This is a genomic window from Neptunomonas sp. ABH4_499 (assembly GCF_056160565.1).
Genome location: NZ_JBSWXK010000010.1, coordinates 112,329 through 159,917, shown reverse-complemented (window position 1 = coordinate 159,917; position 47,589 = coordinate 112,329). Strand labels below are relative to the sequence as shown.

The following is a 47,589-nucleotide window of genomic DNA, read 5'->3' as shown; positions in this document are numbered from 1 at the left end:
TGTATTTGATCGGGTTATTGGAAAGAAGAGAAATGAACGCACAGAGCCTGAGTTTGGTCCGTGGGTAAAGGGTGTTTTTCAGGGACGACTACTTATCGCTCTTAATCGTAAGCCTGATCGCCCTTGCGTGGCAGTTAAAATGGATCATGGAGTATTTGCCGATCTTCCCTAAAGAGGTCAAAAGCCTGACTTCAGAGGCGGGCGTGCCGATTAAGATCATGACCTCTAACGTGTTAATGACGAATCGCAATGCCAATAAGCTCTTGGAATTGGTACAACAATATCAGCCACATGTGCTCGTCACTTTGGAAACGGATCAATGGTGGGAAGACCAGCTCGCTAAGATTAACGCGCACTACCCTTACCGAGTCGCCTGCCCTTTGGATAACCTGTAAGGAATCCATCTCTATTCCCAGTGGCCGCTGCATCATCAACAAGTTAACTTTTTGGTTGAGGACGATAAGCCCTCAATCTTTGCTGAGCTAGAGACCCCCATTGGGGATCGTATTCGCTGTCATTTTCTGCATCCAGCACCCCCAAGCCCTTCCGAGAACGAGGCCTCAACCGAACGCGATGCAGAGCTGTTAGTTGTTGCCAAAGATCTGGCCGAGGATACCCGACCGATTCTGGTGACGGGGGATCTGAATGATGTGGCCTGGTCGCGCACGACACGGCATTTTCGTAAGATCAGCCGATTGCTCGACCCGCGCGTTGGGCGAGGTATGTTCAACACCTTTCATGCCGATTACTGGTGTTTCCGCTGGCCGCTGGGCCACCTGTTTCACAGTAAGCACTTTTACTCTCATCAGCGGGTCGCCGTCTGATCATCACACACGCTCAACCAATAATTGGTCATACCAATTAACAGATAGAAATTAAAGATCATACAACTGACGGGGCTTAGCGGTCTTTCACTATACCAAGGTATAACGTGGGTAGTTTGACAGGATGAGGCTACCTACCATACGCTGTCCAAACAACATTGTCAATTGGTCTTACCAATTTACCGTATCCGTTAAAAATAATTACAGGATGACATTTCTATGCCTTCAGGACTTTTAGCACTCCTGGCCTTTTCGCCTATTCTCTTGGCGGGACTTCTCTTGGTGGGGTTACGCTGGCCAGCAAAACGTGCAATGCCTTTGGTCTATCTAGTCAGTGCTGGAGTGGCACTGTTTGCTTGGGATATGAGCCTTAACCGCGTTCTGGCCTCGACACTGCAAGGTCTGATCGTAACCGTTAGCCTTTTATGGATCATTTTTGGCGCCATCTTCCTACTGAATACGCTGAAGCACTCGGGTGGCATTAAGGTGATCCGCGCCGGGTTCACCACCATCAGCCCTGACCGACGCATTCAAGCCATCATCATCGCGTGGCTCTTTGGCTGCTTTATCGAAGGCGCATCCGGTTTCGGTACGCCAGCGGCAATTGCAGCGCCATTACTGGTCGCCATCGGCTTCCCGACCACTGCCGCTGTGCTAATGGGCATGTTGGTGCAAAGCACACCCGTTTCGTTTGGCGCCGTGGGTACACCGATCATTGTCGGCGTGAACACAGGTCTTGATCATGCTGCCATCACTGAACAGTTGGTTGCGAATGGGTCTAACTGGGATACCTACCTGCAACTGATCACCAGCCAAGTGGCCATCATGCATGCCATCGTAGGTACAGTGATGCCGTTGATCATGGTCATCATGCTAGTGCGCTTCTTTGGTAAAGATCGTTCATGGAAAGCGGTGCTCGAAGTACTGCCGTTTGCGCTCTTTACCGGACTGTCTGTGACCATTCCTTACGTACTGACGGGTATTTTCTTAGGGCCTGAGTTCCCATCCTTGATTGGTGGTTTGGTTGGCCTTGCGATTGTGACCAGCGCTGCGCGCGCGGGCTTCTTAGTACCGAAAAAGACGTGGGACTTTGCCGATCGCAGCGAATGGCCAACGGATTGGGTGGGTCGAGTAGAGATCAAATTGGATGATCTAACCGCACGTCCAATGAGCGGTCTGCGCGCTTGGATGCCTTACGTTTTAGTGGGTGTTTTCTTAGTGGTCAGCCGTGTATTCCCAGAAGTCACAGCGGTGTTTAAATCCGTTTCGATCGGCTTTTCGGATCTATTGGGTGAAACCGGTGTGAATGCGGGCTTCCAACCCCTGTATCTGCCAGGGGGAATTTTGGTGATGGTGGTTCTGATCACCTTCTTCCTGCACCGCATGACCTTTAGCGAGCTTGGCAAAGCCGCAAAAGAATCGGGCAGTGTCTTGGTCAGCGCCGGATTCGTCTTGCTGTTTACCGTGCCGATGGTGCGTATCCTGATCAACTCAGGTGTTAACGCCGCTGACCTTCCGAGCATGCCCATCTTGATGGCGCGTTATGTGGCCGATAGCGTTGGAGGGATCTACCCACTGGTCGCACCGTCCATCGGTGCGCTGGGTGCCTTCTTGGCAGGCTCTAACACCGTATCCAACATGATGTTTAGCCAGTTCCAGTTTGGCGTTGCGACCAACCTAGGCTTATCAACCAGCTTGATGATTGCGGCGCAAGCGGTGGGCGCAGCCGCCGGTAATATGATCGCTATTCACAACGTGGTTGCGGCCTCCGCCACCGTCGGTTTACTGGGTCAAGAAGGAGCTACGCTTCGTCGAACCGTATGGCCAACGCTCTACTACGTTTTAATGACTGGTATTATCGCGCTAATCGCGGTCTATTTATTAGGCGTGGATGATCCACTCTTGACTCACTGATCCATGTAAAACCAAGGTCAGAGGTATCTCTGGCCTTCGCTGTTACCCAAACCGTAGGGATTATAACAATGATTATTTCGGCCTCCACCGACTATCGTGCTGCGGCAAAACGTCGCTTACCGCCGTTTCTATTTCATTACATCGACGGCGGCGCCTACGCCGAGCACACCCTTAAGCGCAATGTTGCCGATCTGAGCGACATCGCGTTACGCCAACGTGTGCTAAACGATATGTCACAGCTGAGTTTAGAGACTCAGCTTTTTGATGAATCCCTCTCGATGCCCGTGGCGCTGTCACCGGTTGGCTTAACCGGTATGTACGCCCGCCGAGGCGAAGTACAAGCCGCACGAGCGGCCGACAAGAAAGGCATTCCCTTTACGCTGTCGACCGTATCGGTTTGCCCCATCGAAGAGGTGGCACCGGCCATTAACCGCCCTATGTGGTTCCAGCTGTATGTTCTGAAAGACCGCGGGTTTATGCAAAATGCGCTGGAGCGTGCCAAAGCAGCTGGCGTTACCACCTTAGTGTTCACTGTGGACATGCCGGTACCGGGCGCCCGTTACCGCGATGCGCATTCTGGCATGAGTGGTCCGTACGCTGCGTCTCGTCGTATGCTTCAGGCGGTCACACACCCTCGCTGGGCGTGGGATGTTGGCCTACATGGTAAGCCGCATGACTTGGGTAACATCTCGGCGTATCGCGGTAACCCAACCGGCCTTGAAGATTACATTGGATGGCTGGGCGCTAACTTTGACCCATCCATCAGCTGGAAAGACCTCGAGTGGATCCGTAACTTCTGGGATGGCCCGATGGTGATCAAAGGGATTCTCGACCCGCAAGATGCTCGCGATGCGGTAAGCTTTGGCGCGGATGGGATCATCGTTTCAAACCACGGTGGTCGTCAGCTGGATGGCGTACTGTCAAGCGCACGCGCCCTGCCCGCCATAGCCGATGCCGTAAAAGGCGAGCTTAAGATTTTGGTGGATTCGGGCATCCGAACCGGCTTGGATGTTGTGCGTATGCTGGCACTCGGTGCCGACTGCACTATGCTCGGCCGAGCCTTCATCTACGCACTCGCGGCCGATGGCGAAGCCGGCGTTGCGAATCTGCTCGATTTGATCGAGAAAGAGATGCGTGTGGCGATGGTACTGACCGGCGCTAAAAACATCAGTGAGATTAATGCCAATTTACTTGTATAAACGTCAGCCATCACGTATGGGAACTTTCGAGGATTGAAAAGTTCTCATACGGTTGTTAGCATCGAGATGTGTAACATTCTCAGACAAGGATATGATCATCCCCTTAGCTCTCTTTTTTGGTGTAATTTCTTCTTACTTTGCTCAAACCGCGAAAATTGTCATCTACATAATCGGCGTATTTATCTATACTGCGCTCAGCGTTTTCTTACTTTCACCAATCGATAGTAATAATATTTTTCTAAGCTTTATTTTACCCATAGCTGTTTTTTCAATAGCGTATGGGTTATTTACTTTTAACATTAAACCTAAAATAGAAGCCTCTTTTCACTCTACCGCTCTTCGGCTACTCATATATACATTAGCCACTTTCGCGTTTTTGTTTTTTTTCGTGCTCATCATTGCGATTGTTTCTCCATGGTCATAAAAAAGAGCCTCATCAGAGGCTCTTTTCACGTCATAACCGATCTCTTATTTACGAGAGTGGGTTACGAGCATTCAAGTAGGCTTGTTCAGAGACTTGGTGCCACTTCTTCGCCTGGTCGCGGAATTTCACGAAAGAATCAAACACTTTCTTGGTGATCTCATCTTGCGCGGCTTCTTCTGCAACCACTTGGTCGGACAGTTCACGCAGTGTGTTCAGAACTTCGTCTGGGTAAGGGCGCAACTCGACGTTTTGCTCGTTAACCAGTTGCTCCAGCGCACGGTTGTTCTTCGCTGTGAAGTCCGCCAGCATATCTTGGTTGGCAATACGAATGGCCGAACGAACGATCACTTGAAGATCGGCCGGCAAAGACTCGAACGCTTCTTTGTTCATGAAGCATTCCAGCGTTGTGCCTGGCTCGTGCCAGCCTGGGTAATAATAGTATTTCGCGGCTTTGTGCAGACCAAATGCGAGGTCGTTGTAAGGGCCGACCCACTCAGTTGCATCGATCGCACCTGATTGCAACGATGGGAAGATCTCGCCACCTGGAAGCAACACTGGCGTACCACCGGCACGCTTGAGCACTTCACCGCCCAAGCCCGGAATACGCATTTTTAGGCCTTTCAGGTCATCGACGGAGTTGATCTCTTTGTTGAACCAACCGCCCATCTGAACGCCAGTATTACCCACAGCACCTGGGATCAGGTTAAACGGTGCGTATACCTCTTCCCACAGCTCCATACCACCACCGTGGTACAACCAGCTGTTCATCTCTTGTGCGGTCAGGCCAAACGGTACTGCTGCAAAGAATTGCGCTGCACGGCTTTTGCCTTTCCAGTAATACGCAGCACCGTGGCCCATTTCGGCCGTACCACGAGAGACAGCATCAAAGATTTCCAAAGCGCCAACCAACTCTTTGGCACCGTAGACTTTAACTTGGATTCGGCCGTTAGACATCTCACCGATCAGCTTAGCCAGGTAGTTTGCACCTGTACCTAAACCTGGGAAGTTTTTAGGCCATGTTGTGACCATCTTCCATTTAAACTCTGGAGCTGCTTGAGCTTGAGCGGACACCATTGCACCTGCAGCAACGGAGGCGGCACCGGCCCCTTTCAGAAATTGACGACGCTTCACAGATCTACTCCCTTTATTCTTTTAGTTAGCAAGGTTAGAAGAAAATAGCACGCAGAATACCCACCTGCAAAGAAACGCAACACTCTTCTGAATACGTACGTGTTACTACGCAGAGAATCGCACTTAAGCGCTCTGATCGTCTGAAAACAGCGACTTATGACAAGCGATCAGACGCTGTTGATCCGTCTCAAAGGTCAATATCGACAGTGCTCGCTCCAATGCTTCTTTAGCAAACTCAATTGCCGCCTCTTGGCAGACGCGATCGGGCATTTTTGATAGAGCAAACAGGGCTTTTTGTAAGCGAATGGCCACTTCAATCATGCCAGCACCATCACGTGAGACCGGCATAAAGGCCACATCAAATAAGGTTTTTGGCGATAACTCCGGAAGGTAGACCCGGTCATACTCGGTTTTATTTTGATCACACCCAGAGGCGCGCTCGGCCATCACCCGCACTAAGGTTTCAATCACATTGATCGCTGTGCCTGGGTCGCTGATCCCCGGTGAAAGCGCCCGCCCCCGCTATAGAACCCGGTGTTCAGGGCAACTAAGCCCACCAAACTGAACAGAAACGAGCCTAAAAACGTGGACAACGCATTTTGTGCTGTGGTGTCTTGGAGCAGCAGTTGAGTTGCACGAGGCGTAGCCGTGCTGGCCGCCGCATTAGTCGCCGATACCAAGGTACTGAGCGAGAAAGTCGTTACCGTCAGCATACTGGAGGCTAAGATGGTTAAAATCGAGCTGACCGTATTTTCGCTGATCAGCTCAGCAAAGCTGCTCGGCAAAAAGGGACCAGCTGCGGCGGCAATCATCACGATGGCAATGGAGATAAAACAAAACAGCGCCGCTCGGACCCATAAGCGTTGCGACCACTGTTTTATAAACCACCATGTTTTATTCATTACCGCATCCTTGTTAAAACTGACTAAGCTTATGACTGAGCTTATAAATTTACGTTCCTCACGTCATTGGGTTTTTGGTATCGGGTTAGGTGGTTTTCCCTTTCATTGATATACTGATGGCTTCCCGAAATCGGACCTTATTGGGACAGGCATTTGAATTCAGCCAACCTTCTAAAATCAATCACGGACGCACGCCCTAAACTGCGCAAGTCAGAGCAGAAAGTGGCAGATTTTGTCTTGGCTAATCCTAATGATGTGATTCATATGCGGATTGTTGACCTAGCGGCGCAAGCCCAAGTCAGCGAGCCAACGGTGGTTCGGTTTTGTCGGGCGCTTCATTACGACGGGTTTCAGGATTTTAAACTGACGCTGGCGCAAGGTTTGGCCAGCACTGCGCAGTTTGAGCAGTTCGCGATCGACTCCAAAGATACGGTTGCGGAGTTTAAGCAAAAGATCTGCGACTCCATGATCGGTAACCTGATCAACATTCGTGATCAACTCGACCCCGTCGCACTCGAGACCGCAATCGATGCCTTAGTCAAAGCCAAGCGTGTTGAATTCTACGGTTTTGGTGCCTCTGCGGCGGTATGTACCGACGCTCAACACAAATTTCACCGCCTTCAAGTGTCGGCGGCGGCCTATTCAGACCCTCACATGCAGACCATTTCGGCCGTATCGCTCACCGATAAGGACGTTGTGGTGGCCATTTCCCAAACGGGTCGTACTAAAGATCTGCTTCATACCAGCAAATTGGTGCAAGAAGCTGGGGCTACCGTTATTGCGTTGTGCCCAAGCTTTACCCCCTTGTCGGAATTAGCCGACATCGCCATTCACATCGATGTGGAAGAGGATAAAGACCTCAGTACCTTGATGTCATCGCGCGTTATGCATTTGATTGTCATCGATATTTTAGCCGTTGGTGTGGCGATGAAACTGGGACCTGTCCTGATCGATCACCTTAAAACCATCAAACGCAGCCTCAAAAACTTGCGACACAATGATAAGCGCTTACTAACCCGCCCCGGCTCGTAAGACGGCCGTTTATTCTCTGCTTAAGCTTTCGTTCAGCCCTTAAAAAGTAGCGTATTCTTGTCACATGAGTGTCATGGAAGGACATTAGCCTGTGAACATTGCTGATTCATCCACGTTGGGCGTACGCCCAAAGACTGGTTGAAAAACGCACAGCGATTGGTTACAAATTAACCGTTGTCTTCAGTGATGCCTCTGCTGGGACACCTTTCCCAGTCCGAGGTGGATAGGTATGAGAGAGGATACATCGCATGCTGAATGAAAAGATGGAACACCTGACAGATGGTCAGATCCAAGTGATCGATGCGTTGATCGGTTTCGAAGAAGAAACCAAGATCAAAAACAAGCAGGTCGCATCCCAACGTTTATTGGCAGCGCGCCGCGCCATTGAAGCGCACCGCGAACAAAAGCGCCTCGAGAAAGAAACCCTCGACGCTTGGCTAGACGACGACCTCTAGCACTGCCGCCGTAACATAGCTTATTAAGGCACGCCTGACAGTGTCAGGCGCGCTGCACACTTAGTTTTCTGGATAGATGATGTTCAGAGGCACTGAACGTCCCCCATCCAGAACCATGGCCGCATGATGGCGTTTGAGCTGTCGGGGCTCTGGCACCCCACACGAATGCGCAATCGTCTCTACTTCATGCACTAAGTTGTGATGATAATGTGCGACCCTCTCGGCCTTGTCGGCCGGAACTAAGCCGTGATTTAACTCTGGATTATGTGTCGTAATACCTGTTGGGCAGGTGTTTTTATTACACTGCAGCGCCTGAATGCACCCCAATGCGAACATAAAGCCACGCGCACTGACCACAAAATCCGCCCCGATGCAGATCGCCGCGGCGACATCGGTTGGGTTAATCATCTTGCCCGAGACAATCACCCGCATCCGCTCACGAAGGCCGTGTTGCATCAGCTTATTCACCAATAACGGCAAGCTCTCGCTGACGGGTAACCCCACACTGTCCATTAATGGCATCGGTGCGGCACCTGTGCCCCCATCGGCGCTGTCGAGCGTGATAAAGTCTGGCGCGTTTTCGGTACCGCGCTTAATGACCGCCTCGCAGAACGTATCCAACCAGTCCGTTGTGCCCAGTACCATTTTGAAGCCCACCGGTTTGCCGGTGACCTCGCGGATGTGACTTAAACGATCTAACAGATCATCAATCGAGGCGATGTCGGTATGGCGGTTTGGACTGATCGACGCCTCTCCGACTGGGATTCCGCGAATCGCCGCGACCTCCTCGTTCACTTTCTCTGCAGGTAAAATGCCGCCTTTACCGGGTTTTGCCCCTTGGCTGAGCTTCAGCTCGAACATCTTCACTTGTGGGTGAGCGGCTTTTTCACGCAGTTTGTCATCGGACAAACCACCCGTTGCATCGCGAACCCCGTATTTCGCGGTTCCGATTTGGAAAACGATGTCACACCCGCCCTCTAAGTGATACGGCGATAAGCCGCCTTCACCTGTGTTCATCCAACAACCGGCTTTTGCTGCCCCTTTGGATAAGGCTTGAACCGCCGGTTTTGACAACGCTCCGTAGCTCATGGCCGAGATATTAAAAAACGATGGCGCATCATATGGCTCGCGGCAGTATGGCCCAATGCGCATCGGTTGCGATGCCGCGGAGTCTTCCGACAGCGTTGGAAAAGGACAATTTAAGAAGTAATACGTCCCAGCGCGTCGAAGATCACGTGTTGAGCCAAAGGCTACGGTGTTATCAACGTTTTTTGCCGCCCTATACGCCCAACTGCGCTGTGCGCGGTTAAACGGCAGCTCTTCCCGGTCCATCGCAAAAAAGTACTGACGGAAAAACTCACCTAAATGTTCGAAAAGGTAGCGAAAACGGCCAATTAATGGGTAATTTCGCAAAATCGTTTTATGGGTTTGGCGTCGGTCGTTGCGGTACATGATCACGGCTGTGATCAAAAGACCAATAAATAGAATTAAAAACAGAATCCCGATGGTGGCGATGAAATTCACCGCAAATGAGGTCACCGTCTCGTTCACGTCTACTACTCCCTGTCGGCTCGCCCTCACCTTGGCCTTAAGCCAAAAGCGCATAGCGTGCTGGTTCTTGTCGGTTGGTGTGGTGCGCTTATTGATTTAAGTGTGTGCACACGCTGCGACTATACCACTGACAAGCTGAATGCCCTATGGCCGCCCATCCGGATGCAGTACCAATTGTTTCATTTGTTAACAAAGCTTGTTGGATTGGACATTTTTCATTAACCCGCAGCCTTTTTAATCAAGACTGAGCCCGCCTTGCGCAGTCCGTCGTCCACCATTGTGGGGGCTGAATCTGAACGTGATGTGTTGGCTCTCTAAACAACAAAAGACGAATCAACATTCAAAACATTCGACTACAACAATAACGGGAGTGTTTTCCATGAAATTCAAATCCGGCCTTTTAGCTTTGGCTATGTCTGCTGCTCTGGCAACGCCTATGGTGTCTGCTGATGACAAACCTGTGGTAGGTCTGATCACAAAAACCAACACCAACCCTTTCTTCGTGAAGATGCGCGAAGGTGCGAAAGATAAAGCCGATGAGCTGGGCGTAGATCTGCGCACGTTTGCCGGTAAGTTTGATGGAGACAATCAATCTCAGGTTCAAGCGATTGAAAACCTGATCGCCTCTGGCGCGAAAGGCATTCTGATCACCCCAAGCGACCCTGTTGCGATTGTTCCTGCCATTGACCGTGCGCGCGCTGAAGGCTTGCTGGTGATTGCTCTGGATACCCCATTAAGCCCTGCTGATGCGGCGGATGCGACCTTTGCCACCGACAACTACAAAGCCGGTGTGTACATCGGTCAGTGGGCGGCGAAAACCTTAGGCGATAAAGCCAAAGACGCCAAAATTGCGATGCTGGATCTGAACAGCAGCATGATTACCGTTGACGTTGCGCGCGACCAAGGTTTCCTTGAAGGCTTTGGCATCGACGTTAAAGACCCTAAGCGCATTGGTGATGAAGACGACCCACGTATTGTTGGCCACGATGTGACCAGCGGTGCGGAAGAAGGCGGCCGTCGCGCGATGGAAAACTTGCTGCAGAAAGAACCAGGCATCAACGTGGTTTACACCATCAATGAACCCGCCGCCGCCGGTGCTTATGAAGCGCTGAAAGCAGCAGGTCGACAAGACGACGTTCTGATTGTCTCTGTTGATGGTGGTTGCCCAGGTGTTGAGAACGTTCGCGATGGCGTGATCGGCGCAACCTCTATGCAATTCCCACTTCGCATGGCGTCTATGGGCGTGGATGCGATTCTGGAATACGCCAAAACCGGTAAGAAGCCATCTGCTTCTGAAGGTCTGGACTTCGTAAACACCGGTGTCGAACTGATCACCGATGCGCCGCAAGAAGGCATCGAGTCCAAATCCTCTAAAGACGGTCTGGATATGTGCTGGGGCTAAGCCTCGCATCGTCTGACTGAGCACCTCAGGCAGGGTTTCGGCCCTGCCTTGATCCTTTCGGGAGTTTTCCATGTCCAGCAGTTCAGCTACCCAAAAATCTCAGGCCGCTGAGCACGAGCTCATTGCATCAGCCGCCGACGGAAATTTTGCTTCGTTCGAGACTGAAAAGCTCTCGTTCGGCGAAAGAGCCCATCGATTTTTCCACCAACACCCAACCGCGGCACCGGCCATTGTTCTGTTTTTAGCCGTTGTTGCGTTCAGTTTTATCATTGGGGATCGCTTCCTGCACCCCTTTAACATGTCGCTGATTCTTCAGCAGGTCACCATCATCGGTATCTTGGGTATTGCCCAAACGCTGATCATCCTGACCGCCGGTATCGATCTGTCGGTGGGTGCGATTATGGTACTGACCTCGGTCGTGATGGGCCGAATGGCTGTCGACTTTGGCTTTCCACCCTTTGGTGCGCTGGGGATCGGTTTGTTTGCCGGTGCCGTGTGCGGCTGCATCAACGGCTTCCTAGTCACTAAGATTAAGCTGCCCCCGTTCATCGTTACCTTGGGCACGTGGAACATCTTTTTCGCCCTGAACCTTTGGTACTCCAAAAGCGAGACGATCCGCTCACAAGCGATTGATAACGCCGCGCCGTTGCTCCATTGGACAGGTCACACGATTGAGTTTCTGGGTGCCAAACTCAGCTACGGCTCACTGCTGATGTTGGCACTCTTTTTAATTGTTTGGTACGCCCTTAACTGGACCGCGTGGGGCCGCCATGTGTACGCCACAGGGGACGACCCAGCGGCGGCTCGCTTGGCCGGTATCCGTACCGATCGCATCCTGATGTCCGTGTATGTCGTGGCCGGCATCATCTGCGCCATCGGCGCATGGGCTCTGATTGGCCGTATCGGCTCGGTCAGCCCGCAAGCGGGCATGATGGCTAACCTCGACAGTATTACCGCGGTCGTAATCGGCGGCTGTAGTTTGTTTGGGGGTCGCGGCGCTATCTTCGGAACCCTCATCGGTGCCTTAGTGGTTGGCGTTTTCCGTAACGGTTTGGCATTGGCCGGTGTCGATGTCCTTTGGCAAGAGTTCACAGTGGGTTTATTGATCATCGTTGCGGTGGGCATGGACCAGTGGATTCGTAAAGCGTAAGGCAGGTGATTTATGAGCAACATTGAACACGTACTCGAAGCCCGAAGCCTGGTTAAGCGCTACGGACACGTAACCGCCGTCGATGGCGCGGACTTTGAACTGCGACGTGGCGAAATTCTAGCCGTCATTGGTGATAACGGTGCCGGTAAATCCTCACTGATTAAAGCGCTTTCAGGCGCACTGGTGCCCGACAGCGGTGAGATCTTACTCGACGGTAAAAAGATCAATTTCAAAAGCCCAATGGATGCCCGCAAACACGGCATCGAGACCGTTTATCAAAACTTAGCAGTATCCCCGTCGTTGGACATTGCCGACAACCTGTACCTTGGCCGCGAGCGTCTTCGCCCCGGCATTTTAGGCTCGGTGTTTCGCATGTTGGATCGCAAAGCGATGAACGAGGAAGCCAAAGCCAAGCTCAGCGAATTAGGCTTGTTAACCATCCAGAACATCAACCAAGCGGTTGAAACCCTCTCGGGTGGTCAACGCCAAGGGGTCGCGGTGGCCCGTGCGGCGGCGTTTGCAAAACACGTGGTCATCATGGATGAACCCACCGCTGCGCTTGGGGTGAAAGAGTCCCGACGCGTACTGAATTTGATCAAAGATGTACGTGATAAAGGCCTGTCTGTGGTGCTGATCAGCCACAACATGCCGCACGTGTTTGAAGTGGCGGATCGGATTCACATCCACCGCCTAGGTAAACGCATCGCCGTGGTGAAGCCAAGTACGCACTCCATGAACGATGCGGTTGCCATCATGACGGGCGCAATGGACCCGAACGAGCACCCTGCCGGGGCTTTTGCTCAGTAATCCATTGATCTCCCTTGCCTGATTGGGGTTTTGTCCTTAATCATTTTTTGGCTCTGCAAGCCTGTTTGGTCAGCTTTGCAGAGCCTTTTTCTTTAAGCCCCGCTAAGACAGATGGTGTACCTCCTGAAGGCCGTACACCGGAGTCTCCAGCCCCTCCATCCGCGCTTTTAATTGTAACGACAAATACTGCGAGTAATGCCGCGATTGGTGAAGGTTACCGCCGTGGAACCAGAGCGCTTCCTGCTGAGTGGGTTTCCACATGTTGCGAAGCTCCCCTTCCCATGGGCCTGGGTCTTTTGTCGTGTCTGACCCCATGCCCCAGCATTTACCCACTTTATCGGCCACCTCTTGCGAGATGATCTTGGCGGCCCAACCGTTCATCGAACCGAAGCCTGTCGCGTAGACGATCAAATCCGCTTCAAGCTCCGTGCCATCGGTCAGTACCACCGAGTGCGGTTTGATCTCCTCAATGGTTACGCCGCTTTTGAGCTTAATCTCACCATCGGCGATCAATTCGGATGCGCCCACATCAATGTAATAACCCGAAGCTCTTCTAAGATATTTCATAAAGAGACCCGATCCATCATCCCCAAAATCCAACAAGAACCCGGCTTTTTTCAGACGATCGTAAAATTCGGCGTCTTGTTCGGCCACCGCTTCATACAACGGAATGTGGAAATCCGGCATGATCTTAAACGGGATGGAGGCAAAGGTGAGATCCGCCTTGTAGGTCGTTATCCCATTTTGAACGGCCTCTTCGGAATACAAACCACCCAGTACCTTATCCATTAGCGAGTCGGATTTGATGATATGCGTTGAAGAGCGCTGAATCATGGTGACATCGGCGCCGTTCTCCCACAAAGCAGCGCAGATGTCGTGCGCTGAGTTATTACCGCCCAGCACCACGCACTTTTTACCACGATAGGCTTCACCGCCTGGGTGCTGACTGGAGTGATGCTGCTCACCTTGGAAGGTTTCCATCCCTTTAAGGGTCGGCACATTCGGCATCCCTGACATCCCTGTGGCAAGTACCAACTGTTTAGGGCGCAGTACTAACTCCTCGCCGTTGCGATTCACATGCACGACCCATTCTTTCGCGCTCTCATCGTAGTGCGCGCTCTCGCAGGTGGTGGAGCTCCAGTAATTCAGCTCCATGATATTGGTGTACATCTCCAGCCAGTCGCCAATTTTGTCTTTCGGGGCGAAGACTGGCCAATGATCCGGAAATGGAATGTACGGCATGTGGTCGTACCAAACCGGGTCGTGCAGGCAGAGGGACTTATAACGTTTACGCCACGCATCGCCTGGGCGTTCGTGTTTATCGATGATCAGCGTTGGGACTTCTAACTGGCGCAATCGCGCGCCTAAACCTATCCCGCCTTGACCACCGCCGATGACGAGGCAGTAAGGTTGCTCGGAGTACCCAAGGGTGGCCTCTTCCTCTTTACGTTGCTCAAGCCATGTTTTGCGATGCTTATTCGCACCGTGCTCAGCGCCTTTCGGGCGCAGGTAGTTTTTCTTTTCGGGGAAGTCCTTAAGCTCCACCAAGGTGGTCAGCAGGGTCCACGCTTTGCCATCGCGTAAGCGCAGATGTCCACGGCCCCGCCCTTCGGCGGTTTCGAAGGTGATCCACGCATCAATAACGCCATCGTTTTCATTGGCGGATTCATCCAACTGCCAATTCGAAGGTTTGGCGTTTGGTACGGTCGCTTGGATCATTGAGCGGATCTCATCCTGCCCCTCCATGGTTTTTAAATTCCATGTAAAAGCGACAAGATCACGCCAAAAACCTTCTTTTTCGAACAGTTCGGCGGCACGTTCGGGTTGATTGGAGGCAAGGCACTCTTCAAAACCACTGAGCCAATTGACCACGGCGGTGTCGGTTGCAGAGAGTGGCGTTGGTACGGATGTATTGATCTTATTCATCAAGATCTCCTTTGCGGGTCTGTTATTTTTATTCGTCGCGTATCGGAACACGCCCGATAACAGGATCAGAGCAACGCGTATGCCAACGACCAAAGTTGCATCACAAGCTCATCCACAACCCATTGATCTAATGGGATTTTACAAATAGATCATCAACTTAACGCACTGAATCCAGCAACGAATAAAACCGTTACACCTGATACAGACCTGTAACGCAAAGCTTACTCCCGTGTTACACCTGTAACGCCCTGTGTTGGATGAAAAACAGACAGATGACAAACCCAAACGCCTGTGTTTAGACTGGAGGCATCGGATAAAAATAATAGATACCGATTAAAAAGGACTTCTCATGACAGAGCTTCAGCGCCAGCGTCATCACGTGGATTCGATCCTCCATTTTGTGGAGGCCGTGCAACACAGCCCAACCTTACCCAAAAGCGTTATTGGGCGCTCTTGGCACCGATGTTTAACCGATTACGGTTTGGACCCTTCCCAGCCAAGACCGGCCCGCATCGTGACGCATCAAACCCTTAAAGAGCATCAAGGCGGTGTGGATGAGTTTCTCAACGTTGCCCGCGCCGGTGTTGAGCAGCTGTACCAGCACATAGCGCACTTTGGTTATGTCCTATTATTGACGGATCACCGCGGCATTACCGTTCAATACTTAGGTGATCGACACAACGACCGCCCCTTGCGAAAAGCCGGCCTCTACCTTGGCGCAGATTGGAGCGAGCGCTACGCAGGCACCTGTGCGGTCGGCACCTGTATTCAAGAGCAAGCGGCCCTAACGTGTCATCAGATTGATCATTTTGATGCGAGTCACATCAACTTAACCTGCACCGCCGCACCGATCCGCGACCCTGACGGCAATCTGTTAGCCGTACTCGATATTTCGGCGTTGCGATCCTCGGTGGATAGGGACAGCCAGCAGTTTGCACTGCACCTAACCGAGCTGTACGCCCAAATGATCGAAGATGCGTACTTTTTAAGACGATACCGCCACGCGCATGTATTTCGGGCAGGCCCCTCGCGGGAGTTTGTTCAAGTGAATGGGCAGTGGCTCGTGGCGTTAGATGAAGAGGGCCGCATCTTGGCGGCCAACACCTTGGCCAGACGGTTTTTAACCGATAACACCACCACGCCTACCGCCTTAAAAGGGAGCTTTCTGCATGAGCGTCTTGATTGCGAATGGCAAGATCTACTCAGTATTCAACGTTTACAAAAAGACGGTGTACAAGCTTTTCGTGCCACCGGACTCAATCAGCCTATATTTGGCAGCTTGATTGAACCTAAAAAGCGCCCTCACACACAAGAACCGACCAAGGAAGAGGCGATTGCCCAACTGGATACCTTGGCCTGCGATGATCCATCCATGCGCCGCACACTGACCTTGGCAAAACGCTTACGCAATCGGGATGTTAGCTTATTAATACTAGGAGAGACCGGCACAGGCAAAGAGCTGCTGTCCCGTGCCATTCACGATACTAGCCTTCGGGCAGAGCGTCCCTTTATAGCGGTCAATTGCGCTGCCATCCCGGAATCCTTAATTGAAAGCGAGCTCTTTGGTTACGCACCCGGCACCTTTACTGGTGGGCGCGCCAAAGGAGCAAAGGGCTTAATCGAGCAAGCCGATGGCGGGACTCTGTTTTTGGATGAGATTGGCGATATGCCGCTGCATCTGCAAACGCGCTTATTGCGTGTGCTGGCTGAAGGTGAGGTTGTCCCCCTTGGCAGTCGGGTAGCGGTAAAAGTGGATTGTCGAGTGATTGCGGCCACCCATTGCGATTTACACGCCTTGATAGAAACCGGGCATTTCCGCTCGGATCTTTTTTACCGCTTAAACGGCGCCACTCTGAAACTCCCCGCCCTTCGACACCGCGCGGACAAACAGTATGTGATCAACACCGTATTGGCTCAGATTGTAAAGCGCACCGGCAACCGCACACTGCACCTTCGAGGCGATGCCATGAGCGCTTTGCTGGCGTATCAATGGCCTGGAAATATACGCCAACTGGTTAATGCCCTAAGCTTTGCCGAAGCCACCTGCGATGGCATCGAAATCACGGTGCAAGATCTACCGGACGAATGCCAACCTTATGGCCCTATGCCCCCAGAACATCAAGCCGAAAAAAGCATCGATCAAACCGAGCAACACAGCGAACCTTTAGGCAACGAGTTTACTCAGCTACAAAGCGCCTTACGCCAATGCGATGGGAATGTGAGTGAAGCCGCGCGCTTACTCAATGTCTCCAGACCCACGGTGTATCGATGGATCCGGAAATACGGGATAGAACAAGCGTCGAATCGGTATTGGGTGTGAACAGGATATAGCTTATAGTCTTTAACTACTACAATTGCGTATGAGAATTATAGCTAATGGAAAAAATTAATCTACCAAGCATAAATGAACTAGAAGACATTAGAAATTCAATTTTTAAATCTAACGACACTACTTATGTAAAAGAACAAATACAAAAATTGGTGGAATATAATAGCAAGATCCTTTTAAACTTTCCTATAAATGGTGATTTCCAATTATGGAGAGGAAGAAGTGATAAAGAATGTGGTTTAGAGGGATACAATAACTTTCGTGACCTTCATATCCCCCCGACAGATGTATTAAAGGTACCTAATAGGTATAACCAACCTAATAAGCAAATGCTATACACTGCATACAATCACCATATAGCATTAGCCGAAATCAATGCTCAGCCAGGTCAATATGCACATCTTATTAAGTATAAGATAAAGCATGAAAACCAATTAGAAAGTTTCGTTTTAGGAGAATATAGCAATCTCCACGGAAAAGGAAAAACCAATTTATTCAATAAAGATACAAACAAAAAATTAAATGAAATATACTTAAAACTAATGAAAACACAAGACATAGAAATAAGCCTCATTTATTTAGACAAATTATTAAGCAGCATCATGAATTATAGCTACTCAGAAAGCGACACTATAAAATATTTACACACCAACGCACTAATAGAATCAATAATGAAATATAAACCCAATATAAATTGCATAGTCTATCCAAGCTCTGCTTTTGACGGCGGGATAAATTTTGCATTAGATAAAAATGCCGCCGACAATATAATAGAACCTCAAGAAACTGTGTTAGTAAAAGTAAAAAACAAGTTCAGTTTCAACTTATATGATATTGATATAGTTAGACGTTCATATGAATTTTCAAAAACAGGTGATATTATTTGGTCTTAATAAAAAACGACAAAATTACTATGCATACATCTATTTTAGTGAGACATTTACTGCATATTGGTTTTATGATAGATTATCGATCATCTACAGGATGTAGGTGACAATTAAAGTGTAATAGTTCAAGGAGAAGAACATGTCTAAGTCTTTAAGTAGTGCTATCCATATCAGCTTAGATGATCCTAAACTTTGGTCAAAAATTGTAGCTGCTTCAAGTGACAAAAAAGTAGGTTTCTTTCGAGCATCTTTATCATCAGGTGGACCTTTATATATTCTTTCCATGAACCAAGGAGTTTCAATGGAACCTTTCCTTCGTTCACAAGGAGAGCTGTTCATGGAATCATCCGTAAATGCTTATAAAGATAGCCGTTATGACATCATTATCAATGGCCCAACTTATTCTTTAACAAATGCAGGAAAAGTTGATGCTCTTATGGGTAGCGATCCTGTAGATATCGATGATGTTATACAACAGGGCAGGATTGTAAGAAAGAAAAAAGTCATCGCTGGCCAAACGTCAAATATGTATTTTATTGCTAATTATAAAGATCGAGACATTAAATATGTATTCGGAAAAGGTTTTGCACCCACAGACGCTGACTCAGCGATTGGTAACGCAGGGCCGCTAATCATCAATAATTTAAAATTTGGTGATTTTAATGTTTACAATCCCGAACAAGACGCAGCCCCTGAAAAAGGCGAGCCAGCTATAAAATTCCAAAAATACTTAGTCCAGAGAAGCAATAGTCGATTTTCATCCATGTTAGGTTTGCCTGATCCTGTAGGGAAAATAGCTATTGGGTTTAACAAAAAAAACCGCACACTCTGTATAATAATACAACCTAACGGCAGTAGCGGAATCAATATCTTCGGTTTCAGAACAATCATGTCCAATCTTAACTTAGACTCTGCTATTTATTTAGATGGAAGTGACTCTGTTAGTTTAATTTTAGATGGAAAGGTACTTATCGAACCAGGTTCTAATAAAAATGAAACCAACATTACAGGAATTGGATTTCGGTATGAATAAAATACTTACTATCATCTATGTTCTATTGATAGCTTTTATTTTCCACAGCAATATGGACAAGGTATTGCCCGACTTTTCATTACTGGATACTAATTTTTCCAGTAACACTTACTTGCAAGTAGCAATAATAGCCTTGGCACTTTTTTTATGTATAACCAATATGAAAAAAAAAGCCATATCAATTTACTTAGCTCAAGCATTTCTAATTTTATTATCGTTAACAACACTCTACAGCGTGAAAATTTCTACAAACAGCCTTTCAATCAGTCAGTCCTTTGCAGGGTTTGAGTATAGATCTTGGGCTTTTCATGAAGTGAACACTGTAACGTCAGACATCCGTAAGATATCGATGACATCGCACAGCGGGGAAACCGTATCATTGACTCCCCCTCTATTCTCTATATGGCTGGATAAAGAAGTACTTTGGGCAAATCTGAAAGAATTGGGAAATTGTGTGGATAATACATGCACCCAAATTGAGGTACCCGACAGCCCATAGCCACCTCACCTGTAATCCAAAAGTGGAGATCTTACGATCTCCACGCTTAGTTGCACCGCAAGGAAATACGGTTTTAACGGCGGCAAATCGATATTGGGTTTAGCGGCACCGTTCTTGTTGCTCTGAGACAAACTGTTCCCAAGTAGGCAGTAAATTTGCCTCTCGTGCCAGTTCCAAGCACGATGCATAATCTTGCTCTGAATCACTCAAACAAGCTCGACTCTTTCGCGCATCGGAGCTGAACCATTCACTGTCCAGAAACTTCCGCACAACATTAAGGTAGAAAGGATCCAACTCTGAGGGGTCATTTTCAGCTATGGCTTGAAACGACAGAATGAACGTTAAGCGAAGGTGCTCAAAGGTATCTTGCGGATGGTCAGTGGGTCGAAAAGACCTTGTAATCAAACCGCCCGCGACCTCTGCTAACGCATCAGGGTCCTTGGACTCTATATAGGGCCATGCAAGACACCAAGCTTTAGACATGTCGCCCTTATTCACTTCTGCAAGTATGCGTTCTTGACTCTCATCCCAACTGAGTGTTCCGGCATAACTTACACTGGAAAGAGCAAGCGCGACGAACATTACGATTTTTCTCATGCCGTTAAGCTCACTTAATTATTCAACAAATGACTTAACCGAGGACGGCTTTTGAGCCTCATCTTTTGATGCTTCAATTGACGGTTTCTCTGAAGCGGAAGGCTCTTGAATCGGCTTAAAGAAGACCTTCGTTAGGTTAGTGCCAAATTGGAACACGAACCAAGGCAAGCTGAACAACAAGCCCACTCCGCGAGTGAACAGGTGCAATCCGTAGAAAACGATCAACACCATGATGCCAATCTGCAATTCTGCCGGTGTGGAAAACCGCAAGGTCACCACATCCCCATCCAGAAGGCTACGAAAGTAATCCACCAGCTGAGATAACACGTTACCCGCGTACGCTAGTTGCTCTTCTGATTTAAAAAACAGGTAGATCAGGAATATGGCATACGCCACGATGCCGATGGCCGCTAATTGGCATAAGAAACCAATAAAAACAGCCAGGTGTCTAAACCAATTGGGGTACGTTAACGGCTTCATTGCCTACCTCTTATCATCCATTGATATTTTTTCGGGTGTGTTTTCTACCACACAGGCCGTGCGGAATCTAGCGATTTACCAAACCCCACTCTCCAATACCTCCAAGGCGTTCTCTGGCGTGATGAGTCGTGCTGGAATGCGGATCTCGGTGTGTTGTAGGGGTGGCTCAATCATCAGCTTTACACCGGCCTCAACAGCTAATTTTGCCATCAGGCTTGGGGATTGAGTCGCGGTGGCGGCGATTAGGGAGTCTTGGCTTTGCATTCGCTGCACCACTGAGGGTGCGCCATCAATGCTGACGATCACAAATTCATCGCGCCCGGCCTGTCGTGCAGCCATTTCGGCGCCGATGGCGGCTGGGTCGTTGATGGTAAAGACCCCATCAATGTGCGGAAACTCCATCAAGAGATGAGTCATCATCTCAAGTCCGCCTTCGCGTGAGCCGCCGCTGTTTCGATCGGTTGAGATGATCTCGATCTCTGGATAGTTCGCCAGCACCCGTTTGCACCCTTCCACCCGCTCAATTATGGAAGACACCGGCGGGCCATTCAGGATCACCACCTGCCCTTTGCCGTTTAAACGCTGGGCCAGATGTTCGCAGGCGATCTCGCCGGCTTGAGGGTTGTCGGTGGTGACGGTCGCATCCGCGCCTTTGGCGTTGACATCCACGGCGATCACCTTGATACCCGCTTGGTGCGCCTTGTCGATAGCCGATTCAAACGCATCGAACACCGCCGCCGACATCAAGATCAGATCCACCCGCTGTTGAATAAACTGCTCCAATTGATGAGTTTGGCGCTCCACATCATAGGCGCTGGACACCAACACCACCTCGGCCCCAGCACCCGCCAGTTCTGTGGCTTTGGCTTGTGCGCCGTGCCCAATGAAGGAGAAATAGGGGTTACTTAAGTCAGACACCGAGACACCTATCTTTAACTCGTCCAGCTTGAGCGGATCCGCAGCGGGGGTTTCGGCAAAGGCCATGGAGGAGCCAACCAAGGCCGCGATCAGAGTAAGCCTGTGGATAAGTGGTGTCATGAGATCGCTCCTTGAGGTGGCGGTAAGATCGCGCTCAGCATCTGGGCGAGCGCTTCGCGGGTGTAGGGTTTGGCCAGTATGCGCTGATCCGCCACACCGTACTGCTGAATCAACTGCTGTTGCTGCAAACCCGAGGTAAAAAGTACGGGGATGGATGGGTCGATCTGATGCACCGCATCGGCCAGCTCCACGCCGTTCATCGCATTGCCTAGGTTGATGTCAGTAAAGATCAGATCGATGGGGTGTTGCTCTTTAAAGGCCGCCAGCGCTTCGTTTGGGTGTCCGGTTGCGATGACGCGATAGCCGAGGGAATCCAACAAAGCCTCGGCACTGAGTCGAACTTGAGGGTCATCTTCCACCAGTAAGATCGTCTCGCCATGTCCTTTGAGTTGCTCGCCACTCAGTCGCGGCACGGATTGGGTTTGATCTGGCGCGGCAACGGTGGGCAGTAGCACTTGTATCTCGGTGCCCTGCCCTTCGGTGCTGTGGATTTTAATGTCCCCTTGGGATTGCTTCACAAAGCCGTACACCATGCTAAGGCCAAGGCCACTGCCCTCACCGATCTGCTTGGTCGTAAAAAACGGTTCAAAAACACGTCGCAGCAAGGTTTCGGGGATGCCACATCCGGTATCACACACATGGATGCAAACCACATCGGTAATCACGCCGTTTAACGGATAAGAAGGCAGCGCTTCGGTCTTAAAGCGTAAGGTGCCGCCCGATTGCATGGCGGCGGAGCTATTAATCGCAAGATTGAGCAGCGCGTTCTCCAACTGCCCTGGGTCCACCGATACCCATGCGTGATTCGCATCAAGCGCCAAATCGAGCGTGATGGAGGGATCAATACTGTATTCGACCAGATCCATCATGCCTTCGATAAGGCCATCCACATCGGTAACTTCCGGTTGCAGATGCTGCTTGCGCGAGAACGCCAGCAATCGCTGGGTTAAGGCTTTACCGCGCTCTGATGCGGATAGGGCACGCTGCGCGTACTTAAAGGCTTTGCCTTGATGGTCCAAGGTGTCTTCAAGCAGTTGTAAGTTACCAAAAATCGCCGCCAACAGGTTGTTAAAGTCGTGCGCGACGCCCCCTGTTAACTGGCCTAATACTTCCATTTTTTGCGATTGGCGAAGCTGGGCTTCGATGGTTTTACGCTCGGTCAGGTCACTGTACAGGGTCACAAAACCGCCATCCGGCATCGGGTTTGAACGAAACTCCACCACCCGGCCGTTAGGGAAGCGTCGCTCAAAACGCTGCGTTTGAACCTTACGCCGCTGGTTTACCTCGTCCCGATCCAGTGCCATGCCATCGAGCGCCCAGCTGTCTTGCGCCTCAATTGATAACTGCGAGTGGATCGTTTCCATCGTCATCCCTTTGTGGATATCGCTCTCTCGCAACTCCAGCAAGGACACGTACTGCGGGTTCCACGCCACTAAACGGTTGTGCGCATCAAACACACTGAGGCCATCGTTCATGTTATCGAAGATGGTTTCAAGCAGGCGGGATTGCTCCTTGAGGTTATGGCTGATCCGATCAATCTCGACCGCATTGTTACGAAACACCGCGAACGCCCGCGCCAACGCGCCAATCTCATCGCTACGTTCAATCGCAGGCATCGGCAGAGACTTCTCGCCTTCGGCCAATCGAGTCATCACGGATGTGACTTGCCCAAGCTGATGGGACAGCTCGCGTACCACCCAAATACCGCCCAGTGCGGCCATTAAGCAGAGTATCGCGATGATCAACATGCCGGTTTTACCCGACTGCACCGCAAGCCCCACGCGGTCACTTTGTTGCGCGGTTTGCTCCTGAACGCGATCGACAAAGCGTTTTACTTCGGCACTTAGCTGTTCAGAGATCGCACGGGTCGAGGCCAGCAAAAACGCCCGACGATGCTGCAACGCTAATTGATCATGGCGAAGCTCGTATACGTTACGGGGCGAGACACCAATCGCTTGAAACTCACTGAGCAACGGCGCTAACTGCGAGGGCAACGGGGAGAGGTCAAACGTAGCTTCTTCGCCCATCTGATCAAGCGCATGCGCGAACGTGGATTGCAGCAAGGTGAGTCGATCCATGTCCGGCTGTTCAGACGCCGTGCTTAATTGGTCGAGCATCAACAAGAGCCGTGTGATGGTCGCCGGAGCTAAATCCTCGGTCATCCGCCCTTCGCGGATACGCTCTTTCAAGAGATCCAACCGGTAGTCGATCTGGCGAAGATCTTCCTTGAGCAACAGGTGCTCACGCGTGAGATCGATCAACTCCGAGATCGTCGTATCCAATCGGCTTAACAAAGTACGCAGCTGGGGCGCGGCTTTATCAAGATCCGGGATATCCTTAGCCATCGCCAGCACCGTTTGGATCTTATCCTCCAAGGTGTTGTTCAGCGATTTCAGCATGGATGGACTGGTGGTGTTCGCCACATAGGGCGCAACAGCAGCCAGGTTTGCGGTGCGCTCGGCCAGTGCTAAGGAGCGCGAGATATTGGGCAGCGCCTCGCGCTCAAACTCGCTAAGAGCACGACCGGTGTTGGTCAGGCCAAGCCAGCCGACCACCGCAAGGCCGGTGGCCGAGACGGTTAGAATGATAAAGGCTAGCAGCAGCCGGGTTCTGGCCTGTAGTTTTTGAAACGTCCAGAACCTTGGCATGATCAGCACTGAATGACGTTGCCGTGAAACACATAACCAACACCGCGCTCTGTGCGGATGTACGTAGGCTGGCGCGGATTGGGTTCGATTTTGCGACGTAAACGCAGGATCAACACATCGATGGTGCGATCAAACACATCGGTATTGAGGCCTCTTGTGGCTTCTAAAAGCTGATCTCGACTGAAAGCGCGATTTGGCGAACGTACTATCACCTCCAACAGGGCAAACTCCCCATAGGTCAGTGACTCGGATTCACCATCTGGGCGTAGCAGCTCGCGGGCGGTCAGATCCAAGACCCAGCCATCAAAGGACAAGCGCTCGTGGCTGAATTTGTCCTCTTTACGGGCAATGGGCTTACTGAGCTGAGTGGTTCGGCGCAGCATCGCACGCACACGGGCGAGCAGTTCGCGGTTATTAAAGGGCTTCATCAAGAAGTCATCGGCGGCCAGCTCCAACCCTAAGATCCGGTCGGTTTCATCGCCTTTTCCGGTCAGCATCATGATCGGGATGCTGGAGATGTCGCGAAGCTCGCGCGCTAACAGCATGCCATCTTCCCCTTTTAAGCGAAGATCCAAGATCACCAAGGAGTGCGCCTCACGCTTAAACGCATCGCGCATCTCTTGCCCATTGGCCGCACAGGTGACCACAAACCCGTTATCTTCGAACAGATCTTGCAGTAACTCGCGCATGTCCGCCTCGTCATCAACGACAAGAATCCGTTGGCGCATCGCCTCGGTCATTGGGCTCCCCTGATACTCTTTTGACAGCTGTTTTATAGTATTTTGCGCTGTGATATCACAGATTATCTTAAAGATTATTTCAAATGTTACAAAAAGCGAGGTTTCTGTTCATTTCGTGTTTACAAGTGTCGTGCTTAATGGAAAATTTGCGACTTTAGCCGCAGACGTTCCCCCATCGGATGAACGCGACAATAACAAGAATACGACTGTGTCGTTAAGCTTACGGAGCCTCCATGAAAAAGGTGATCGCCTTTGGTGAAGCATTGATTGATATGCTCTCGACCACTGTGACCGATGAGTCCAATAACACCCACGAAGCCTTCATCAAATTCCCAGGCGGTGCGCCGGCTAACGTTGCGGCGGCCGTCGGCAAACTCGGTGCGCCAAGCTACTTTGCCGGTAAAGTGGGCAAAGATATGTTTGGTGACTTCTTGATCGACACCCTCAACGGTTGTCGGGTGCACACCGATTACATGCTGCAAACGGAAGAAGCCAAAACGGCGCTGGCGTTTGTCTCTTTGGACAGCGAAGGCGAGCGCAGCTTTGAGTTTTACCGCGATGCCTCGGCGGATCTGTTATTCCGCGCCGATGAGTTTCAAGATGCGTGGTTTAAAGAGCCAGGTCTGTTCCATTTTTGCTCCAATACCTTAACCGTTAGTGGCATCCGCGATGTGACCATTGCGGGCGTTCGTAAAGCGCGTGAAGCGGGCTTTTTGATCAGTTTCGATGTTAACTTGCGCCATAACCTCTGGCCCAAAACCGAAGATGCGTTTAGCAGCGTATGGCGCTGTATGCCGTATGTGGATTTGCTTAAGGTATGCGCTGAAGAGTTGGAATACTTGTGCGGTGAAGAGCCCCCCGAAGCGGTGATCGCTCGCATTCTCGAGAACGGCACCAGCGCCATCTTAGTGACCGATGGCGGCGAACCGCTTAAGTACTACACCAAAGCAGGTAACGGCGAGGTGACCCCACCGAAAGTGAAAATGGTCGACAGCACAGCCGCTGGCGATGCCTTTGTCGGCGGGATGCTCTCGTCATTGGCCAAAGCCGATATCGATCGCGCCGCCTTCATGACGCTGTGCAAAACCCCAGAAGCACTTCGCCCAACGCTGGAGTTTGCCAGCCGCTGCGGCGCCTTTGCAGTCACCAAAAAAGGCGCGATCAATACATTGCCAACCGAAGCGGATATGATCTAATCAACGCCATCTAACCCGCTCATAAGGGGTTCTTCGTTTCTGGAACTCCTATTCCGCGCGCTGTGACATATCGTCGCATCAGGAAATTCAGGCCATTCACGCCGTTATAATCCGGCCACTTTAAAAGTGGAAGATCCATAATGAGCATGTACGCCGCCCTGAAAAAACGCTTTATCCCTCGTGTGCCCCTGACGGTTGTCCCCTTAGCGCTTGCAGCCAGTCATGCAGCCTATGGGAGCGATCACAAGTCGAATAACACCGAAGAAAGCCTGCCAGAATTATCTGTTATCAGTCAGAAGCCTAGCTATGTAGCGCCAGTATCCGTGGGCGGTAAAGAAGCCGAAGACAGCCGCGAAGTTCCCCATTCGGTGTCCGTTATCACGCAACAGCGGATACAAGATCAAAACTTAACCACGATTCCGGAGGTGCTCAACCAAGCCACTGGCGTTACGGTAATCGCCAACGATACGACACAAAGCCAAATGCGCTCCCGCGGCTACTCTTTAGGGGTTATGTACGACGGTATTCCGGCCACAAACGCCTTATCTGGCTTTCAGCAGTTTGATACACCCATGTACGAGCGAGTGGATATTCTAAAAGGGCCCGTAGGCATTTTAACCGGCAGCGGCGACCCAGGCGGTGTCGTTAATCTTGTACGCAAAAAAGCCGAAGAGGAGTTCGCTTTTTCTGGGAAGGTTTCTGCTGGGAGTTGGAGCAATTATCGCTCGGACTTAGACATAACCGGTAAGTTGAACGACAGTGGCACCCTTCGTGGACGTGCAGTGCTTTCGATGACCGATCGGGACTATTTCTATGAGAAAACGCATACAGATCGATGGCTAGGCTACGGCATCATTGAGTTTGATCTAAGCCCCAGCACACAATTAACGTTCAGCGCCGCAGCTCAAAATGATCACACAGATGCTGGTTCATACGGATTACCGGCATGGTCTGACGGCCCCTTACTTGAAGTATCACGAAAAGACAATCCGATCGCCGATTGGGCTCGTTCACGTTGGAGAACCGAAGAATACACCGCACAAGCGAGCCACCAAACAAAGAACGATTGGTTACTGACGGCCCGAATTAGCCACCGACCGCAAACCTTTTTCTTTAAAGATGGTTATGTGGGAAGTGGCGTCGATACGACAACTGACACCATTAGCTATGGACGCCGTGAACGAGATTATGAGTACGAGCGCAACTCCATCGATCTCTATGCCACCGGACCTTTCGAGCTATTTGGTCAAACACACTCTCTGCTCATTGGTTATAACGTCGAGAACTTTAGCCAGAGCTACGAAGGTGTGAATGCCGACAGCATCACCGATATCCTCTATGGTCAGTCCTATCTTGTTCCTGACTTTAATCTGGCATACGACCGTGGTGGTAAAACCGATGTTCGCCAGAGCGGTGTTTATGGACGAACCAAAATCAGCCTAGCCGATCCTCTTACCCTTGTCCTTGGCGGGCGCTTTAGCCAATACGATTCACGATCACGAACAGCTTCCCCAGGTACGCCCTCCAACTGGGTAAAAGGCGCTAAAGCCGATGATGAGTTTACGCCCTATGGCGCCATCCTCTGGGATCTAGACTCAAATTGGACCGTCTATGCCAGTGCCAGCGATATCTTCATCCCTCAAACCCAAGAGCGTTTTGATGGCTCAACCTTAGATCCTAGAAGCGGACTACAAACGGAAGTTGGGCTAAAAGCGGCCTTTCTAGACGGTCAATTAAATGCATCTCTTGCCTGGTTTCGCCTAAGGGATACCAACCGCCCTTATGAGGATCCAGACCATGTCGGTTATTACTTAGGTCGTGGTGAGGTGGAGAGCACCGGTTGGGAAATCGAATTGGTAGGGCATCCAACCCCCAATTGGGATATCCAAGCGGGCTATACATTGTTAGATACCGAATACACGAAGGACGATAGTTCCGAAGGTGAAGCTTTCACAACATGGGAACCCAGACACACGTTTAAGCTCTGGAGTATGCATCATATGCGCTCTGGTCGTTTTGAAGGTCTGAGCTTTGGCTTAGGTATGAATGCCATGAGCGAAAGCTCGGCCGGTACAGGTAGTTGGGGAGTTCGCCGCCAAGGCGGCTACGCGATTCTCAGCGCAATGGCTAGGTATATGATCAATCCTAACTTATCCCTAACCTTAAACGCCGATAACTTAACGGATCGCACCTATTACACGCGCTTAGGTGGACTCAACACTTACAACACGTACGGCACACCTCGGAACTTCACGCTTTCTTTGAATGTGGATTATTGATGTGAAGTTCATGGTAAAGAAAAGACCTCGGTTGAGGGCTTTTCTTTATATTACGGAGCGTTATGATCTACAGACTTAAACCTAAATGGAATAGATTTGACACCCACTTCGCCTCTTAGGCCTGACACATTAATCACCAGAACGTGCTCTTTATCATCAATAACAGACGAGCTTGGGGACCATTTCCACTTCATAGGAACATAACCTTGTTCCTGCTCGGAGATAAATTCCCCATCTAAGAAAAATGCGATTTCGTAGAAGCTATTTTGAAGCTGTATTTTATCTTGCTCGTTCATATCGACAGTGATGTAGCAAGGGCAGGTGACCTCGGCAACACCATCATCATTAATTGCCTGATCAATAAACTTCGCTTGTACCTCAGGCGTGACCTCCAAGTCCTTTGGAAAGGAGTAATGTCGCTCTATGGCTTTTCCATCACGCTCGTATACCACTTTTTCGGCTTTAGCATTGTCATTTGAAGGGTGATTGAGAGTGCTGCGGTATGCTCGATAAGAAGCACTCGGTTGCCCGCTAACAATAATGGCGTTATCAGGAAGAGCATACGCCCTTACCATAAGCGCCCAATCCGATCTGGACTTGATATTGATCACTTTATCTTGATCGTAACCGTCCCACTTAACTAACACTTCACCCGCATTTTTGATGTCCCAACCGTTAAGAGTGCGCAGTAAAGGGCCACCTTTAACTCCCACTCGACTCAATACACGGGCCGGTTTACTTAACGTGAAAGTGAAGTCTTGGCTATCGGTGCGTTTGATGGCTAAGTTCTCTAGTACTTCTCCACCTGTCGTACGATGATCTACTCTCTCTGTGGTGCCGTCCTTAAACGAAGCGCTCAAAACGGCTTGATAGGCTTCATCGGGTACAACATGCCCTTCACTGTCTTTTCCATCCCATTGAATGACTTGTTGACCTGCCTCTAACGCACTATCGGCTGCAAGCTTGCGGATTAACTCGCCATCAGGCGTGTAAATATCCACTGAAACCTGAGCTGCCTGATCCAACGTAAGCGGGATTTCGAACACCTCGCCTTTACTGGGCTGAAACTCATTTGTGACGAAAGGAGAAACCGTCAAAGAAGAGGCGAATACCGACGAGCTGACAAGCCCGAACACAGCCATTAAATATTTCATGGGTTAACTCTTACATTGCGAATTAATGTAACCGACTTAGGTAGCGGTACTGATGACAAGGCTTGATGAGAGAAAATCTGCAGTGTTGGTTGGCCGGCTTGATAGGATAGGAAGTAAATATTCCCTTGTTGATCAACAGCCACATCGGATTCTTGAGATGAAGACTCCGTTAACTGCGAAGCTTCGAGGGATCCCAAATCCTGCGACCAAACTTGATAAGGACCATTCCGGTTACTTATAAACAATAACTGCTGTGTATCAGCGTTCAGTACAGGCTGTCGGGCGATGTGGTGTTGCAGGGTGATCTGTTCAGCTTGTCCGCCGATGATGTGCTTTCGCCATACCTCTTGGATGATTTTTCCACAATCGATCACACAATGGACATTACCATAATACAGCCAACCCTCTGCCACATAGGGTTCGAACTGCGAAGATGCTTGGCGAATAAACGGCGTGAGTTTCTTGTTTTGATACCGAACGATATCCGCTTTTGAACTCTCACCAGAGGGCATATAAACCATGAACACCGATTGCGTGTTTATGTCATACACAGGTTGAGCATAGCTATCGCTCCCCTTTGGGGTAAGCAGCACACGTTCTTCACCTGACAGTGGTTTCTCAACTAATTGCGCCTTGGAATTGATGTACAGCACTCGCTGCTCAGTTGGAATGTAATACAGCTCACGAGGCTCATCATCGAAGGTTACTTTCTGATAATCAGAAGATTCCAGCGGGCGATAAAGCATGACCCACTGGTTCTGCTCGTACCCCAAGAAGTAGATCGACTCATCCGCTAAAGCCTGCACGCTCATGCACAAACAACAGCACAGTGACCAAAGCGCGCCCCATCGGCGAATCAGAGCCTTCATGCAAACGCCTCTTTACGGTTAACTGACAGCAAGCGTACACAGCCAACCAAAACGACACTAAAGGCCGTAGTGCAATACAGATAGAACATGGGCCCGCTTTTTGTCTCGCTGCCAACCCCCAAACCATGAACAAAAATCATCGCAAAAATAACAAAGGATAGGCGGTGAGCATTGATCGCACTTCGATTACGCGCTGTATACACACCGGTGACGATTAATACGGGTAACAACCAGAGTGCGGTTACGCCTAAACCTAACAAGGTATGGTAGTAATCGGCAAAATTAGGGACTAAGGTGCCCCACGATACGGAGCCTTTACGAAAACTCACCGCGCTCATAAAGAGTAATGCGTGCGCAAGCATCATGATCGATAGAGAAATACCCATCAAACGATGTAGGGATTTATTAAAGCTTGGAAAGATACCTTCAAACAGGGTGTTTCTCACCATCGCTGCCATGATGTGCAGCCATAAAAACAGATAGGCGTATAACCCCACAATCTTACAAAAAACGTACAACCCTTGGCCGTTGGGTGATACCCCGGTGAAGTAGTGGCTTATATCCCCTTCGGATACAAGCCACGCCATCATGGGTATCGTTAAGCATAGAATCCAGATAAGTCCCTTTATCGTCGACTGCATTATCCATTTGCCTCTGATTTGATTCCGCAGCTTGCAGGGTTTTGAATACAGCCGTTAAGGGCAGAATTCGCCTCCTCTGCAGGCAGGGCTTTGCTTCCCGTTACTGGCAGTCCAACCGCTTTCCAACCGTTAATGCCAAACGGGTTCATAATCACCGCCTGATCGATACCTGCTTTTAGCTTTAGCGCTTTTGCAAGCTCAAAACCACGGAAATCTTTTAAGCAGTACGCCACCACCAAATCAGCATCCTTGAATTGATCACCAACGGAGGCATCGACCTTTCTTAGCTGCATATTAATCGCATTAGGAATGTGAAACTCTGCAAATTCACCCGCTTCACGCGCATCAACAAAGACAACTTTTTTGCCCTCTCGCATGGCGGTAAGGACTTCGTCCACAGGGAGCTCATCCACTAATTGCTTTTCTTCTTCAGATTCTTCAAACGGCATCGTTTGGTTGGCGCACTCATCATTCACAGTGAGTGACTGATAAAAATCACCTTGGGATACACTGGTTGAATCGTTTTTAAGCGCAGAAGCTAAGTTATCAAAAAACTCTATGTAGCACGCAGCGCTCACCTGATCTCGACCAAAGTGCAGCTGCATATCTCGAAACGCCGTTTCAGTAATCTCTGAGCGTGGATGACTTGGCTCCCCCCAGGCTGTCACTTCAATATCATGGATGATCTGAATAACCTGTTCCGTTTCAGATGATACATCCATGTTGTAATGCTGCTTTAACTGATCAATCGTCGATGATTCACTGTTACGATAAAACGAAGCATTAGGGATATCGAATGCCGTTGAGTCGTCTAAAGATTCATTTACCGGGATCAATCTAATAGGAGCTTTAGGGTCTAAATCTCGATGGATCATCCAGATTGAAGCCCATTTGTCTGGGCCTATGCCTTGCCATGTGTAGTAAGTATCATTCTTATTACAGGCAGACAACTGAATGGCAACTACTAGTATTACAATTATAGATGCAAAAAATCTAGACATAATTATTTTCTATCAGTCATATCGAAATATACTAAAAACCATTTTATCCTGTAATTAAAAATATAAATAACAGACTATTGTTTTTAACAATCAACTAAAAACTCGCTCATGTTTTACTGCACCATCAATATCACTACGCTTAAAAATATAATTAGGATAATTATCTCGACCTAGTATTTAACTTTAGGCCAATTTAGTCCTTGAGCTTCTATCTGAACCACTTTATTGCCCGCAGGGTCAATTGAAAAGTCCAAAAGCAATTTATCTTTCAAATCAGCCGATAAAAAAACTACCACCCCCTCATCATTAATCTCAAAAGGAAATGAAAAGTTAACATCTTTTATACTACCAACTTTATACAAACCACAAATATTGGTTTTACTAGTCCAAAGATATACTTGCTCATTATTAGTTTCATATAAACCTTGGATATAGCTACCAAACCGTGCATCATCTTTTTCAGAAAAACCTATCTTGAATTTTTCGATAGGTAAATTTTCTAGAGTCGATATTTCAGCCCGAACTTCATCAACTTTTTCAACAGATGACAAGTCATCCTTGTTTACGGCTTTATTCGTAAGCATTCCAAGCTCTAAAAAATAAGAAGCAATGTTGCTTAAATATTCTCGCCTACTCTTAACGTTAGTCATCATAGTCTACCTTAGACTTATTATTACCCAATTTAGGTCGACCATAGTCGTTCATTCGAACTTGGCCAGTAAGCGGATCTGTTTTTACTGTGCCAGCTTCCCAATGACCTTGGCCAGGATGACTCCTATCAAGAGTTTGTTGTTGGACTGACTTTATTTCAGTCCCCCCTCCAGGCTTTGGTACTTCATATTGGTATTCATGGCCTGAAGCATTTCTAGATTGCGAAACGGGCTGTTGACTGGTTGGAATCCCTTGCTCCCTCATAACCTGTTTTCTTGCTGCATTGCTTGAAATATCACAATTATGAACCAATAACTTTAAGCTAGATACGAAATAAGTATGATAGTCAGCAACTTCTAAGTTATAGGTATACTCATGCTCTCCGGTGTTTCGTACTGATACAACACGAACATCTGGGCCACTTTGAGTCTCAATAGTATGATCAGCAGCCAAGCTGGTTGTATGAACAAAACCCTTGCCTTGGACATAGAACGGATGATCATCTGTTGTCCTCAGAACTTCTCGATGGCCATCATCACTTTCGACTGTTACCTCAAAAATGAGTCGATATTTCTTGAATACATTCGTTACAGGCTTAAGGCTTACCTCACGTGTCTCAGTATCTTTTGAGTAGACCTCATCCCCAACCACCAAGCTTTCAATATCTTGATAGCCATCTTCCGTTAAGACTTGAGTACCAGCGACAAAACAGCAAGTACCACTTAGCTTCTTCGCATGTTTGACACTTCGAACAGCTAGACCACCACCAGAGGCAAAGGGTACAAACGCGCTCGCGATATCAGCTCCAAGCGCTGCTAAATTTTCACCTAAGTTGTCACAATCATTGATGACGTTATCTTTAACTAGGCGGTATAAGTCGTAAAGGATGTATCCAATATCTAAAATAGTATCCAGAATCATCCCACTGGAATCAGTCTGGTTAACCGGATCATTCATTACATAGCGATAGAAGTTGTAATCGCCCGAAGCAAGCTCGATAGGGTCTTGAGTTATAAAGCGCTGTAGGCTAGGCGCGTAGTAACGAGCACGATAATAGTAAAGGTCATCGGCATCGTACTCTCGACCGGTAAAACCGTATGGATTGCCCGTCTCAACGGAAGCCGTTTTAAGGGTTTCACCGTAAGGGGTGTATTCATAACTCTCAACAGTAGTACCCGATGCATCGGTTAAGGCAATGATCGAGCCTTGATGATCACGGTGGTAGTAGTATGTATCGCCATTAGTCGTGATGGATAGCGGCGTATCAATACTGCTGCTATGAACTAAGGTTGAAACAACACTGTTAGAACCATCAAGAATGGCGACAATATCAGAGCCATCGTAGAGATAACGCTTAGTAATACCGTCTTCGGTTTTCTCATATCGGCGTCCCAGTGCATCGTATTTGAATGAGAACGCCTGAACGTTGATGGTATTCTGATACACATTGTAGTTCGTCAGCTGATTACGATGGTTGTAGGTAAACTCTTTAACCTCTGTACCATCAGCGGAGGTCTGCTTGGTTAAGTTACCGGATTCATCGTATTCAAATGTGTAGCCATTGTTATCTAAAAGCTGATGGGTATCGGCGTCGTATTGCGCCCCACCATTTAGATTGTTACCTGCAGCATCGTAGTTATATGTCTGGCTACCAGCTTGTGTTAATCGAGTGATCTGGTCATAAACATAATTGACCGACTCGCCATTCACGCTTTTCTGTGTGATTAAGCCGGTCTTATCGCGCTGGTAGTCCAGCGCGTCATTACCGGTTGCGATCCGAGTTAAATTGTAAGCGGCATCAAAGGTGTAGTTCTCTGCCAAGCCATTCGGTAAAGCGGTCTGGTAAACTACACCATTACCATCGTACGAAAACTCAAACGTACCGGCACTGGTTTCTAATGATGTTATAGAACCCGTTACATCGCGATGATATTGGTAGTCCTCGCCCATAAACGCGAGAGAGGAGCGAGCGCCATTTTGGTCATATGCGTAGGTTAACCCCAAGCCCAGTTGGGATTCGCCCGTTACACGCCCATCAGCATCATATAAATAGGAGATCGTACCGATTACATTATTAACCGAAGTAACATCGCCACGCGCGTTGTAATTCACATTGATGGTATCGCCCGCTACAGAATGCGAGGTCATTCGGTAGTTGGTGTCGTACCCGAAGGATTCGATTTTTCCGTCAAATCGATCTATTTGTGTTAATACACTGGCTTGATTGTAGCTGTAGGCTGTTTCACGAAGATCGGGACGAATCTCCTTATCCAATCGCCCGTAAGTATCGTACTGCCAAGATGTAACGTTCCCAGCCGGGTCAGTAAAGCTCAAAGGACGCCCAGCTGCATCGTACTCGCTGAGTGAAATTTGCCCCAAAGCGTTGGTAGTTTTAATCGGGCGATCGAGAGCATCGTACTCATACTGAGTAGTGCGCCCTTCCGCATCCGTTTGACTGATCATGCGCCCTAGAGAATCGTACGTAAACGAGGTTACATTACCCAGCGGATCTGTCGCGGTTAACACCAACCCCATCGAGTTGTAGGTAAACGTATTTGTAAGGCCAGTTGGGGACTGGCTTTTCAGTACGTTACCTTTCTCGTCGTAGACTAAAACTGAGCGACGACCTTTAGCATCAATCACGGCCACAGGTCTTAAGTCATCGTCATATTCGACTTTGGACTCTGCCCCTGATGGGCTTATAAGCTTAATGGGCTTTGGTGAGTCACCGGAATAGACCATTTGCGACTGCCGAGAAGATGGCAGTGTTGAGGATACTTTGCGACCTTGAGCGTCATAACTGGATTGCCACGTTTGACCTAACTTATCGGTATAGCTAACGAGCTTTCCATCAGCATTGTAGCTGTAGTATTCGGTATTACCGCTCGGATCAGTTTTCTCGGTAATGACCTGATCGTCATTGTATTTAAAGCGCCATTGCTTATAGTCACGGTTGCGCTTAGTGGTTATTTTGTTGGTGGTATCGTATGTATACGTGTATTGATCACTTCCTTCCGTGTAGGAAGTTACTTTATTGCCAGAGTAGGTAACCTCGGTAACGACACGCCCTGATTCGTCTGTAATTTTGGTCAGTTGCTGATAGGTAAAGCCATCTGACGAATCTTGATACTCGACGTACTCGAATGTGCGAACCCCACCAAGCGGGTCAGTAACGGAGACTAAGTTGCCCGAAACATCGTAATCGTAGCTCCACGTTCGGCCAGAGTGATCACGGATGCTAGACACAAAACCGCTGGTGTTATAAACCAAACTAATTGAACGTGCATCAGAACTGATTTTCTGGATACGTCCTTGTGCATCATAGCTATAGCTGATCCCAACGCCGCTCGCATCGACCGATTTAACCAACAAACCCGCGGCGTTGAATTCACGATAATTTCCTGCCGTATCTGTCAGACGGCGCATGGAACCTACGACAGCAACACTGTTACGCTGCCCATTAGATTTAAACTTACCTGCACCCGTTGCTTTATATTCGTGGCGTTTACCGGATGCTTTGCGCAGCACGAAGCTGACCGTACCATCTGCATCAACGACCTTAGTCAGGGACGGATCACAACTTGAACTCCAGCCTTTACCAAAAATACCCGTTCGAGGATCGTGAGAATTGTAGGTACGAGAAATCTTTAACGAAGGACGCCCCGCTAGAGCGATATCGCTCTCTGTCCAAATAAAATGACCAGTAGGGATATAGACAGGTGACCCTGTGCTTTTACATGGATCGCATTGGTCCCCATCACAAGGTCCCGGCGGCTGTCCATCATTCCAATCCGTCGTGTCATGCCCCTGATCCCAAGGAAAGTGATACGCAAAGCTTGGAGCACTAATACCCAATAGAGCTACCGTTAAAAAAAGCGCTCTAAAAATACGTCCTTGTATTTTGTTCATATTCCTATTCCCCAATCTGGCGAACTAAATCATCAAATCGTTTTTGAAGCTCGTTTAAATAGTCTTTATCTTCTGGATACTCGATGTACCAACGTTTGATCGCTTCTTGATGCTGGTTACTGTAACGAATATGCTCACCAGAGGTGGTTCCATAAGCATCGTAGGTACTGTTAATCTCTTGTCGATAATCGCGGTCGGTTTCGACGCCTGTGACTTTTTCATTCAGTTGATCAAGCGTGATCTCTCTGACTTTGATTTCGATATCGACAAAGTCTTGTACCGAGATATCTTTAGCCAAAGCAAGGTTAGATACCGCTAGCAATAAAATTAAGATAAATCGCATGGTCAGGCCTTAGTAATAAACTTGCTGAAGTGCATATTCAGTGATGGATTGGAAACCGTTCTGATCGACCGCTTTAATACCTAAACGATACCGACCCGGTACGACATACTCCCCAGATTGGTTTTTCCCATCCCAGATGATCTGATTTTCACCTTCACTCAAACTTGGATAACTGATGACGGAGACCAAACTACCGGTATCAGCATCATTAATGGAAAGCTGAACATCGGATGCTTTAGAGAGCGTAAAACGAATGGTACTTTGAGAGCCCTCAACAGAATCGGGCGTCAAAATAGTCGGCGAGACGGATAAGTCTGATACGTGCGATCCACTTCTTAGATAAATTTCATTATCCGCTAAGTAGTAGCCAAAGATACCAAATAGGAAACTGTCGCCTTCTGGCGGGTGGATTAACTCACCCTCGGAGTTTTCACCGTTCCAAGTAATGGTATGTCCGCCTTTACCCAGTGGTTGACGCTGCATAAAGGTGACTAGGCGTGTATTAACGTTATAGCGACCTATAAAAGCGGTCACTTCCGATGCACGACTCAGTGTAAAGTTAATCTCTAAGGGCTCGCCCGCTAATGGGCTAAATGAACTTGGTATATTAGATCGCGAAGGGTTATAGCTGCCCCCACCTGTTGAGGTAGAGAGGTCTAATCGAGCGTCTGAACCATCCGCTTGCACATAAGAGAGAATGGCGCGATATAACCCCTCTTTAGCAAGCGCGCCAGAGTCATCTTCTCCGGACCAAACATCTGAATACGTTCCAGCGGTTCGGAGTTCTTTATCAGCTAATGTACGAACCACATTACCAAAGCGGTCCTCAATTAGGATGCTCACTACAGTATCCGCACTTAGATTACTGTTAATGATCGATTGATCGCCTTCGGATGTATCGATCGTATCTTCAGTACGCGACATACTCACTACCGGAGTGACGACGATTTTGACTACATCAAAGGCCGTATAACCTTCTGCATCCGTTACCAGCAGCTTCGCAAAATAGGTTCCAGCTGCTCGATAAGTAAACGATGCTGAGGCGCTAGAAGAGGATTCGAAATCAACCACGCCATCCCCTTCAAAATCCCATTGCCAGTTAGTTAAAGCCGAACCCGTTGGAGAACTCGCATAACCAGAGAAGCTCACAACCAAAGGGGCCGTACCGGATGTAGGAGACGCATTCGCCGTAACTACCGGGTAGTTTTCTGGGTTTACATTGATTTCGATGTCTTGAAGCTGATAAGTTGTTGATTCACCTAAGGTGTCAGTCACCTTTATAACTGGCTGGTAACTGCCTTCAGTTTCATAACTAAACTGTGTATTTGTGAGCCCGCTACCCAATACATCGTATTGGCCATCCCCGTCAAAATCCCATTCGTAGTTGCTGACGCCCTCATTATCTGATGCCGTTGCATTAAAGCTAACCACAAGGGGCGCTGGTCCATTTGAAGGAGTAGCACTTGCACTGACAACTGGCGGCTCATTCGTTACGGTAATGACGACATCACCCGTCGTCTCATTACCGTCTGAGTCTGTCAGCTTGAGAGTAACGGTATAGTCGCCTGGCTCATTAAATCGATAGCTTTGGTTACGTCCAACGGTTTCAGAAACATCGTAGCTTCCGTCGCCATCAAAGTCCCATTCGTAGGTTTCGATGGCTGTACTGGTTGCGTTATAAGGCTTAAACGAGACGTCTAAGGGAGCAACGCCCCTCTGTGGTGTGGCAATAGGTAAAGCCGTTGTTTCTGGTTCAACCGTAATCGTGAATGTCGATTTTCGAGTATTGCCTCTTTGGTCTTTCACCGTAATAGATAATTGAGCAATCCCAGCTTCCCAGTAAACGCCATTTTGCGGTTGAACCACCAAATTTCCCGCTTTAAAAGAAACTTTATCGTAAGGGACACCGTTCAGTGCAACAGATAAGCTACTGCCGTCTACACCCGAAACATCATCGATAATTTGTAAAAGAATACTTCTAGAAATTTCGGATAACACATTAGAAGAAGGGTAAATCAGGCTAACAGTGGGGGCTTCGGTATCAGGAATCTGAGCAACGGTGACGGTTCGTACCACTGTCACGGTATTCCCTTCGGAGTCTGTAGCAGTATAAGTCAGTTGATAAGATCCTATTTTGGATGAATCCACTTGGCCTGTTACGGATACAGATATATCGCCATCTTCCGGGTCATTTGCGCTGGCCCCCGGTTCGCCAAAGGATGAACCAACATAAATGGTAACTTGCTCTTCACCATTGAGGGTAATTCTTGGACTTTGTCCCACTGAAGGGTCTGGATTACTAACGCCAGAGGTATCTTCGTCATCACCATCAGGAGAACTGCCATCTGAAATATCGGGTGTTTCTGTTTCTTCAGATGAGCCTGAACCGTCTTGATCGGCGGAACCATCACCCGAACCCGAACAAGCCAAAAGGAATGACGAAATAAAACACACAAGGCTGAATTTCAGCCAGACGCGGAAAAAGGAAGACATAATCCAACAATCCCTGTTGTGATAAATGTTTAAAAAGTAGGTGTACTTTTATCCATAAAAGCGGCCACAAAATAACCTACAGAGCACACTTATACAACTGAAAATCCGATTCAATCCCCTTTTTACATGGATTCTCTATTCAATGACTTAAATATGAGACGGTTATTTGCCTGCCATCCCCCTTCCCAATCATTGATATACTCCCCCTCCCTTCGAACCAACTCGCCCAGTCATCGTCTATGAATGACCCGACCACAAAAGGACGAGATCTATGAGTACTGCAACGACCTCTGACACTCACCCCGAGGAGGCCGATCACAACGCCGAAACCGAGCGTAAGCGCATCATGCCGATTTTGGGTGGGCTTATGTTGGCCATGTCGCTTGCATCGCTAGATCAGAGCATTGTGAATACGGCCTTGCCCTCGATGGCGAGTGATTTGGGTGGACTTGCGCATCTTTCGTGGGTGGTGACGGCTTTTATGCTCAGCTCCACCGTGGCGACGCCGATCTTTGGCAAACTGAGCGATATGTACGGGCGTAAGCCTTTGCTGCTCAGTGCGATTTGTCTCTTTTTGATGATGTCGATTTTGTGCGGGGTGGCTCAGTCCATGGGGCAGCTGATTCTGTTTCGACTGCTGCAAGGCATCGGTGCAGGCGGGCTGCATGGGCTTTGCCATGATGAGCGCGATGGTGTTTTTGCCTTTGTATTTTCAGCTGGTTTTAGGCCTTAACCCGGCCGAATCCGGTGCCATGTTACTGCCGCAAGTGATCGCTATGATGCTGACTTCGGTGTTTGGTGGGCATACCTCCTCCAAGATCAATCGCCCCAAAATCTTTATGATGGGCGGCATCGCCTTAGAAGCGGTCGGCCTGAGTATGATCGCCACCCTAGCCTACTTTCAGGTTGAGGCGCATTGGTCCCTGTGTGCGCTGGCCATCCTAGGCTTGGGGATGGGTGTTGCCATGCCGCACGCCACGGTGATCGTTCAAAATGCCGCGCCCAAAGGCACCATGGGCGAAGCCACGGCGACCATGGCGTTTATCCGCTCCCTAGGCGGTGTGTTGGGTGTCGCGGTGTCGGGTGGCGTGATGAAATCCACCTTATATGATGGCATCAGTCACATCAGCCCAGATATCGATATCCAAACAATCATAGATACCGGCATGGATGCGGTGGTCAATCTACCGACGAGTATCCGCCCCGAGATTGAGCTTGCGTACAGTCAGGCGATTACCGTTTCCTTTGAGATTGGCGGAGCCGTGATGCTGTTCGCGTTTTGCTTATCCATGCTGATCAAACATCAAAAATTGTCGGATGGATAAAAAAGAAAGCCCTCCAAAAGAGGGCTGAGTGAGAAACAGTGTGAACCGTTGCAGATAAAGCACGCCTTTAACTGAACAGGCTAAGCTTAGCTGCCTTGTTTGACCGTTATATGACAAAGCTCGACGTTAATGGCTGTGATGATGCCCGCGCGCATCTGCTTGGCTTTCTCCGCTTTGGATATCGTGTTTGGCATGACGCAGGATGGATACCCCACTGTGCAGCGCCAATACAGCCATGATGCTGGCCACGATCAGATCTGGCCACGCGGCCCCGGTACCAAACACACCCAGCGCTGCTAAAATCACCGCCACATTGCCGATCGCATCGTTGCGGCTGCACAGCCAAACCGAGCGCATATCGGAATCCCCATTACGAAACCGATACAGCATATAGGCCACCACCACATTGGCGATCAGCGCTAGAAAGCCGATGCCGGTCATCACCATCGCTTCTGGCGTTTGCCCATAAAAGAACGACCAAACAGCATGGCCAAGCACGCCTACGCCGAACACCACCATGGTCAGGCCTTTAAGCCATGCCACACGGGCGCGCCATGCAAGGCCCATCGATAGGACCACCAGCGAAACAAGGTAGTTAGCCGCATCGCCAAAAAAGTCGATCGCATCGGCCAGCAGGGATACCGAATTGGCCCCAAACCCGGCCGACAGCTCGATGATGAACATCCCCGCGTTGATGATCAGCGCAACCCACAGCGCTTTGCGGTAACGACGCCCTGCTGGGGTGTCGTCGATGCCAGTTTTGGGGGCACTGCAGCAATGGCCAGCCATAAAGAACTCCTTCAACACAGTGTTGATTGATGATGAGTGATGAAACCCATTAAACAGTCTATAGTCACTACAGGGTCAACCTTTTTAGGAGGGATTATGCGCATTGGTGAGCTGAGTAAGAAAACCGGCGTCGATATTGAAACGATTCGCTACTACGAGCGCGAAGGGCTGTTACCGCCACCGGCTCGGGAAGCCAACGGTTATCGACATTACCGCCCGCTGCACGAAGAGCGCTTGCGCTTTATTCGTCACTGCCGAGCGCTGGAGATGTCCTTGCACGACACTCAAACCCTGCTTGGCGTGCTGGCCGAGCCCAAAGCGGGCTGCGAAAGGGTCGATGCGTTGATCGAACACCACTTAGAGGCCGTACACGAACGCGTCGAGCAGCTCAAAGCGTTAGAGCAGCAGTTACAAACGCTGCGCGCTCGTTGCGATCACTCCCAAACCGTCGCTGAGTGCGGCATTGCCGAAAACCTCCAGGCCGCCGCCCATGGGGAGCCCTGCGTGTGCCATAATGATCTTCAAAATGCTCAGCAGTAGAGGCGTTTATGATCGACCCCGCACTTTGGAGTACCGCCATCTGGATCGGCCACGGGCTGATGTATGCTACCGCCAGTGGCGTCATCGGTGGGCTGTTTTGTCAGTGGCTTATCCATCGTAGCTCAGCACTACAGACCTCGTTTTCCACCTTTATTCAAGTCAGCGCCGTATCAGGCTTACTGCTGGGCGTGGGGTACTTTTTCCTAAGAGTGGGCGAGGCGGCCGATGAAGGGTTAGCGGGGTTTACAGATCCCTTTTTGATCGATCTTTTGTGGACCAACAGCGTCGGTGAAGCCATTCGAATCCTCTTGATCGGGTTTGGACTGGCTTTAATCACCCCATCCTTGCTGCGACACATTCCTTACCTCGGCAAAGTAGCTGGCGTGCTCAGCATCGTGGCATTGGGAGCCGCGTTTTCACTCTCTGGACACACAGCCGAACAACCTTTGATCACTCAGATTGCGCTGACGGTGCATGTGGTGGTGGCGTTAGGGTGGATGGGCTCGTTATACCCATTATGGGTGATTACACGCATCCATCGCCCCGATCAGGCCTTTGCCCCGCTTGCGCTCTTTGGCAAAGTCGCCCCGCTCCCCATTGCGCTGTTGGTGATGGCGGGCGCGTGGATCAGTTATCAATTAACCGGCTGGAACCACCTTGTAGACTCACTGTACGGCAATTTACTGCTGCTAAAAGGCTTTGGTGTATTTCTACTGCTGGGTTTTGGGGCGTGGCACAAATTCCGCTTGGTACCCAGATTGCTGAGCGCAGCGTCCGGCGTGCCTTTGCAACGCTCGTTACTGGCCGAGGCTTTGGTGGGTGCCGCGGTAATCCTCACTACCGCGGCGCTTACCGGCATTACTGGCCCGCACAGTTAACCGCCCTATCTTAAAAAAGCCGCCTCAGTGGGCGGCTTCTTAGTGGGCAGATCAGTGCTGCATAAAGCCAAACGAGCCGCTCATGCTGTGACCATCTTCGCCCATTGCCTTCCATTCGACCTTGTAGTTGTCAGGCGCGAGCGTTGGCATCATCACTTTGAAATGCTCCTTCATCTCTTTAGAGCGGGTAAAGTCGATCGCCACAGGCTTACCCGAGGAGTCGATCACACGCAGTTTCAGCAGCGCCATCGGCATCTCAAAGTGCAGCTCAACGTGCTCAGTTGGCTCCATCATCATCGCGCCATCGGCTGGGTAGGTTTTGCCCATATCACCGTGTGCAAACGCAAACCCCGAGAACGCTAACGCAGCAATCGCTACGGTCTTTTTCAATACCATCATTGTTATATCCTTCCTGTTTTAGACTGAACCTGAAGCGTCTGCTTTCAGTGTACGCTTCTTCCAAAGAAAATAGATCGCTGGCAGTACCAGCAGCGTCAGCACAACCGCACTGACCATCCCGCCGACCATCGGGGCAGCTATACGGCTCATCACTTCTGAGCCGGTGCCGGTACCGTACAAAATCGGCAGTAATCCGATGATGACCGCAGCGGCCGTCATCATGACAGGGCGCACTCGAAGGCCCGCGCCTTTAAGCACAGCCTCGCGAAGGGCAGTTTGATCGAGCGTTTTACCCGCTGCTTCATACTCTGTGACACACGCCTTCCACGCTTGATTAAGGTAGACCAGCATGATGACCCCAATCTCGACCGCCACACCGGCTAAGGCAATAAAGCCAACGCCGACCGCCACCGAAAAATTAAAGCCTTGCCAGTACATGAGCCACACGCTGCCGACCATCGCCAACGGCAGGGTGCCCATGATGATGAGTACCTCGATGGCGTTACGGAAATTAAGATACAAGAGCACCACAATGATCAGTAAAGTCAGCGGCACCACGTAATTGAGCTTCTCCTTCGCTCTCAGCATGTATTCGTACTGGCCCGACCAGTTCAATGAGTAGCCTGGCGGTAAGGTCACCTTATCCGCCACCACGGCTTTCGCCTCTTCGACGTAGCGGCCAATGTCCACATCAGCGATATCCACGAAAGTCCAGCCGTTGAGTCGAGCGTTTTCGCTCTTCAAGCCCGGCGGGCCCTCTTCTACATAGATGGATGCCACATCCCCCAACGCGATACGCTGGCCGGATGGCGTGACCATCGGTAAGAGCGCCAACTGCTCTGGCGAGTCGCGGTAGGATTGATCGTATCGAACATTGATCGGATAGCGCTCCAGCCCCTCGACCGTGCTCGCCACGTCCATTCCGCCCACCGCCGAGGCGATGATCGCTTGGAGATCGGCGATGTTCATCCCATAGCGCGCGGCTTGATCGCGCTCAATATCCACCTTGATGTAACGACCACCGGCCACACGCTCAGAATAGACCGAGGCCGTGCCCTCGACTTCCGCTAAGACGCTTTCCAGTGACAGACCGATTTCCTGAATCACCTTCAAGTCGGGCCCTGCAATCTTGATCCCCACAGGGGTTTTAATCCCGGTGGCCAACATATCGATGCGGGTTTTGATCGGCATCACCCATGCGTTGGTCAGCCCTGGGAATTTCACTAAACCATCCAGCTCTTTCTTGAGCTTCTCGGTGGTCATCCCCTCGCGCCACTGATCTTGGGGTTTGAGCTGAATAAAGGTTTCGATCATGGTAAGTGGCGCGGGATCAGTGGCGGAATCCGCACGACCGACCTTACCAAACACCGTTTCAACCTCAGGGAGGGTGCGGATGATCTTATTGGTTTGCTGCAGAAGCTGGCGTGCTTTACCAATCGAGATACCGGGATAGGTTGTTGGCATGTACATCAGATCCCCTTCATCAAGGTCCGGAATAAACTCACTGCCCAACTTATCCAACGGCCAAAGCCCGATCGCCAATACCACCAAAGCCCCCGCCAAGGTGGTTTTCGGAAAGCGTAGCACCGTCCGTAAAGCGGGCATATAGCCTGCGGTCAGAACGCGGTTGATCGGGTTTTTGTGCTCTGGCATCACATGACCACGAATAAAGTAGCCCATCAACACCGGCACCAAGGTAATGGCCAGTGCCGCCGAGGCCGCCATCGCGTAAGTTTTGGTGAAGGCCAATGGCGAAAACATCCGCCCCTCTTGTGCCTCCAGCGTGAAGACCGGCACAAAACTCACGGTGATGATCAGCAAGCTGAAAAACAAGGCAGGCCCCACTTCACTTGCGGCCGCGCTGACCACCTTCCAGCGGTTTTCAGCGGTCAGAGGCGTGCGCTCCATGTGCTTGTGCATGTTCTCGATCATCACGATCGCCCCGTCGATCATCGCCCCGATGGCAATCGCGATACCGCCTAGGGACATGATGTTGGCGTTGATCCCTTGCCAGTGCATAATGATAAACGCCGTTAAAATCCCCACCGGCAAGCTGATGATCGCCACCAACGACGAGCGCACGTGGAACAGAAACACCACGCAGACCAGCGCCACGACCACAAACTCTTCCAACAATTTGTGCCACAGGTTTTCGACGGCGCGATCGATCAAGGTGGAGCGATCATACACACTGACCACCTCAACCCCTTCCGGCAGGCTGGACTTGAGCGTTTCGAGCTTCGCTTTTACCCCTTCAATGGTGGTTTGAGCGTTCTCGCCAAAGCGCATCACGATCACACCGCCAACCGTTTCGCCCTCACCGTTTAGTTCCGCAACCCCGCGGCGCATCTGCGGCCCCAGCGAAATATCCGCCACATCCATCAAGCGAATGGGTGTGCCGTTTTGTCGAACGCCCAAGGGCACTTGGTTCAGATCATCGATGGACTGGATGTAACCCGAGACCCGCACCATGTACTCAGCCTCGGCCATCTCGACCACCGACGCCCCCACCTCTTGGTTACCTTGGCGAATGGCGTTCTGGATATGACTGAGCGGCATGTTGAGCGCGCGAAGCTTATCGGGGTCCACCTGCACTTGATACTGACGCACCATGCCGCCAACGGTCGCCACTTCGGATACCCCAGGCACCGTCTGCAGCTCGTATTTTAAGAACCAGTCCTGCAAAGAGCGTAACTCCGAGAGATCATGCTGTCCGGTGCGATCCACCAGCGCATAGAGATACACCCAGCCCACACCGGTCGCATCAGGCCCCAACTGCGGACGCGCGTTCTCGGGCAAGGACGGGGCGACTTGGCTTAAATACTCCAAGACTCGGCTGCGCGCCCAATAGATGTCGGTGTCTTCATTGAAGATCACATACACGTATGAATCCCCAAAGAAGGAGTAGCCGCGCACGGTTTCCGCTCCCGGCACCGACAGCATGGCGGTTGTCAGCGGGTAGGTGACCTGATCCTCAACCACTTGGGGCGCTTGGCCGGGATAACGGGTTTTGATAATCACCTGCACATCGGAGAGATCTGGAATCGCATCCACCGGCGTGTTTTTGACCGAATACAGGCCAACGGCGATTAAGATCACCGTCATCAGCAGCACTAAGAAGCGGTTGCCGATTGACCAACGAATGATGGCTTCAATCATAACAAGGCTCCTTACTCATCCGCCGCGTAGAAATCGGTCACAAGGTAGCGTTGCCCCTCTTTGCTGATCTCAAGGTGCACCGGCTTATTCAGCGGTATCTCATCGATCTCGACCCACTCATCCAGCGTGAAGTCCATCGTCATGGCCGGCCAAGACCACTCAGGGATCGCTTCATGCGCTGCATTTAACGAGCGCTTTTCGGGGTCTACCGACAACACCGTTGCCTTAGCCCAGACTTTATTGATGGGTTTAGCCGGTTCTGCACTCATTGCTTGGCTTGATGCTGACTCTTTTACTTGTTCAGACTCTTCTGCCATCTCATGGCCTTGATGAGCGGAATGATCTTGAGCTAGATCAGCCGCTTGCACAGGTGCCGCACCCTCTGGCTGTTCAGGGATGTGGATCTGGGTAATCTCGTATTGATTATCCTTACCACGGGTAACCTCCAGATGCGCGACCAAGCCTTGTTTAAGTGCAGAGGCATCCAACCCTTCGGCCAACGTAAAGTCCATGGTCATAGTAGGCCACGACCACGCTTCAATGGCGGCGTGATCAACATTGATCTTCTGGTTGGCCAAATCCACGGAATTGATGGTCGATTCCACCCACACCGAGGTCGGCTTGGCGGCTTTTTTCTCGGCATCGGTCATCATCCGCTCAAAATCAGACGATTTGCTGGATTCAGAGTCCAGCATGAACTGCGCCGAGGTCACCACGCGGTCCCCCGCCTTCAGCCCTTTGAGGATCTCCGTATGCTCGGTATCACGTAACCCCGCTTCAACCGCCACCGATTTAAAGCGCCCATCACCAAGCGCCATCACGACACGATCTTGCTGACCGCCTCGAATCAAAGCCTCGTTCGGAATCAAGGTACGTTCTTGATCATCGCTGACCATCACCTTCATCCGCGCAAACATGTTGGGTTTCAGCTCACGATCGGGGTTTTCAAGCACCACGCGGATTTTCAGTGTTCGGGTGGCCGCATCCAAGGTTGG

General features: G+C 50.0%; 38 protein-coding genes and 2 pseudogenes (1 of these 40 cut by a window edge). 18 read left to right on the top strand and 22 right to left on the bottom strand.

The annotated features are described in order from the left end of the window. Positions 1–146 precede the first annotated feature (146 nt). From ACXAF9_RS12165 to lldD, 3 genes and pseudogenes are all read left to right on the top strand, one after another. Positions 147–824: pseudogene (locus tag ACXAF9_RS12165) on the top strand (endonuclease/exonuclease/phosphatase family protein). A 219-nt stretch (positions 825–1,043) separates the two neighbouring features. Then, positions 1,044–2,738: an L-lactate permease gene (locus tag ACXAF9_RS12160; protein ID WP_475074510.1), complete on the top strand. Its 1,695-nt coding sequence runs from the start codon at positions 1,044–1,046 to the stop codon at positions 2,736–2,738. Between the two features lie 68 nt (positions 2,739–2,806). After that, positions 2,807–3,937, top strand: a complete 1,131-nt coding sequence (gene lldD / locus ACXAF9_RS12155) for an FMN-dependent L-lactate dehydrogenase LldD (protein ID WP_475074508.1) — start codon at positions 2,807–2,809, stop codon at positions 3,935–3,937. A 472-nt stretch (positions 3,938–4,409) separates the two neighbouring features. On the opposite strand, the gene ACXAF9_RS12150 is transcribed toward lldD, so the two are convergent. The 3 genes from ACXAF9_RS12150 to ACXAF9_RS12140 all read right to left on the bottom strand — a co-directional run bounded on the left by ACXAF9_RS12150 (position 4,410) and on the right by ACXAF9_RS12140 (position 6,394). Then, complete coding sequence (locus tag ACXAF9_RS12150; protein ID WP_475074506.1) at positions 4,410–5,492, bottom strand: TRAP transporter substrate-binding protein; 1,083 nt, start codon at positions 5,490–5,492, stop codon at positions 4,410–4,412. Between the two features lie 123 nt (positions 5,493–5,615). Further along, positions 5,616–5,963 carry a hypothetical protein gene (locus ACXAF9_RS12145; RefSeq protein WP_475074502.1) on the bottom strand — a complete coding sequence of 116 codons (348 nt, stop codon included), beginning with the start codon at positions 5,961–5,963 and terminating at the stop codon, positions 5,616–5,618. Further along, positions 5,960–6,394 carry a DUF2254 family protein gene (locus ACXAF9_RS12140; protein WP_475074498.1) on the bottom strand — a complete coding sequence of 145 codons (435 nt, stop codon included), beginning with the start codon at positions 6,392–6,394 and terminating at the stop codon, positions 5,960–5,962. Before ACXAF9_RS12140 ends, ACXAF9_RS12145 begins: the two co-directional genes overlap by 4 nt. A 153-nt stretch (positions 6,395–6,547) precedes the next feature. Here ACXAF9_RS12140 and ACXAF9_RS12135 point away from each other — a divergent pair, with 153 nt between their 5' ends. Continuing rightward, entirely contained in the window at positions 6,548–7,426 is an 879-nt protein-coding gene (locus ACXAF9_RS12135; protein WP_475074494.1) for an SIS domain-containing protein, read from the top strand. Between the two features lie 248 nt (positions 7,427–7,674). Continuing rightward, positions 7,675–7,881 (top strand): PA3496 family putative envelope integrity protein, encoded by a 207-nt coding sequence (locus ACXAF9_RS12130; RefSeq protein ID WP_475074490.1) that lies wholly within the window; start codon positions 7,675–7,677, stop codon positions 7,879–7,881. 60 nt (positions 7,882–7,941) lie between these two features. Here the strand turns inward: ACXAF9_RS12130 and ACXAF9_RS12125 are convergent, their stop codons facing one another. Beyond that, on the bottom strand, positions 7,942–9,432 hold the full coding sequence (locus ACXAF9_RS12125; protein WP_475074486.1) for an FMN-binding glutamate synthase family protein: 1,491 nt from the start codon (positions 9,430–9,432) through the stop codon (positions 7,942–7,944). Between the two features lie 379 nt (positions 9,433–9,811). On the opposite strand from ACXAF9_RS12125, the gene ACXAF9_RS12120 reads away from it, so the two are divergent. The 3 genes from ACXAF9_RS12120 (at position 9,812) to ACXAF9_RS12110 (ending at position 12,791) form a co-directional block, all read left to right on the top strand. After that, positions 9,812–10,834, top strand: a complete 1,023-nt coding sequence (locus ACXAF9_RS12120) for a substrate-binding domain-containing protein (RefSeq protein ID WP_475074483.1) — start codon at positions 9,812–9,814, stop codon at positions 10,832–10,834. Between the two features lie 70 nt (positions 10,835–10,904). Then, positions 10,905–11,984 (top strand): ABC transporter permease, encoded by a 1,080-nt coding sequence (locus ACXAF9_RS12115; protein WP_475074480.1) that lies wholly within the window; start codon positions 10,905–10,907, stop codon positions 11,982–11,984. A gap of 12 nt (positions 11,985–11,996) precedes the next feature. Further along, positions 11,997–12,791: an ATP-binding cassette domain-containing protein gene (locus ACXAF9_RS12110; protein ID WP_475074478.1), complete on the top strand. Its 795-nt coding sequence runs from the start codon at positions 11,997–11,999 to the stop codon at positions 12,789–12,791. A gap of 102 nt (positions 12,792–12,893) precedes the next feature. On the opposite strand, the gene ACXAF9_RS12105 is transcribed toward ACXAF9_RS12110, so the two are convergent. Continuing rightward, the gene (locus tag ACXAF9_RS12105; RefSeq protein WP_475074476.1) at positions 12,894–14,717 is read right to left on the bottom strand and encodes a flavin-containing monooxygenase; all 1,824 of its coding nucleotides are present in this window, start codon (positions 14,715–14,717) and stop codon (positions 12,894–12,896) included. 349 nt (positions 14,718–15,066) lie between these two features. Here ACXAF9_RS12105 and ACXAF9_RS12100 point away from each other — a divergent pair, with 349 nt between their 5' ends. The 4 genes from ACXAF9_RS12100 to ACXAF9_RS12085 all read left to right on the top strand — a co-directional run bounded on the left by ACXAF9_RS12100 (position 15,067) and on the right by ACXAF9_RS12085 (position 19,465). Next, entirely contained in the window at positions 15,067–17,037 is a 1,971-nt protein-coding gene (locus tag ACXAF9_RS12100; RefSeq protein ID WP_475074474.1) for a sigma-54-dependent Fis family transcriptional regulator, read from the top strand. 56 nt (positions 17,038–17,093) lie between these two features. Next, entirely contained in the window at positions 17,094–17,939 is an 846-nt protein-coding gene (locus ACXAF9_RS12095; RefSeq protein ID WP_475074472.1) for a hypothetical protein, read from the top strand. Positions 17,940–18,072: 133 nt separating this feature from the next. After that, positions 18,073–18,966, top strand: a complete 894-nt coding sequence (locus tag ACXAF9_RS12090; RefSeq protein WP_475074469.1) for a phosphodiester glycosidase family protein — start codon at positions 18,073–18,075, stop codon at positions 18,964–18,966. After that, positions 18,959–19,465 (top strand): hypothetical protein, encoded by a 507-nt coding sequence (locus tag ACXAF9_RS12085; RefSeq protein ID WP_475074465.1) that lies wholly within the window; start codon positions 18,959–18,961, stop codon positions 19,463–19,465. Before ACXAF9_RS12090 ends, ACXAF9_RS12085 begins: the two co-directional genes overlap by 8 nt. 99 nt (positions 19,466–19,564) lie before the next feature. Here the strand turns inward: ACXAF9_RS12085 and ACXAF9_RS12080 are convergent, their stop codons facing one another. The 5 genes from ACXAF9_RS12080 to ACXAF9_RS12060 form a co-directional block, all read right to left on the bottom strand. Then, the gene (locus ACXAF9_RS12080) at positions 19,565–20,062 is read right to left on the bottom strand and encodes a hypothetical protein (protein ID WP_475074463.1); all 498 of its coding nucleotides are present in this window, start codon (positions 20,060–20,062) and stop codon (positions 19,565–19,567) included. Between the two features lie 18 nt (positions 20,063–20,080). Continuing rightward, on the bottom strand, positions 20,081–20,542 hold the full coding sequence (locus ACXAF9_RS12075; protein ID WP_475074460.1) for a hypothetical protein: 462 nt from the start codon (positions 20,540–20,542) through the stop codon (positions 20,081–20,083). Between the two features lie 75 nt (positions 20,543–20,617). Continuing rightward, positions 20,618–21,580: an ABC transporter substrate-binding protein gene (locus tag ACXAF9_RS12070; protein ID WP_475074456.1), complete on the bottom strand. Its 963-nt coding sequence runs from the start codon at positions 21,578–21,580 to the stop codon at positions 20,618–20,620. Beyond that, positions 21,577–24,228, bottom strand: coding sequence for a PAS-domain containing protein (locus tag ACXAF9_RS12065; RefSeq protein WP_475074453.1), 2,652 nt, complete (start codon positions 24,226–24,228; stop codon positions 21,577–21,579). Before ACXAF9_RS12065 ends, ACXAF9_RS12070 begins: the two co-directional genes overlap by 4 nt. Before the next feature lie 2 nt (positions 24,229–24,230). Continuing rightward, complete coding sequence (locus ACXAF9_RS12060; protein WP_475074450.1) at positions 24,231–24,968, bottom strand: response regulator; 738 nt, start codon at positions 24,966–24,968, stop codon at positions 24,231–24,233. A gap of 233 nt (positions 24,969–25,201) precedes the next feature. Here ACXAF9_RS12060 and ACXAF9_RS12055 point away from each other — a divergent pair, with 233 nt between their 5' ends. Together ACXAF9_RS12055 and ACXAF9_RS12050 are read left to right on the top strand one after the other, a co-directional pair. Beyond that, a complete protein-coding gene (locus ACXAF9_RS12055) occupies positions 25,202–26,164 on the top strand; it encodes a carbohydrate kinase family protein (protein ID WP_475074447.1) in 963 nt (320 codons plus the stop codon). Between the two features lie 140 nt (positions 26,165–26,304). Next, positions 26,305–28,443: a TonB-dependent siderophore receptor gene (locus tag ACXAF9_RS12050; protein WP_475074444.1), complete on the top strand. Its 2,139-nt coding sequence runs from the start codon at positions 26,305–26,307 to the stop codon at positions 28,441–28,443. A 50-nt stretch (positions 28,444–28,493) separates the two neighbouring features. Here the strand turns inward: ACXAF9_RS12050 and ACXAF9_RS12045 are convergent, their stop codons facing one another. The 8 genes from ACXAF9_RS12045 to ACXAF9_RS12010 all read right to left on the bottom strand — a co-directional run bounded on the left by ACXAF9_RS12045 (position 28,494) and on the right by ACXAF9_RS12010 (position 39,504). After that, positions 28,494–29,597 carry a FlgD immunoglobulin-like domain containing protein gene (locus tag ACXAF9_RS12045; protein ID WP_475074442.1) on the bottom strand — a complete coding sequence of 368 codons (1,104 nt, stop codon included), beginning with the start codon at positions 29,595–29,597 and terminating at the stop codon, positions 28,494–28,496. Next, complete coding sequence (locus ACXAF9_RS12040; RefSeq protein WP_475074440.1) at positions 29,594–30,466, bottom strand: TolB family protein; 873 nt, start codon at positions 30,464–30,466, stop codon at positions 29,594–29,596. The genes ACXAF9_RS12045 and ACXAF9_RS12040 overlap by 4 nt, the downstream gene beginning before the upstream one ends. After that, entirely contained in the window at positions 30,463–31,056 is a 594-nt protein-coding gene (locus tag ACXAF9_RS12035) for a hypothetical protein (RefSeq protein WP_475074437.1), read from the bottom strand. Before ACXAF9_RS12035 ends, ACXAF9_RS12040 begins: the two co-directional genes overlap by 4 nt. Before the next feature lie 50 nt (positions 31,057–31,106). After that, a complete protein-coding gene (locus tag ACXAF9_RS12030; RefSeq protein WP_475074434.1) occupies positions 31,107–32,108 on the bottom strand; it encodes a chromate resistance protein ChrB domain-containing protein in 1,002 nt (333 codons plus the stop codon). 170 nt (positions 32,109–32,278) lie between these two features. Continuing rightward, positions 32,279–32,761 (bottom strand): hypothetical protein, encoded by a 483-nt coding sequence (locus ACXAF9_RS12025; RefSeq protein WP_475074432.1) that lies wholly within the window; start codon positions 32,759–32,761, stop codon positions 32,279–32,281. Beyond that, a complete protein-coding gene (locus ACXAF9_RS12020) occupies positions 32,751–36,668 on the bottom strand; it encodes an RHS repeat-associated core domain-containing protein (protein ID WP_475074430.1) in 3,918 nt (1,305 codons plus the stop codon). Before ACXAF9_RS12020 ends, ACXAF9_RS12025 begins: the two co-directional genes overlap by 11 nt. A 4-nt stretch (positions 36,669–36,672) precedes the next feature. Further along, entirely contained in the window at positions 36,673–37,011 is a 339-nt protein-coding gene (locus ACXAF9_RS12015) for a hypothetical protein (protein ID WP_475074428.1), read from the bottom strand. A 9-nt stretch (positions 37,012–37,020) separates the two neighbouring features. Beyond that, positions 37,021–39,504 (bottom strand): PKD domain-containing protein, encoded by a 2,484-nt coding sequence (locus ACXAF9_RS12010; RefSeq protein WP_475074426.1) that lies wholly within the window; start codon positions 39,502–39,504, stop codon positions 37,021–37,023. A gap of 268 nt (positions 39,505–39,772) precedes the next feature. On the opposite strand from ACXAF9_RS12010, the pseudogene ACXAF9_RS12005 reads away from it, so the two are divergent. Both ACXAF9_RS12005 and ACXAF9_RS12000 read left to right on the top strand, forming a co-directional pair. Next, positions 39,773–40,237: pseudogene (locus ACXAF9_RS12005) on the top strand (MFS transporter); the annotation flags it as partial. Then, complete coding sequence (locus tag ACXAF9_RS12000; RefSeq protein WP_475074424.1) at positions 40,170–40,829, top strand: MFS transporter; 660 nt, start codon at positions 40,170–40,172, stop codon at positions 40,827–40,829. The pseudogene ACXAF9_RS12005 and the gene ACXAF9_RS12000, both read left to right, overlap by 68 nt. Before the next feature lie 126 nt (positions 40,830–40,955). On the opposite strand, the gene ACXAF9_RS11995 is transcribed toward ACXAF9_RS12000, so the two are convergent. Next, entirely contained in the window at positions 40,956–41,618 is a 663-nt protein-coding gene (locus ACXAF9_RS11995) for a cation efflux transmembrane domain-containing protein (RefSeq protein ID WP_475074423.1), read from the bottom strand. Positions 41,619–41,714: 96 nt separating this feature from the next. On the opposite strand from ACXAF9_RS11995, the gene cadR reads away from it, so the two are divergent. Together cadR and ACXAF9_RS11985 are read left to right on the top strand one after the other, a co-directional pair. Then, positions 41,715–42,158, top strand: coding sequence for a Cd(II)/Pb(II)-responsive transcriptional regulator (gene cadR, locus ACXAF9_RS11990; protein ID WP_475074421.1), 444 nt, complete (start codon positions 41,715–41,717; stop codon positions 42,156–42,158). Between the two features lie 8 nt (positions 42,159–42,166). Further along, complete coding sequence (locus ACXAF9_RS11985) at positions 42,167–43,036, top strand: copper resistance D family protein (RefSeq protein WP_475074419.1); 870 nt, start codon at positions 42,167–42,169, stop codon at positions 43,034–43,036. 51 nt (positions 43,037–43,087) lie between these two features. Here the strand turns inward: ACXAF9_RS11985 and ACXAF9_RS11980 are convergent, their stop codons facing one another. The 3 genes in view from ACXAF9_RS11980 to ACXAF9_RS11970 are tightly spaced (at most 18 nt apart) and all read right to left on the bottom strand, a layout consistent with a single transcriptional unit that may run on beyond the window. Further along, entirely contained in the window at positions 43,088–43,435 is a 348-nt protein-coding gene (locus ACXAF9_RS11980; RefSeq protein WP_475074417.1) for a copper resistance CopC family protein, read from the bottom strand. Positions 43,436–43,453: 18 nt separating this feature from the next. Beyond that, positions 43,454–46,594: an efflux RND transporter permease subunit gene (locus ACXAF9_RS11975; RefSeq protein ID WP_475074415.1), complete on the bottom strand. Its 3,141-nt coding sequence runs from the start codon at positions 46,592–46,594 to the stop codon at positions 43,454–43,456. 11 nt (positions 46,595–46,605) lie between these two features. After that, positions 46,606–47,589 carry the 3' portion of an efflux RND transporter periplasmic adaptor subunit gene (locus tag ACXAF9_RS11970; protein ID WP_475074413.1) on the bottom strand. It continues 858 nt past the right edge of the window, so the window shows 984 of its 1,842 coding nt (coding positions 859–1,842); its start codon lies beyond the right edge, outside the window; its stop codon occupies positions 46,606–46,608.

What these genes read in the sequence shown, in the direction of transcription:
- ACXAF9_RS12160 (WP_475074510.1), top strand. Translation starts at nt 1,044, where the DNA reads ATGCCTTCAGGACTTTTAGCACTCCTGGCCTTTTCGCCTATTCTCTTG.
- lldD (WP_475074508.1), top strand. Translation starts at nt 2,807, where the DNA reads ATGATTATTTCGGCCTCCACCGACTATCGTGCTGCGGCAAAACGTCGC.
- ACXAF9_RS12140 (WP_475074498.1), bottom strand. Translation starts at nt 6,394, where the DNA reads ATGAATAAAACATGGTGGTTTATAAAACAGTGGTCGCAACGCTTATGG.
- ACXAF9_RS12130 (WP_475074490.1), top strand. Translation starts at nt 7,675, where the DNA reads ATGCTGAATGAAAAGATGGAACACCTGACAGATGGTCAGATCCAAGTG.
- ACXAF9_RS12120 (WP_475074483.1), top strand. Translation starts at nt 9,812, where the DNA reads ATGAAATTCAAATCCGGCCTTTTAGCTTTGGCTATGTCTGCTGCTCTG.
- ACXAF9_RS12115 (WP_475074480.1), top strand. Translation starts at nt 10,905, where the DNA reads ATGTCCAGCAGTTCAGCTACCCAAAAATCTCAGGCCGCTGAGCACGAG.
- ACXAF9_RS12110 (WP_475074478.1), top strand. Translation starts at nt 11,997, where the DNA reads ATGAGCAACATTGAACACGTACTCGAAGCCCGAAGCCTGGTTAAGCGC.
- ACXAF9_RS12105 (WP_475074476.1), bottom strand. Translation starts at nt 14,717, where the DNA reads ATGAATAAGATCAATACATCCGTACCAACGCCACTCTCTGCAACCGAC.
- ACXAF9_RS12100 (WP_475074474.1), top strand. Translation starts at nt 15,067, where the DNA reads ATGACAGAGCTTCAGCGCCAGCGTCATCACGTGGATTCGATCCTCCAT.
- ACXAF9_RS12095 (WP_475074472.1), top strand. Translation starts at nt 17,094, where the DNA reads ATGGAAAAAATTAATCTACCAAGCATAAATGAACTAGAAGACATTAGA.
- ACXAF9_RS12090 (WP_475074469.1), top strand. Translation starts at nt 18,073, where the DNA reads ATGTCTAAGTCTTTAAGTAGTGCTATCCATATCAGCTTAGATGATCCT.
- ACXAF9_RS12085 (WP_475074465.1), top strand. Translation starts at nt 18,959, where the DNA reads ATGAATAAAATACTTACTATCATCTATGTTCTATTGATAGCTTTTATT.
- ACXAF9_RS12080 (WP_475074463.1), bottom strand. Translation starts at nt 20,062, where the DNA reads ATGAGAAAAATCGTAATGTTCGTCGCGCTTGCTCTTTCCAGTGTAAGT.
- ACXAF9_RS12075 (WP_475074460.1), bottom strand. Translation starts at nt 20,542, where the DNA reads ATGAAGCCGTTAACGTACCCCAATTGGTTTAGACACCTGGCTGTTTTT.
- ACXAF9_RS12070 (WP_475074456.1), bottom strand. Translation starts at nt 21,580, where the DNA reads ATGACACCACTTATCCACAGGCTTACTCTGATCGCGGCCTTGGTTGGC.
- ACXAF9_RS12065 (WP_475074453.1), bottom strand. Translation starts at nt 24,228, where the DNA reads ATGCCAAGGTTCTGGACGTTTCAAAAACTACAGGCCAGAACCCGGCTG.
- ACXAF9_RS12060 (WP_475074450.1), bottom strand. Translation starts at nt 24,968, where the DNA reads ATGACCGAGGCGATGCGCCAACGGATTCTTGTCGTTGATGACGAGGCG.
- ACXAF9_RS12055 (WP_475074447.1), top strand. Translation starts at nt 25,202, where the DNA reads ATGAAAAAGGTGATCGCCTTTGGTGAAGCATTGATTGATATGCTCTCG.
- ACXAF9_RS12050 (WP_475074444.1), top strand. Translation starts at nt 26,305, where the DNA reads ATGAGCATGTACGCCGCCCTGAAAAAACGCTTTATCCCTCGTGTGCCC.
- ACXAF9_RS12045 (WP_475074442.1), bottom strand. Translation starts at nt 29,597, where the DNA reads ATGAAATATTTAATGGCTGTGTTCGGGCTTGTCAGCTCGTCGGTATTC.
- ACXAF9_RS12040 (WP_475074440.1), bottom strand. Translation starts at nt 30,466, where the DNA reads ATGAAGGCTCTGATTCGCCGATGGGGCGCGCTTTGGTCACTGTGCTGT.
- ACXAF9_RS12035 (WP_475074437.1), bottom strand. Translation starts at nt 31,056, where the DNA reads ATGATGGCGTGGCTTGTATCCGAAGGGGATATAAGCCACTACTTCACC.
- ACXAF9_RS12030 (WP_475074434.1), bottom strand. Translation starts at nt 32,108, where the DNA reads ATGTCTAGATTTTTTGCATCTATAATTGTAATACTAGTAGTTGCCATT.
- ACXAF9_RS12025 (WP_475074432.1), bottom strand. Translation starts at nt 32,761, where the DNA reads ATGATGACTAACGTTAAGAGTAGGCGAGAATATTTAAGCAACATTGCT.
- ACXAF9_RS12020 (WP_475074430.1), bottom strand. Translation starts at nt 36,668, where the DNA reads ATGAACAAAATACAAGGACGTATTTTTAGAGCGCTTTTTTTAACGGTA.
- ACXAF9_RS12015 (WP_475074428.1), bottom strand. Translation starts at nt 37,011, where the DNA reads ATGCGATTTATCTTAATTTTATTGCTAGCGGTATCTAACCTTGCTTTG.
- ACXAF9_RS12010 (WP_475074426.1), bottom strand. Translation starts at nt 39,504, where the DNA reads ATGTCTTCCTTTTTCCGCGTCTGGCTGAAATTCAGCCTTGTGTGTTTT.
- ACXAF9_RS12000 (WP_475074424.1), top strand. Translation starts at nt 40,170, where the DNA reads ATGGGCTTTGCCATGATGAGCGCGATGGTGTTTTTGCCTTTGTATTTT.
- ACXAF9_RS11995 (WP_475074423.1), bottom strand. Translation starts at nt 41,618, where the DNA reads ATGGCTGGCCATTGCTGCAGTGCCCCCAAAACTGGCATCGACGACACC.
- cadR (WP_475074421.1), top strand. Translation starts at nt 41,715, where the DNA reads ATGCGCATTGGTGAGCTGAGTAAGAAAACCGGCGTCGATATTGAAACG.
- ACXAF9_RS11985 (WP_475074419.1), top strand. Translation starts at nt 42,167, where the DNA reads ATGATCGACCCCGCACTTTGGAGTACCGCCATCTGGATCGGCCACGGG.
- ACXAF9_RS11980 (WP_475074417.1), bottom strand. Translation starts at nt 43,435, where the DNA reads ATGATGGTATTGAAAAAGACCGTAGCGATTGCTGCGTTAGCGTTCTCG.
- ACXAF9_RS11975 (WP_475074415.1), bottom strand. Translation starts at nt 46,594, where the DNA reads ATGATTGAAGCCATCATTCGTTGGTCAATCGGCAACCGCTTCTTAGTG.